The sequence below is a fragment of the Pseudomonas sp. No.21 genome, from assembly GCF_054558415.1.
Genome location: NZ_BAAJNO010000020.1, coordinates 1 through 57,451, shown reverse-complemented (window position 1 = coordinate 57,451; position 57,451 = coordinate 1). Strand labels below are relative to the sequence as shown.

Annotated in this window: 48 protein-coding genes and 1 tRNA gene (1 of these 49 cut by a window edge); 30 read left to right on the top strand and 19 right to left on the bottom strand. The window is 65.7% G+C overall.

Annotated features, from left to right (window positions below):
* Window positions 1-186, top strand: the 3' end of a protein-coding gene (locus ACYJSS_RS28605) for a hypothetical protein (RefSeq protein ID WP_111262243.1). 201 nt of this gene lie to the left of the window's left edge; the window shows 186 of its 387 coding nt (coding positions 202-387); its start codon lies beyond the left edge, outside the window; the stop codon is at window positions 184-186.
* An 83-nt stretch (window positions 187-269) separates the two neighbouring features.
* On the opposite strand, the gene ACYJSS_RS28600 is transcribed toward ACYJSS_RS28605, so the two are convergent.
* From ACYJSS_RS28600 to ACYJSS_RS28575, 6 genes are all read right to left on the bottom strand, one after another.
* Window positions 270-1,097, bottom strand: a complete 828-nt coding sequence (locus tag ACYJSS_RS28600; RefSeq protein WP_236206251.1) for an ABC transporter permease — start codon at window positions 1,095-1,097, stop codon at window positions 270-272.
* Window positions 1,098-1,108: 11 nt separating this feature from the next.
* Window positions 1,109-2,341: an ABC transporter permease gene (locus ACYJSS_RS28595; RefSeq protein ID WP_236206252.1), complete on the bottom strand. Its 1,233-nt coding sequence runs from the start codon at window positions 2,339-2,341 to the stop codon at window positions 1,109-1,111.
* 69 nt (window positions 2,342-2,410) lie between these two features.
* Window positions 2,411-3,442, bottom strand: coding sequence for a polyamine ABC transporter substrate-binding protein (locus ACYJSS_RS28590; protein WP_236206253.1), 1,032 nt, complete (start codon window positions 3,440-3,442; stop codon window positions 2,411-2,413).
* Window positions 3,443-3,494: 52 nt separating this feature from the next.
* The gene (locus tag ACYJSS_RS28585; RefSeq protein WP_111262247.1) at window positions 3,495-4,604 is read right to left on the bottom strand and encodes an ABC transporter ATP-binding protein; all 1,110 of its coding nucleotides are present in this window, start codon (window positions 4,602-4,604) and stop codon (window positions 3,495-3,497) included.
* 153 nt (window positions 4,605-4,757) lie between these two features.
* Window positions 4,758-5,387: a response regulator gene (locus ACYJSS_RS28580; protein ID WP_111262248.1), complete on the bottom strand. Its 630-nt coding sequence runs from the start codon at window positions 5,385-5,387 to the stop codon at window positions 4,758-4,760.
* On the bottom strand, window positions 5,384-7,783 hold the full coding sequence (locus ACYJSS_RS28575) for a PAS domain-containing sensor histidine kinase (protein ID WP_236206254.1): 2,400 nt from the start codon (window positions 7,781-7,783) through the stop codon (window positions 5,384-5,386). The genes ACYJSS_RS28580 and ACYJSS_RS28575 overlap by 4 nt, the downstream gene beginning before the upstream one ends.
* 144 nt (window positions 7,784-7,927) lie before the next feature.
* Here ACYJSS_RS28575 and ACYJSS_RS28570 point away from each other — a divergent pair, with 144 nt between their 5' ends.
* A complete protein-coding gene (locus ACYJSS_RS28570) occupies window positions 7,928-8,980 on the top strand; it encodes an alpha/beta hydrolase family protein (RefSeq protein WP_236206255.1) in 1,053 nt (350 codons plus the stop codon).
* A 1-nt stretch (window position 8,981) separates the two neighbouring features.
* Here ACYJSS_RS28570 and ACYJSS_RS28565 read toward each other — a convergent pair whose 3' ends face one another.
* From ACYJSS_RS28565 to ACYJSS_RS28555, 3 genes are read right to left on the bottom strand one after another with little or no spacing between them, the layout of a single operon-like run.
* Complete coding sequence (locus ACYJSS_RS28565) at window positions 8,982-9,749, bottom strand: TerB family tellurite resistance protein (protein ID WP_236206256.1); 768 nt, start codon at window positions 9,747-9,749, stop codon at window positions 8,982-8,984.
* Window position 9,750: 1 nt separating this feature from the next.
* Window positions 9,751-10,425, bottom strand: coding sequence for an N-acetylmuramate alpha-1-phosphate uridylyltransferase MurU (gene murU, locus ACYJSS_RS28560; protein WP_236206257.1), 675 nt, complete (start codon window positions 10,423-10,425; stop codon window positions 9,751-9,753).
* Window positions 10,422-11,447, bottom strand: a complete 1,026-nt coding sequence (locus tag ACYJSS_RS28555; protein WP_111262253.1) for an aminoglycoside phosphotransferase family protein — start codon at window positions 11,445-11,447, stop codon at window positions 10,422-10,424. Before ACYJSS_RS28555 ends, murU begins: the two co-directional genes overlap by 4 nt.
* 127 nt (window positions 11,448-11,574) lie before the next feature.
* Here ACYJSS_RS28555 and ACYJSS_RS28550 point away from each other — a divergent pair, with 127 nt between their 5' ends.
* From ACYJSS_RS28550 to ACYJSS_RS28495, 12 genes are all read left to right on the top strand, one after another.
* Window positions 11,575-14,352, top strand: coding sequence for an LPS-assembly protein LptD (locus tag ACYJSS_RS28550; RefSeq protein ID WP_111262254.1), 2,778 nt, complete (start codon window positions 11,575-11,577; stop codon window positions 14,350-14,352).
* Window positions 14,333-15,625, top strand: coding sequence for a peptidylprolyl isomerase (locus tag ACYJSS_RS28545; RefSeq protein WP_173179798.1), 1,293 nt, complete (start codon window positions 14,333-14,335; stop codon window positions 15,623-15,625). Before ACYJSS_RS28550 ends, ACYJSS_RS28545 begins: the two co-directional genes overlap by 20 nt.
* Before the next feature lie 78 nt (window positions 15,626-15,703).
* Complete coding sequence (gene pdxA, locus ACYJSS_RS28540) at window positions 15,704-16,693, top strand: 4-hydroxythreonine-4-phosphate dehydrogenase PdxA (protein ID WP_111262256.1); 990 nt, start codon at window positions 15,704-15,706, stop codon at window positions 16,691-16,693.
* A gap of 118 nt (window positions 16,694-16,811) precedes the next feature.
* The gene (rsmA, locus tag ACYJSS_RS28535) at window positions 16,812-17,615 is read left to right on the top strand and encodes a 16S rRNA (adenine(1518)-N(6)/adenine(1519)-N(6))-dimethyltransferase RsmA (RefSeq protein ID WP_111262257.1); all 804 of its coding nucleotides are present in this window, start codon (window positions 16,812-16,814) and stop codon (window positions 17,613-17,615) included.
* 38 nt (window positions 17,616-17,653) lie between these two features.
* Entirely contained in the window at window positions 17,654-18,034 is a 381-nt protein-coding gene (gene apaG / locus ACYJSS_RS28530; protein WP_111262258.1) for a Co2+/Mg2+ efflux protein ApaG, read from the top strand.
* A 12-nt stretch (window positions 18,035-18,046) separates the two neighbouring features.
* The gene (locus ACYJSS_RS28525) at window positions 18,047-18,871 is read left to right on the top strand and encodes a symmetrical bis(5'-nucleosyl)-tetraphosphatase (protein ID WP_236206259.1); all 825 of its coding nucleotides are present in this window, start codon (window positions 18,047-18,049) and stop codon (window positions 18,869-18,871) included.
* Window positions 18,868-19,197 (top strand): thiosulfate sulfurtransferase GlpE, encoded by a 330-nt coding sequence (gene glpE, locus ACYJSS_RS28520; protein ID WP_111262260.1) that lies wholly within the window; start codon window positions 18,868-18,870, stop codon window positions 19,195-19,197. Before ACYJSS_RS28525 ends, glpE begins: the two co-directional genes overlap by 4 nt.
* A 279-nt stretch (window positions 19,198-19,476) precedes the next feature.
* On the top strand, window positions 19,477-21,399 hold the full coding sequence (locus ACYJSS_RS28515; protein WP_111262261.1) for a PrkA family serine protein kinase: 1,923 nt from the start codon (window positions 19,477-19,479) through the stop codon (window positions 21,397-21,399).
* Between the two features lie 112 nt (window positions 21,400-21,511).
* Window positions 21,512-22,783: a YeaH/YhbH family protein gene (locus ACYJSS_RS28510; RefSeq protein ID WP_173177646.1), complete on the top strand. Its 1,272-nt coding sequence runs from the start codon at window positions 21,512-21,514 to the stop codon at window positions 22,781-22,783.
* Between the two features lie 10 nt (window positions 22,784-22,793).
* Complete coding sequence (locus ACYJSS_RS28505; protein ID WP_111262263.1) at window positions 22,794-24,359, top strand: SpoVR family protein; 1,566 nt, start codon at window positions 22,794-22,796, stop codon at window positions 24,357-24,359.
* 59 nt (window positions 24,360-24,418) lie between these two features.
* Window positions 24,419-25,000: a DUF4136 domain-containing protein gene (locus tag ACYJSS_RS28500; RefSeq protein WP_236206260.1), complete on the top strand. Its 582-nt coding sequence runs from the start codon at window positions 24,419-24,421 to the stop codon at window positions 24,998-25,000.
* Window positions 24,966-26,198, top strand: coding sequence for a multifunctional CCA addition/repair protein (locus ACYJSS_RS28495; protein WP_236206261.1), 1,233 nt, complete (start codon window positions 24,966-24,968; stop codon window positions 26,196-26,198). Before ACYJSS_RS28500 ends, ACYJSS_RS28495 begins: the two co-directional genes overlap by 35 nt.
* Here the strand turns inward: ACYJSS_RS28495 and folK are convergent.
* Both folK and folB read right to left on the bottom strand, forming a co-directional pair.
* Window positions 26,171-26,713 (bottom strand): 2-amino-4-hydroxy-6-hydroxymethyldihydropteridine diphosphokinase, encoded by a 543-nt coding sequence (folK, locus tag ACYJSS_RS28490; RefSeq protein ID WP_236206262.1) that lies wholly within the window; start codon window positions 26,711-26,713, stop codon window positions 26,171-26,173. The two genes, ACYJSS_RS28495 and folK, sit on opposite strands and share 28 nt — an antisense overlap.
* Entirely contained in the window at window positions 26,704-27,057 is a 354-nt protein-coding gene (folB, locus tag ACYJSS_RS28485; protein WP_213628177.1) for a dihydroneopterin aldolase, read from the bottom strand. The genes folK and folB overlap by 10 nt, the downstream gene beginning before the upstream one ends.
* A gap of 52 nt (window positions 27,058-27,109) precedes the next feature.
* Between folB and plsY the strand changes: the two genes are divergently transcribed.
* Window positions 27,110-27,679 carry a glycerol-3-phosphate 1-O-acyltransferase PlsY gene (gene plsY / locus ACYJSS_RS28480; RefSeq protein ID WP_111262268.1) on the top strand — a complete coding sequence of 190 codons (570 nt, stop codon included), beginning with the start codon at window positions 27,110-27,112 and terminating at the stop codon, window positions 27,677-27,679.
* A 54-nt stretch (window positions 27,680-27,733) separates the two neighbouring features.
* Here plsY and tsaD read toward each other — a convergent pair whose 3' ends face one another.
* Window positions 27,734-28,759 carry a tRNA (adenosine(37)-N6)-threonylcarbamoyltransferase complex transferase subunit TsaD gene (gene tsaD, locus ACYJSS_RS28475; RefSeq protein WP_173177636.1) on the bottom strand — a complete coding sequence of 342 codons (1,026 nt, stop codon included), beginning with the start codon at window positions 28,757-28,759 and terminating at the stop codon, window positions 27,734-27,736.
* Between the two features lie 204 nt (window positions 28,760-28,963).
* Between tsaD and rpsU the strand changes: the two genes are divergently transcribed.
* From rpsU to ACYJSS_RS28430, 9 genes are all read left to right on the top strand, one after another.
* Entirely contained in the window at window positions 28,964-29,179 is a 216-nt protein-coding gene (gene rpsU, locus ACYJSS_RS28470) for a 30S ribosomal protein S21 (RefSeq protein WP_003085057.1), read from the top strand.
* Between the two features lie 195 nt (window positions 29,180-29,374).
* The gene (gene dnaG / locus ACYJSS_RS28465; protein WP_236206263.1) at window positions 29,375-31,351 is read left to right on the top strand and encodes a DNA primase; all 1,977 of its coding nucleotides are present in this window, start codon (window positions 29,375-29,377) and stop codon (window positions 31,349-31,351) included.
* Between the two features lie 67 nt (window positions 31,352-31,418).
* Window positions 31,419-33,269: an RNA polymerase sigma factor RpoD gene (rpoD, locus tag ACYJSS_RS28460; protein ID WP_236206264.1), complete on the top strand. Its 1,851-nt coding sequence runs from the start codon at window positions 31,419-31,421 to the stop codon at window positions 33,267-33,269.
* A gap of 102 nt (window positions 33,270-33,371) precedes the next feature.
* The gene (locus tag ACYJSS_RS28455; protein WP_236206265.1) at window positions 33,372-37,106 is read left to right on the top strand and encodes an EAL domain-containing protein; all 3,735 of its coding nucleotides are present in this window, start codon (window positions 33,372-33,374) and stop codon (window positions 37,104-37,106) included.
* Window positions 37,107-37,122: 16 nt separating this feature from the next.
* Window positions 37,123-37,199, top strand: a tRNA-Ile gene (locus ACYJSS_RS28450).
* Window positions 37,200-37,450: 251 nt separating this feature from the next.
* The gene (locus tag ACYJSS_RS28445) at window positions 37,451-38,209 is read left to right on the top strand and encodes a nuclease-related domain-containing protein (RefSeq protein ID WP_236206266.1); all 759 of its coding nucleotides are present in this window, start codon (window positions 37,451-37,453) and stop codon (window positions 38,207-38,209) included.
* Window positions 38,210-38,227: 18 nt separating this feature from the next.
* The gene (locus ACYJSS_RS28440; RefSeq protein ID WP_459481052.1) at window positions 38,228-40,132 is read left to right on the top strand and encodes an ATP-dependent nuclease; all 1,905 of its coding nucleotides are present in this window, start codon (window positions 38,228-38,230) and stop codon (window positions 40,130-40,132) included.
* On the top strand, window positions 40,129-41,802 hold the full coding sequence (locus ACYJSS_RS28435; RefSeq protein WP_236206268.1) for a UvrD-helicase domain-containing protein: 1,674 nt from the start codon (window positions 40,129-40,131) through the stop codon (window positions 41,800-41,802). The genes ACYJSS_RS28440 and ACYJSS_RS28435 overlap by 4 nt, the downstream gene beginning before the upstream one ends.
* A gap of 593 nt (window positions 41,803-42,395) precedes the next feature.
* Window positions 42,396-42,866: a BRO-N domain-containing protein gene (locus ACYJSS_RS28430; RefSeq protein WP_173177614.1), complete on the top strand. Its 471-nt coding sequence runs from the start codon at window positions 42,396-42,398 to the stop codon at window positions 42,864-42,866.
* Between the two features lie 92 nt (window positions 42,867-42,958).
* Here ACYJSS_RS28430 and ACYJSS_RS28425 read toward each other — a convergent pair whose 3' ends face one another.
* Window positions 42,959-43,117, bottom strand: coding sequence for a YqaE/Pmp3 family membrane protein (locus ACYJSS_RS28425; protein ID WP_009615518.1), 159 nt, complete (start codon window positions 43,115-43,117; stop codon window positions 42,959-42,961).
* Window positions 43,118-43,246: 129 nt separating this feature from the next.
* Between ACYJSS_RS28425 and ACYJSS_RS28420 the strand changes: the two genes are divergently transcribed.
* The 3 genes from ACYJSS_RS28420 (at window position 43,247) to ACYJSS_RS28410 (ending at window position 48,282) form a co-directional block, all read left to right on the top strand.
* A complete protein-coding gene (locus ACYJSS_RS28420) occupies window positions 43,247-44,710 on the top strand; it encodes a sigma-54 interaction domain-containing protein (RefSeq protein ID WP_236206269.1) in 1,464 nt (487 codons plus the stop codon).
* A gap of 484 nt (window positions 44,711-45,194) precedes the next feature.
* On the top strand, window positions 45,195-46,580 hold the full coding sequence (locus ACYJSS_RS28415) for a GntP family permease (protein WP_236206270.1): 1,386 nt from the start codon (window positions 45,195-45,197) through the stop codon (window positions 46,578-46,580).
* Window positions 46,581-46,716: 136 nt separating this feature from the next.
* A complete protein-coding gene (locus ACYJSS_RS28410) occupies window positions 46,717-48,282 on the top strand; it encodes an acyl CoA:acetate/3-ketoacid CoA transferase (protein WP_236206271.1) in 1,566 nt (521 codons plus the stop codon).
* A gap of 246 nt (window positions 48,283-48,528) precedes the next feature.
* Here the strand turns inward: ACYJSS_RS28410 and speB are convergent, their stop codons facing one another.
* A complete protein-coding gene (gene speB, locus ACYJSS_RS28405; protein ID WP_236206272.1) occupies window positions 48,529-49,491 on the bottom strand; it encodes an agmatinase in 963 nt (320 codons plus the stop codon).
* Between the two features lie 43 nt (window positions 49,492-49,534).
* Window positions 49,535-50,617 (bottom strand): polyamine ABC transporter substrate-binding protein, encoded by a 1,083-nt coding sequence (locus ACYJSS_RS28400; protein ID WP_236206273.1) that lies wholly within the window; start codon window positions 50,615-50,617, stop codon window positions 49,535-49,537.
* Between the two features lie 110 nt (window positions 50,618-50,727).
* On the opposite strand from ACYJSS_RS28400, the gene ACYJSS_RS28395 reads away from it, so the two are divergent.
* Window positions 50,728-51,627, top strand: coding sequence for a LysR family transcriptional regulator (locus tag ACYJSS_RS28395; protein ID WP_236206274.1), 900 nt, complete (start codon window positions 50,728-50,730; stop codon window positions 51,625-51,627).
* A 288-nt stretch (window positions 51,628-51,915) separates the two neighbouring features.
* On the opposite strand, the gene ACYJSS_RS28390 is transcribed toward ACYJSS_RS28395, so the two are convergent.
* From ACYJSS_RS28390 to ACYJSS_RS28380, 3 genes are all read right to left on the bottom strand, one after another.
* Window positions 51,916-53,268 (bottom strand): glutamine synthetase family protein, encoded by a 1,353-nt coding sequence (locus ACYJSS_RS28390; RefSeq protein WP_213628166.1) that lies wholly within the window; start codon window positions 53,266-53,268, stop codon window positions 51,916-51,918.
* Between the two features lie 165 nt (window positions 53,269-53,433).
* A complete protein-coding gene (locus ACYJSS_RS28385) occupies window positions 53,434-53,991 on the bottom strand; it encodes a helix-turn-helix domain-containing protein (protein WP_213628165.1) in 558 nt (185 codons plus the stop codon).
* Between the two features lie 24 nt (window positions 53,992-54,015).
* Window positions 54,016-55,305, bottom strand: coding sequence for an NAD(P)/FAD-dependent oxidoreductase (locus ACYJSS_RS28380; protein ID WP_236206275.1), 1,290 nt, complete (start codon window positions 55,303-55,305; stop codon window positions 54,016-54,018).
* A gap of 191 nt (window positions 55,306-55,496) precedes the next feature.
* Here ACYJSS_RS28380 and ACYJSS_RS28375 point away from each other — a divergent pair, with 191 nt between their 5' ends.
* Together ACYJSS_RS28375 and ACYJSS_RS28370 are read left to right on the top strand one after the other, a co-directional pair.
* Window positions 55,497-56,018 (top strand): tetratricopeptide repeat protein, encoded by a 522-nt coding sequence (locus ACYJSS_RS28375; RefSeq protein WP_236206276.1) that lies wholly within the window; start codon window positions 55,497-55,499, stop codon window positions 56,016-56,018.
* 22 nt (window positions 56,019-56,040) lie between these two features.
* Complete coding sequence (locus ACYJSS_RS28370) at window positions 56,041-56,361, top strand: DUF2388 domain-containing protein (protein WP_236206277.1); 321 nt, start codon at window positions 56,041-56,043, stop codon at window positions 56,359-56,361.
* Here ACYJSS_RS28370 and ACYJSS_RS28365 read toward each other — a convergent pair.
* The gene (locus ACYJSS_RS28365; protein ID WP_236206278.1) at window positions 56,352-57,122 is read right to left on the bottom strand and encodes a COG4705 family protein; all 771 of its coding nucleotides are present in this window, start codon (window positions 57,120-57,122) and stop codon (window positions 56,352-56,354) included. The genes ACYJSS_RS28370 and ACYJSS_RS28365 overlap by 10 nt on opposite strands.
* Between the last annotated feature and the right edge of the window lie 329 nt (window positions 57,123-57,451).

The following is a 57,451-nucleotide window of genomic DNA, read 5'->3' as shown; positions in this document are numbered from 1 at the left end:
ATCAGAACGGCAGCCATTCCCTATATCCGATCCCAAGTGATAGCGCTTTCACGTTTGGTGGCGTGCGGCGATGACTACACCATCCACCCGAGCGGCCATTTTCTTCTGACTGAGGACGGCACTCACGGCATCCCGGATATGGAGTGGATCATCGAAGAGGGGCACATCAGCGAAAGGCTGAAGTGAGTGCGCGCCTGGGAGCGCGCATGAACGCAGGGCAACGCCCTCGTTGTGAACGAGCACAGTGAGGGAGCCACCCTATACGGAAGTCACTCCGGCATGGAGGTACGCATCTTCTCGCTGCGCCCGCGCAGCCACTCCAGGGTCAGCAGCAGCACCACCGAGAAGCCGATCAGCAGGGTCGCCGCCGCCGCGATGGTGGGGCTGAGGTTCTCGCGGATGCCGCTGAACATCTGCCGGGGCAGGGTCGCCTGCTCGGGGCCGGCGAGGAACAGGGTCACCACCACTTCGTCGAAGGAGGTGGCGAAGGCGAACAGCGCCCCCGAGATCACCCCCGGCGCGATCAGCGGCAGGGTCACGCGGAAGAACGCGGTCAGCGGTGGCGCGCCCAGGCTGGCGGCGGCGCGCACCAGGTTGTGGTTGAAGCCCTGCAGGGTGGCCGACACGGTGATGATGACGAAGGGCACGCCGAGCACCGCGTGCACCAGGATCAGCGACAGGTAGCTGTTGCCGAGCCCCAGCGGGGCGAAGAACAGGTAGCTGGCGACACCGATGATCACCACCGGCACCACCATCGGCGAGATCAGCAGGCTCATCACCAGCGCCTTGCCGCGGAACTCGCCACGGGTCAGGCCGATGGAGGCCAGGGTGCCGAAGACCATCGCCAGCAAGGTCGCGGCCGGCGCCACGATGATGCTGTTGGTCAGCGCGCGCATCCACTCGGCCGAGCCGAAGAAGTCGGCGTACCAGCGCAGCGAGAACCCTTGCAGCGGGTAGACCAGGAAGGTGCCCGAGTTGAACGACAGCGGGATGATCACCAGCACCGGCAGGATCAGGAACAACAGCACCAGGCCGCAGAGGATGCGCAGGGTGTAGAACCACAGGCGCTCGACCGGGGACATGTAGGGACTCAGCATTTCTTATCTCCTCAACCCAGGCGCAGGCGGCCGGCGCCCACCAGCCAGCTGTAGACGACGTAGAGCACCATGGTGGCGAGCAGCAGCATGCCGCCCAGGGCCGTGGCCATGCCCCAGTTGATGGTGGTGTTGGTGAAGAAGGCGACGAAGTAGCTGACCATCTGGTCGTTCGGGCTGCCCAGCAGCGCCGGGGTGATGTAGTAGCCGATGGACAGGATGAACACCAGCAGGCAACCCGCCCCGACACCGGCCACGGTCTGCGGGAAGTACACGCGCCAGAAGCTGGCGAAGGGGTGGCAGCCGAGGGAGATCGCCGCACGCATGTAGGTGGGCGAGATGCCCTTCATCACGCTGTAGATCGGCAGGATCATGAACGGCAGCATGATGTGCACCATCGCCACGTACACGCCGGTGCGGTTGAACACCAGCTGCAGCGGCTGGTCGATCAGGCCCAGCTTGAGCAGCGCGCCGTTGATCAGGCCACCGGACTGCAGCAGCACGATCCAGGCCGCCACGCGCACCAGGATCGACGTCCAGAACGGCAGCAGCACCAGGATCATCAGCAGGTTGCTCTTGCGCGTCGGCAGGTTGGCCAGCAGGTAGGCCAGCGGGTAGGCCAGCACCAGGCAGATGAGGGTGATCACCGCGCCCATCCAGAAGGTGCGGGTGAAGATGTCCAGGTAGATGGCCTGGTCCGGCGTCGCCGGGGCGACTTCACCGAGGTCGTCGATGCGATGGTCGACGGCCGCCAGCAGGTAATAGGGCGTCAGGCTCGATGCGTTGCGGCGGATCGCCTGCCAGTAGGCCGGGTCGCCCCAGCGCTCGTCGAGGCCTTCCATCGCGTCCTTGTAGGACACAGGGGTCTCCTTGAACGGCAAGGCGCGGGCGGTCTTGGCCATCAGGCTGCGGTAGCCGGCCAGCTCCATGTTCAGGCGCTTGGAAAGATCGCCGATGGTCTGGTTCTTGCGCGCGGCGGCGAGGTCCTCGGCCAGGGCCTTGTAGGCCGGCTCATCAGGCAGCGCCTTGCCGTCCCAGGCGGTGATCGCCTCGACGGTACGCGGCAGCGAGCCGACCACTTCGGGGTTGCTCACGCTCTTGTAGAGCAGGGTGCCGATGGGGACCAGGAAGGTCAGCAGGAGGAACAGCAGCAGCGGCAGGATCAGGGCCTGGGACTTCAGGCGGTTGACCCGTTCGGCACGCGCGAGGCGTTGCTTGAGGGTCGGGCCGGCGACGAGGGTGGCCATGGCGAACTCCGGTGGATCTCTGGGTACTCCCCTCCCCCGCGAGGAGGAGGGGATGTGCTGGGTGGCCGGTTACTTGGCGGCCCAGGAGTTGAAGCGCTGCTCCAGCTGCTCGCCGTAGTCGGCCCAGAAGGTCACGTTCATGGCGACCTGGTCCTTGATGTTCTCAGGCGTGGTCGGCATGTCCTTGAGCAGCCCCTTGTCCAGCAGCGGTACCGCCTGCTTGTTGGCCGGACCGTAGGCGATGTTCTCGGAGTAGATCTTCTGCTGCTCGGGCTTGACCGAGAAGGCGATGAACTTCAGTGCGGCGTCCTGATCCTTGGCGCCTTTCGGGATGGCCCAGGCGTCGAAGTCATAGATGCCGCCGGTCCACACCACCTTCAGGTTGCTCTCTTTCTGCACGGCGGCGATGCGGCCGTTGTAGGCGGAGCTCATGACCACGTCGCCCGAGGCGAGGAACTGCGGCGGCTGGGCGCCGGCTTCCCACCACTGGATGCTCGGCTTGATCTGGTCGAGCTTCTTGAAGGCGCGATCCTGGCCTTCCTTGGTGGCGAGCACGATGTAGACGTCCTTGGGTGCGACGCCGTCGGCCATCAGAGCGAATTCCAGGGTGTACTTGGCGCCCTTGCGCAGGCCGCGCTTGCCCGGGAACTTGCTGGTGTCCCAGAAATCGGCCCAGCTGGCGGGCGCGGTCTTGAGCTTGTCGGCGTTGTAGGCCAGTACGGTGGACCAGACGAAGAAGCCAACGCCGCAGGGCTGGATGGCCCCGGGAACGAAGTCCTCGGCCTTACCGAACTGGGCCGGGTCCAGTTCCTCGAACAGCCCCTCATCGCAGCCGCGGGACAGCTCGGGGGATTCGACCTCCACCAGGTTCCAGGAAACGCTGCCGGTATCGACCATGGCTTTTACCTTGGCCATCTCGCCGTTGTACTCGCCGGCGATGATCTTGTTGCTGGTGGACGCCTGGAAGGGTTCGTAGAACGCCTTCACCTGGGCGTTCTTGTTCGCGCCGCCGAATGAAACGACGGTCAGGTCGGCTGCCATGGCCTGTGCGGCGCATGCCAGCCCCAACGCAAGGGCAGTGAGCTTCAAGGATTTGGACATTGTTGTTTTCTCCATAGTGCTGGGTGGGTAATGCCGGGGTGCCGCCGCGTCGTCAGTCCGCTATCAGCGGGTCCAGTGCGCGCACGTGCTCCACTTGCCAACCGAGGGACACCACGTCGCCTACCGCCAATGCGGGGTCGAGCTCGGCAATGGGTTGCTTGACGAAGAAATCGGGCTTGCCACAGACCTCCATGCGGATGCGCACGTGGTCGCCCAGGTAGACGAACTCCTCGACGCGGCCGGAGAAACGGTTCGCGCAGCGCTCGCTGCCACCGTTCAGGCGTATCCGCTCGGGGCGGATCGACAGGGTCACCGGCTCGCCCGGCTGGCCGACGTTGACCGCCAGCGCCTCGACCTTCTCGCCACGGGCCAGGCTGACCACGCAGCGCTCGCCGTCACGGCTGACCAACTGGCCGTTGAGCCGGTTGTTCTCGCCGATGAAGTTGGCCACGAAGGTGTTGCTGGGAGACTCGTAGAGCTCGCGCGGCGGGGCGATCTGCTGGATCTCGCCCTGGTGGAACACGGCCACGCGGTCGGACATGGTCAGCGCTTCGCCCTGGTCGTGGGTCACGTACACCACCGTCACGCCCAGGCGCTGGTGAATGTGCTTGATCTCCATCTGCATGTGCTCGCGCAGCTGCTTGTCGAGCGCGCCCAGCGGCTCGTCCATCAGCACCAGCTGCGGTTCGAACACCAGGGCGCGGGCCAGGGCCACGCGCTGCTGCTGGCCGCCGGAGAGCTGCGCCGGGTAGCGGTTGCGGAAGCTGTCGAGCTGGACCATGGACAGTGCGCGCTTCACACGCTCGCTGATATCGGTCTTGTTCATGCCGCGCACGGTGAGCGGGAAGGCCAGGTTCTCGGCCACCGTCATGTGCGGGAACAGCGCGTAGTTCTGGAACACCATGCCGATGTCGCGCTTGTGCGGCGGCACGTTGTTGATCGAGCGGCCGGCCAGGAGGATCTCGCCATTGGTCGGGGTCTCGAACCCGGCGAGCATCATCAGGCTGGTGGTCTTGCCGGAGCCGGAGGGGCCCAGCAGGGTCAGGAACTCGCCTTTGCGAATGTCCAGGTTGAGGTCTTTGACGATGAGCGACTCGCCGTCGTAGCTCTTCTGCACGCCACGGAAGCTGACCAGTACATCGTTCGCCGGAATGGAGGCCATCACCGCACCTTTTTGATTTTTGTTTATGCCGTCCCCAGAGACTAGAGAAGCCGGCAAGCCACGCAAATCGGGCGCTATGAGAGATTGCTATAAGGGCGTCGGAGGATCGCGTGTAGGGCGAGCCCTACAATTCCCAGCGATCCGATCAGGTATTCAGACCAGCTTGTGCTCCACCGCGTACTTGACCAGGTCGGCCACCGAATGGGCGCCGAGCTTCTGCATCAGGCGCGCCTTGTGGGTGCTCACGGTCTTGCCGCTGACTGCCAGGTGCTGGGCGATCTCGTTGACGCCCTCCCCCTTCACCAGGCGCTCGAACACCGAGAACTCGCGCTCGGACAACAGCGCGTGGGGCGGGCGCGAATCGGTCAGGCCCACTTCGAACACCATGCGGTCGGCCAGCTCGGGGTCGATGTAGCGGCCACCGGACGCAACCTTGCGGATGGCGGTGAGCAGCAGCGCCGGGTCGCTGTCCTTGGTGGCGTAGCCGGCAGCGCCGATCTTCAGCGCGCGCGCCGCCATCTGCACCTCGTCGTGCATCGACAGCACCAGCACCGCCGGCGGGCTGTTCAGCGCGCGGATGCGCGGAATCGCTTCGAGGCCGTTGACGCCGGGCATGGAGATATCCAGCAGCACCACCTCGCAGGGCGTCTGGCGCAGGGTTTCGAGCAATTGCTCGCCGTTGCTCGCCTCGCCTACCACGCAGAGGTCCTTGGCCAGGCCGATCAACTGCTTGATGCCCTCGCGGACGATGGTGTGGTCTTCGGCCACCAGTACTCGGATCACGCGTTCTTCTCCTTGTCCAAAGCGATGCGCACCACCAGCGTGGCGCCCTCTCCCGGCGCACTGTCGATCGACAGCGCGCCGCCCAGCATCAGCACCCGTTCGCGCATGCCCACCAGGCCGAACGAGGTGCCGGGGCGACAGGCCTGCGGGTCGAAGCCCGCGCCATCGTCGCTGATGATCAATTGCAGGTCGTCGCCATCGCGCTCCAGCGCCACCTCGACGCTGTGGGCCCGGGCGTGGCGCAGCACATTGGTCAACGCCTCCTGGAGGATGCGGAACAGGCCGATGGCCTTGGCGTCCGACAGCTGCGGCAACGAATCCGGCACCCGCACCAGACAGGGAATGCCGCTGCGCGCTTCGAAGCGCCGCGCCTGCCATTCGATGGCCGAGGCGATGCCGGCGTCGAGGATCGGCGGGCGCAGCGCCGTGGCCACGTCGCGAACCAGCTGGAACAGCTGGGCGATCAGGCGCTTCATGCTGGTCAGGCGCTCGCCGAGGCCGGGGTCCAGCTCGCCGTAGGCCAGCTCGCACATGGAGGTCTCCAGCTTGAGCACGGTGAGCACCTGGCCCAGCTCGTCGTGCACCTCGCGGGCGATACGCGCCTTCTCCTCTTCGCGCACGCTTTCCAGGTGCGCGGAGAGATCGCGCAGCTGAGCGCGGGAGGCGGCCAGCTCGAGCTCGGTCTGCTTGTTGTCGGTGATGTCCCAGACCACACCGTCCCAGGTCGCACGGCCGTCCTCGAAGAGCCGCGCACTGGCCTTGATGTCGGCCCAGCGCAACTGGCCGTCGCGGGTGAGGATGCGGCCCTGCCAGTGCCAGTCGCGGTCAGCGTCCAGGGCCGCCATCTGGCTGGCCCAGTAGCCGTCGACATCGTCCGGATGCACCAGGCCACGAATGCCGCGTCCGGTGTCCAGCAGCTCGCGGGCGCCGTAGCCCACCAGGGCCTCGGCACCGGCGCCGATGAAGGCGAAGTCGGCATCCTCGCCAGCGCGCAGACGCTCCAGGCGGAACACCAGGCCCGGCACGTTGGAGGCGATGCCCTTGAGACGCGCCTCGCTTTCTTCCAGGGCGGCGTGGGCGCGACGGCGCTCGGTGACGTCGGTGAGGAACACCACCAGGTACTCGGAGGTGCCAAAGCGCAGGAAGCTGAGGGAAACATCCGCCGGCAGCTCGCTGCCATCGGCACGCAGGCAGTCGGTCTCGAAGGCCTGCGCGCTCTCGTCATGGTTGCGTGCACGCCGCCAGAGGTTGAGCCAGCGGTCCATATCCAGCTGCGGCTGGATGTGTGCCAGGGGCCGATCGGTGAGGCCGCCGGCCTCGTAGCCGAGCATCTGCTCGACGGCGCGGTTGGCGTAGCGCACGTGGCTGTCCCAGTTGACCCAGAGGATGCCGACCGTGCTGTGGTCGATGGAGAACTGGGTCAGGCGCAATGCCTCTTCCGCCGCCTCGCGCAACTCGATGGCATGGCGCGCTTCGAGCAGGCGCTTCTCCAGCGCACGCTGTTGGCGGCGCAGCCAGTAGATGATCGCCGCCGCGCTGAGCAGCAGCACGCCGAAGAGCAGGGCGAGGTTCTGCCAGAAGCCGGGCGACTCGCCGATGCGCGGGTATTTCGGCTGCAGCCAGCGCTCGTGAAGCTGGTCCAGGTCCTTCGGCGGGATGGTGCGCAGGGCGGCGTCCACCGCCGCGGACAGCTGCGGCCAGTCGCGCCGCGTGGCGACCCGCAGCAGTTGGGGGAAGCCGATGTCGCCCACCACCGCGAGGCCGGAGAACTCCTGCTCGCGCGACAGCCGGCTGAGCTGCGCCTCGTCGATCACCGCGTACTTCACCTGCTGTTCCAGCACCGCGCGCAAGGCTTGGCGCTCACTGGCAACCGGCTGTACCAGGACGCCGGAATAGGTTGCGCGCAGGTAGTCCGCCACCGCGCTGGGCGAGCGCACCGCAACCGGCTCGTCGCTGCCGAACTTCTCGATATCCACGGCGCCGCCGTTGCCCCGCTCGCCCACCACCAGTTGCGGCACGCGCATGTAGGGATCGGAGAACAGCCACAGGCGCAGGCCCGCAGGGGTCTGGCTGAGGCCGGGAGCAAGGTCGATCTGGCCGGTGCGCAGGGCGTTCTCCAGCTCCGCGCTGTCGGCGAAGGTGCGCCAGACCAGAGGCACGCCGAGCGCCGTGGCGACCCAGTCGAGCAACTCGACGTTGACCCCGGACAGCTGCTGCAGGCGCCGATCCAGCTGAGCGTAGGGCGCCTGCAGGACGACACCGGCGCGCAGCTGCGAGTGCTGGTCCAGCCATTGGCGCAGGGCCGGATCCAGCGCGACGGGGGCGGGCGCGGGTGCTGCTGCCAGCGAGGAGGCGAGGCAGCAGGCGAGAAGGAGGAGACACAACGAACGAATCATGCAGGAGACACCGCACAGCCCAGGCTGCCGAGAACGAAGCCGACGTACCTTACTCCAGCAGCCCCGCCGAGGCGAAGGTGCGCCTGACAAATACCGGCCCAGCCATTAGGCTGCCTGCCTATGGCCACCCCGTGGAATCTTCAGATGCTCCGAGCCTCCCGCCCGACTCTCGCCGCCCTTTGCCTCGCCCTGTTGCTGCCGGCCGTCGCCCATGGCGAAGACCCGCCGGCCGAGGGCAAGGACGGAAGCGACCCTGCGCAAACCCCGGTGGAGCGCGCCCCCCTGGAAGAGCGCAGCCAGGAGGACGCCACCGCCCTCGAACGCCAGCTGCCGCAGAAGGAACAGCAACAACTGAAGGCCGGCGAAGACAGCTTCCTCGCCCTGTGGAAGCCGGCCAATGTGGCCGAGCCCAGCGGCGTGGTGATCCTGCTGCCCGGCGATGGCGAGAGCGCCGACTGGCCACGGGCGATCGCTCCCCTGCGCAGCAAGTTGCCCGACATCGGCTGGCACAGCCTCAGCCTCACCCTGCCCGACCCCAGGGGCAACGAGCCGCCGCCCCGCCCGGTCGAGCAGGCCGAGCCGCCCGCCGACGGCGAAACGAAAACCGAGAAGGCCGACCCGGCCACGCCACCCCCCACGCCCGAGCAGGCCGGCAGCGCCGAGCCCTCCACCGACCCTGGCCGGCCCGTTCTCAGCGCCGAGGAGGAGCGCAAGGCACAGGCCACGCGGATCGCGGCACGCATCCAGGCGGCCATCGTGTTCGTCAACCAGCAGAGCCCGAAGACCATCGTCCTGCTGGGCCACGGCAGTGGCGCCTACTGGGCGGTGCAGGCACTGAGCGATTCGTCTTCCAGCGGCATCGACAACCTGGTGCTGGTGGAAGCCGAAGTACCCCCCGGCTACGGCCCGCCCCTGGAAGAGTCGGCACCCAAGCTCAAGCAGGCGATCGGCGATTTCTTCTACCAGGACAAGCCGCTGGACAGCGCCGCCGGCCTCAAGCGCCTGCAGGCGAGCAAGCGCGACAAGCACCCGGCCTATGTGCAGGTTGGCCTGAAGGCTCTGCCCAATCGCGACGCGGACCAGGAGCAGTTGTTCCGGCGGGTGCGCGGCTGGCTGGAAGCCCATCTGCAGGCTCCGGGCAAGCAGGCGCCGGCAGCCGCACCGGCGCCCATCATCCCGCAGTCGCCCGGCATCTGACTCAGCGGAAACCGTGACGCTCGCGGATCAGGCTGTAGGCGTTGTGCAGCTCGCGGGTCTTCTCGGTGGCCTCGCGCACCCGCTGCGGGGTGGCCCCCGCACCGGCCAGCTTGTCCGGGTGGTTCTGGCTGATGAGGCGACGGTAGGCACGCTTGATCGCCGCCGGCTCGCTGTTGGCGTTCACCCCCAGAAGCGACAGCGCATCCTGATAGGCGCTGCCACGGCGCACCGGCGCGCCGCCGGGCACATCGAAACCGGCGCACAGGGCTTCGACCTGGTCCGCCGGCCAATCCAGCCACTTGCCCCATAGCAGGATCAGTTCACGCTCGCGCTGCCCCACCCGGCCATCCGCCGCCGCCATCTGCCAGCAACTGCGCAACAGCGCCTCACCTTGCGCACGCTGGTAGCGCAAGCCCCGCAGGGGGCCACGCAGCTCGACCTGCTCGGCCTTGCCGCGAGTGAACGCGGCGATGGCACGACGCTGCCCGGCATCATCCAGCCCCAGGCGACGCATCTCGGCACGCGCCTGCTGGATATGCAGCTCCAGCACCCGGCCCTCGCTCTTGGCCAGGCGGCCAAGCATGAGGAACAGCAGGTCCTCGTGTGTGACGGCACCACTGCGCCGTAGCCGATCGCGCAGGCTGGCCCAGGAATCCAGCCTCAGCCGCCGATCCACCACCTGGCCGAGCAGGCCGCCGAGCAGCGCACCGGGAATGCTGGCGATGAAGAGGCCGGCGATGACGCCAAGCAGCGTGACGGGCCAGAACATCTCAGCGCCCCGCCTCGATCAGGCGCTCGACTTCCGCCAGGCGCTCGTGGGTGCCGACATCCACCCAGCGTCCGGCGAAATGTTCGCCGCTGACACGCCCCTCACCCATCGCACGGCGCAGCAACGGCGCCAGCTTGAAGGCGCCGGCGCTGCAACCGTCGAAAAGCGCGGGGTGGAGCAACGCGATGCCGCTGTAGGTGAACCCGGGCTCGCCAGGCAAGCCATCGCTGACCCTGCCCCCGGCCAGCCGGAAATCACCGCCCGGATGATGGCTGGGGTTATCCACCAGCACCAGGTGGGCGAGGCCCTGCAACGGATGATCGCGCAGGGCGCCGAAATCGTAGTCGGTCCAGATGTCGCCGTTGACCACCAGGAAGGGCTCGTCGCCCAGCAGCGGCAACGCGCGGTGGATGCCCCCGCCGGTTTCCAGCGGCTCGCCCTCGGGGGAATAGCGGATGCTGACGCCGAAGCGCTCGCCGCTGCCCAGGTGATCCTCGATCTGCTGGCCGAGCCAGGCGTGGTTAATGACCAACTCACTGAACCCCGCAGCGACGAGGGCGCGGATATGGAACTCGATCAGCGGGGTGCCGGCGGCACGAACCAGCGGTTTGGGGGTGTGCAGCGTCAGCGGGCGCATGCGCTCGCCCTTGCCTGCCGCGAGGATCATCGCCCTCATGCGTGCACCGTTTCGGCTTGTGGCAGGGAGGCGAGCAGCGCCTTGAGGTCGGCCAGTTCGGGGCGACGCGCGATCACCGCCTCTATATAGGAGAAGAAGCGCGGCACATCGCCCAGGTACTTGGGCTTGCCGTCGCGATGGCAGATGCGCGCGAAGATGCCGATGACCTTGAGGTGGCGCTGCACGCCCATCAGGTCGCTGGCACGGAGGAAGTCCTCGAACTCCGGCTGCACCGGGATGCCCGCTTCGCGGGCCAGGTTCCAGTATCGCTCCAGCCAGTTGCGCACGCGCGCCTCGGGCCAGCTGAGGAAGGCGTCCTTGAACAGGCTGATGACGTCGTAGGTGACCGGGCCGTAGACCGCATCCTGGAAATCCAGTACCCCGGGATTGGGGGTGCTGAGCATCAGGTTGCGCGGCATGTAGTCGCGGTGCACCAGCACGCGGGGCTGGGCGAGCGCGCTGGCGACCAGCAGATCGCAGGTCCGCTCCCAGGCCGCCAGCTGCTCGCCGGCCAGCTCGATGCCCAGGTGACGCTTGAGGTACCAATCGGGGAAGAGCTGCAACTCCCGGCGTAGCAGCGCGTCGTCATAGACGGGCATCGGTGCCTCGAGACTGCGCTGCTGCAGGGCCAGCAGCGCCTGGAAGGCATCCTCGAACAGCGCGTCGGCATTGTCCGCGTCGATCACCTCCAGGTAGGTCTGGCGCCCGAGGTCATCGAGCATCAGGAAGCCCTGCTCCAGGTCCGCCGCGAGGATCCGCGGCACATGGACGCCCGCCTCGGCGAGCATGCCCGCGACCTTGACGAAGGGGCGGCAGTCTTCCTGGGGCGGCGGGGCGTCCATCAGGATCAGGCTGCGGCCCTCTGCCTGCCAGCGGAAGTAACGACGGAAACTCGCGTCGCTGCTGGCCGGCAGCAGCTCCGCCGGCGGCACGTCCCCCCAGCCTTCGGCGTGGAATAGAAGGGGCAGTTGCTGGTCCAGCCAGGCGCTAAGTTGTTGAAGGCGTACATCTTCATGGGGCATTACAAGGGTCTCCGACGGCGCTAGCCGTTGCGCGGGTCATGCTTTATTATCCAGCATCTTTTTCAGCCCATCGAGAGGCGTGCGGCCCCAGCGGGCCGATGGCGCGCAGGAAGCCCGGACTAACAAGATGGCAGTAAAATCCCCCGCGTTTCGTAAAAAATTCCCTCTGCTGGTGACCGGCAGCCTGCTGGCAATGCAGCCTGTAGCCACCCAGTTCGTAGTCGCCGCCGAGCAGTTCGACTGCCAGGCGTCCGCCTCCGGCGGCTGGGCCTGCGCACCCAAGGCAACAGCGGAAAGCCTGCCTCCACGCCCGGTCCACAGCGATAGCGCGGTGAGTTCCAGGGTCGGCGTAGCGGGCACCACCGCCGCCTCCGGCCAGGGCGAATCGGCCGAAGCCAAGGCCACGCTGGTCACCGAGGCAGGCGGCAAGGCACTCGCTTCCCGTAGTGCTGACTTCAGCCATCTGGACTGGGTTCCGCGTGACAAGCTGACCGCCGCACAACTGGCAGAGACCGGTCCGTACTGCGCCGGCGCCTATATCGAGCCGCGCCGACCGGGCATGAACGACAAGACCCCGCCCGAAGACTCGCCCACCTACGTTTCCGCCAAGGCCTCGCGCTATGAGCAGGAAAAGCAGGTCGCGACCCTGGCCGGCGACGTGGTCCTGCGCCAGGGCAGCATGCAGGTCGAAGCCGACGAGGCAAACCTGCTGCAGGCCGAGAACCGTGGCGAGCTGGTCGGCAACGTCAAGCTGCGCGACAACGGTGCCCTGGTGGTCGGCGACAAGGCCGAACTGCAACTGGACAACGGCGAAGCGAAGATCGACAACGCCGAATACGTGCTGCACAAGTCCCATACACGCGGTAGCGCCCTGTACGCCAAGCGCCAGGAAGACGCGATCATCCGCCTGAAGGACGGCACCTACACCCGGTGCGAACCGGGCGACAACGCCTGGCACCTGAAGGGCAACAACATCAAGCTGAACCCGGCCACCGGCTTCGGCACCGCGACCAACGTGACGCTGCGGGTCAAGGACATTCCGGTGTTCTATACCCCGTACATCTATTTCCCCATCGATGACCGTCGCCAGTCCGGCTTCCTGCCGCCGAGCATCGGCACCAGCAGCGACACCGGTTTCTCCCTGCTGACGCCCTACTACTTCAACCTCGCGCCGAACTACGACGCCACCCTCTATCCGCGCTACATGGCCAAGCGCGGCCTGCTGATGGAAGGCGAGTTCCGCTACCTGACCAAGGGCAGCGAAGGCCAGTTCGGCGGCGCCTACCTGAACGACGAGGAAGACGAGCGCAAGCTGCAGTCCGAGTACAAGGACAAGCGCTGGCTCTACAACTGGCAACACAAGGGTGGCCTGGACGAGCGCCTGATGACCGAGGTGGACTACACCGACATCAGCGACCCCTACTACTTCCAGGACCTGCAGACCGAACTGGGCATCGAGCAATCGACCTACGTCAACCAGCAGGGCGCCGTCACCTGGCGCGGCGACAGCTACACCGCGCGCCTGAACGCCCATGCCTACGAGATGGCCACGGTCACCGAGATCACCCCGTACGACCGCCTGCCCCAGATCACCCTGGACGGCGTGCTGCCGGTCGACGCCGGCGGCCTGAAGTTCTCCTACTCCACCGAGTTCGTGCGCTTCGAGCGTGACCTGCGCAAGGGCCTGTTCACCGACGAGGATGGCGCGACCAGCCCCTGGTACGACACCCGCATCCCGGGCCTGGCCCGTGCCAACGGCAACCGCATCCATGTGGAGCCGGGCGTCAGCCTGCCCCTGGACTGGAGCTACGGCTTCATCAAGCCGTCGGTCAAGTACCTCTATACCCAATACGACCTGGACCTGGACCAGCAGGGCAAGAACAGCCTGCTCGCCGGCCAGGAGTTCAACAGCAGCGAAGACCGCAGCGTGCCGATCTTCAGCCTCGACAGCGGCCTGTACTTCGACCGCAACACCGAGCTGTTCGGCAATCAGTACAAGCAGACCCTCGAACCGCGCCTGTTCTATCTCTATGTACCCGAGGAGAAGCAGGACAACATCCCGGTCTTCGACAGCAGCGAGAGTGCCTTCAGTTATTCCTCGCTGTTCCGCGAGAACCGCTTCTCCGGTCGCGACCGCGTGGGCGATGCCAATCAGGTGTCCCTGGGCCTGACCAACCGCTGGATCCAGCCCAACGGCTTCGAGCGCCAGCGCTTCAGCATCGGCCAGGCCTTCTACTTCGAAGACCGCAAGGTGCAGCTGCCCGGCATCGACTACCGCGATCGCAAGTCGGCCCAGGCCAGCGTCTCTCCGTACGCCTTGCAGTACCTGTATCGCTTCAACCGCGACTGGCGCCTGTCCTCCGACTTCAACTGGGACCCGGATGCCGGTCGCACCCGCTCCGGCAGCATGATGTTCCACTACCAGCCGGAAGACGACGTCAACAAGGTGGTCAACTTCGGCTACCGCTACCGCAACGACGCCGTGGTCTACAACCAGACCACCGGCCAATGGCAGGAAGGCGGTGACTACATCGACAACGTGACCGGCCGCGTGATCAAGGACTACTACAAGATCGAGCAGCATGATGCGTCCGTCATCTGGCCGATCGTCCCGCAGTGGAACGCCATCGCCCGCTGGCAGTACGACTACAACCGCAGCCGCACCCTGGAAGCCTTCGGTGGCTTCGAGTACGACAGCTGCTGCTGGAAACTGCGCCTGATCAACCGCTACTGGGTCGACTACGACGAGAGCACCCTTTCGCCCGAACTCAACGAGAAGGCCGACCGCGGCGTCTTCCTGCAGATCGTGTTCAAGGGCCTCGGCGGCGTGATCGGCAACAAGGTTGAAAGTTTCCTCGACAATGGCATCCAAGGTTACCGTGAACGTGAAGACCAAGCTTTCTGATTGTCTCCGCCCGCTGCTGTTGGGCGCCCTGTTCCTGGGTAGTGCCGTGCATGCCGAGGTCCAGTCGATCGACCGCGTCGTGGCCATCGTCGACAACGACGTGATCATGCAGAGCCAGCTCGACCAGCGCATCCACGAGGTGCAGCAGACCATCGCCAAGCGCGGGTCTGCCTTGCCCCCCGAGCACGTGCTGGGCCAGCAGGTGCTGGAACGTCTGATCATCGAGAACATCCAACTGCAGATCGGCGACCGCTCCGGCATCCGCATCACCGATGAGGAGCTTAACCAGGCCATCGAGGCCATCGCCCAGCGCAACGGCATGAGCGTCGATCAGTTCCGCGGTGCCCTGGCACAGGACGGTCTCTCCTATGAGGACGCCCGCGACCAGGTCCGCCGCGAGATGGTCATCAGCCGCGTGCGCCAGCGCCGCGTCGCCGAGCGCATCCAGGTCACCGACCAGGAAGTGCAGAACTTCCTGGCCTCCGACCTGGGCAAGATGCAGCTCTCCGAGGAATTCCACCTGGCCAACATCCTGATCCCGGTCGCGGACGGCTCCTCGCCCGAGACCATCCAGGCCGCCGACCGCCAGGCCAAGGATCTTTACCAGCAACTGCAACAGGGCGCCGACTTCGCCCAGCTGGCGATCTCCCGCTCCGCCGGCGAAACCGCCCTGGAAGGCGGCGAGATCGGCTGGCGCAAGGCCGCCCAGCTGCCGCCCCCCTTCGACGGCATGGTCAGCGCTCTCTCTCCGGGTGAAGTGACCGAGCCGGTGCGCACGCCGGGCGGCTTCATCATCCTCAAGCTCCTGGAAAAGCGCGGTGGCAGCACCCAGGTGCGTGACGAGGTACATGTGCGCCACATCCTGCTCAAGCCTAGCGAGATCCGCAGCGAAGCCGACACCGAACGCCTGGCCGAGCGCCTCTACCAGCGCATCCAGTCCGGCGAGGACTTCGCCGAGCTGGCGAAGAACTTCTCCGAGGACCCGGGTTCGGCGCTCAACGGGGGCGACCTGAACTGGATCGACCCCAATGCCCTGGTGCCCGAGTTCCGCGAAGTCATGGCCAAGACCCCGGCCGGCCAGCTGTCCCGCCCGTTCAAGAGCCCCTACGGCTGGCACGTTCTGGAAGTCCTCGGTCGCCGCGCCACCGACAGCGCCGACCAGATGCGCGAGCAGCAGGCGATAAACGTCCTGCGCAACCGCAAGTACGACGAAGAGCTGCAGGCCTGGCTGCGCCAGATCCGCGACGAGGCGTACGTCGAAACCAAGCTCTGATTCTTCGGCACCCTGCCACGCAGGGTGGCGCGCTGGCGGTACAATCGCCGCCACGCGCCACAGCCGGAGAGCCCCGCAATGCCCCTTCCCCGCTTCGCCCTCACCCCTGGTGAACCCGCCGGCATCGGCCCGGACCTCTGCCTGCTCCTGTCCCGCGAACGCCAGCCTTACCCACTGATCGCCATCGCCAGCCAGGCCCTGCTGGAAGAGCGCGCCAGCCAGCTCGCCCTCGACATTGGCGTCATCCCCGTATCACCCGACGCCTGGCCCGACAGCCCCGCAGAAGCGGGTTCGCTCTATGTCTGGGACACTCCGTTGCAAGCCCCCGTCCAGCCCGGCGTGCTCGATCGCGCCAATGCCGGCTACGTGCTCGACACCCTGACCCGTGCAGGCAAGGGCTGCATGGACGGCCACTTCGCCGGCATGATCACGGCGCCCGTGCACAAGGGCGTGATCAACGAGGCCGGAATCGCCTTCTCCGGCCACACGGAGTTCCTCGCCGAACTGACCCACACCGAGCAGGTGGTGATGATGCTCGCCACTCGTGGCCTGCGCGTCGCCCTGGTGACCACCCACCTGCCGCTCAAGGACGTTGCCAGCGCGATCACGACCGAGCGCCTGGAACGGGTCGCTCGCATCCTGCACGCCGACCTGGTGGAGAAGTTCGGCCTGCCCACGCCACGCATCCTGGTCTGCGGCCTCAATCCCCATGCGGGAGAGGGCGGCCACCTGGGGCGCGAGGAGATCGAAGTCATCGAGCCCTGCCTGCAGCGCCTGCGCCAGGAGGGCCTGGACCTGATCGGCCCGCTCCCCGCCGATACCCTGTTCACGCCCAAGCACCTGGAGCACTGCGATGCGGTGCTGGCCATGTATCACGACCAGGGCCTGCCGGTGCTGAAGTACAAGGGCTTCGGCGCGGCGGTGAACGTCACCCTCGGCCTGCCGATCGTCCGCACCTCGGTCGACCACGGCACCGCCCTCGACCTGGCCGGAACGGGGCGCATCGACGGCGGCAGCCTGCAGGTGGCACTGGAGACGGCCTACGAGATGGCAGCCAGCCGTAGCTGAGCCCGCAGGCGCCGATCAGCACATTTCGGCCTGGTCGGCGCAATGCTGTAGACTGCGCGCCTTTCCCCGCTTCCAGCTTCAAGCTACCGGCTTCAAGCTGCTCCACCTGGAGCCCGCAATGTCCGAATACCAACACCGCGCACGCAAGCGCTTCGGCCAGAACTTCCTGCATGACGCCGGCGTCATCCACCGCATCCTGCGCGCCATCCACGCGAAGGAAGGCGAACACTTGGTGGAGATCGGCCCGGGCCAGGGCGCACTGACCGAGGGCCTGCTCGGCAGCGGCGCGCAGCTCGACGTCATCGAGCTGGACCTCGACCTGATCCCCATCCTGCAAGGCAAGTTCGGTACCGAGCCGCGCTTCCGCCTGAACCAGGGCGACGCCCTCAAGTTCGACTTCGCCCAGCTCGACACCACGCCCAACAACCTGCGCGTGGTGGGCAACCTGCCCTACAACATCTCCACCCCGCTGATCTTCCACTTGCTGGATAACGCCCACCTCATACGCGACATGCATTTCATGTTGCAGAAGGAGGTGGTCGAGCGCCTGGCCGCCGAGCCCGGCGGTGGCGACTGGGGTCGCCTGTCGATCATGGTCCAGTACCACTGCCGCGTGGAGCACCTGTTCAATGTCGGCCCCGGCGCCTTCAATCCACCGCCCAAGGTGGACTCGGCCATCGTCCGCCTGGTGCCCCACGAAGTGCTGCCGCATCCGGCCAAGGACCACCGCCTGCTGGAGCGCGTGGTGCGCGAAGCCTTCAACCAGCGCCGCAAGACCCTGCGCAACACCCTCAAGGGCCTGCTCGACAGCAACGCCATCGAGGCGGCCGGCGTAGAGGGCGGCCTGCGCCCCGAACAGCTGGACCTGGCGGCCTTCGTGCGCCTGGCCGACAAGCTTGCCGAACAGACAACGGGCGCATGACGCCCTAGACTTCCATTCCGGTTCCAGAGAACAGACCCGTGCCCGATTCCCGCTACCTGGTCGCCGTCAGCGTCACCACCCGCTTCCTCCCGGAGCAGTCGCAGCCCGAACAGAGCCGCTTCGCCTTCTCCTACACCGTGACCATTCGCAATGAAGGCGAATTGCCGGCCAAGCTGGTATCGCGCCACTGGGTGATCACCGATGGTGACGGCCATGTGCAGGAAGTGCGCGGTGCCGGCGTGGTCGGCCAGCAGCCGCTGATCGAGCCGGGCGCGAGCCACGTCTACAGCAGCGGCACCGTGATGGCGACCCGCGTCGGCACCATGCAGGGCAGCTACCAGATGGTCGCCGAGGACGGCAAGCGCTTCGATGCCGAGATCGCTCCCTTCCGCCTGGCCGTACCCGGCGCGCTGCACTGACAGGAGAGCTCGATGACGGTTTACGCAGTCGGCGACCTCCAGGGCTGCCTCACCCCGCTCGAGTGCCTGCTCGAACGCGTCGCCTTCGACCCCGCCCGCGACCGCCTGTGGCTGGTCGGCGACCTGATCAATCGCGGCCCGCAGTCCCTGGAGACCTTGCGTTTCCTGTACGCCATTCGCGACAGCCTGACCTGCGTGCTCGGCAACCACGACCTGCACCTGCTGGCAGTGGCACACAACACCGAACGCCTGAAGAAGTCCGACACCCTGCGCGAGATCGTCGACGCCTCCGATGCGGCGGACCTGCTCGACTGGCTGCGTCGGCAGAAGCTGGTGCACTACGACGAACAGCGCGACATCGCCATGGTGCACGCCGGGATCCCGCCCAACTGGACCCTGGCCAAGGCATTGAAACGCGCCGCCGAGGTGGAGGAAGTCCTGCTGGACGATGCGCGCCTGCCGCTCTTCCTTGACGGGATGTACGGCAACGAGCCGGCGAAATGGGACAGTGACCTGCAAGGCATCGCCCGCCTGCGGGTCATCACCAACTATTTCACCCGCATGCGCTTCTGCACGGCCGATGGCACCCTGGACCTCAAGAGCAAGGAAGGCGTCGACACCGCCCCGCCCGGCTACGCCCCCTGGTTCAGCCACCCGGGGCGAAAGACCCGCGGCCAGAAGATCATCTTCGGCCACTGGGCGGCACTGGAAGGCAAGTGTGACGAACCCGGCCTCTTCGCCCTCGACACCGGCTGTGTCTGGGGCGGGGCCATGACCCTGCTGAACGTCGACAGCGGCGAACGCATCAGCTGCAGTTGCGAGGAGAACAAAGCATGAGCGAATTCCAGCGTATCCCCCCGGAGCGCGCCCAGGCACTGCGTGAACAGGGCGCCCAGGTGGTCGACATCCGTGACCCGCAGAGCTACGCCAACGGCCACATCGCCGGGTCGCAGCACCTGGACAACTACTCCCTGGCCGACTTCATCGCCAAGGCCGACCTCGACAAGCCATTGATCGTCACCTGCTACCACGGCAACTCCAGCCAGGGCGCTGCGGCCTACCTCGTGGGCCAGGGCTTCTCCGACGTCTACAGCCTGGACGGCGGCTTCGAACTCTGGCGCGCCACCTACCCCGATCAAGTCGCCCAGGGCAGCGCCGAGTAAAAAAATTCTCGATGGCGCAACCCCGCGCCATCACTGGTCTCGCGCCGCGACCTGACGAACGGCAATCTCTTGTTATCCTTCCGTCATCCTTGACCTGCCGGATTCCGAACTACTCTTAGGTCAGGCCATCCAACAGGGGAGAGCCGGCACACCGGTTCCGGGCCATCGGCGGCGACCATTTAGGTGTTCTGGGGGATTCTCATCGGCCGACTCGTCGGCTGACTGCCCGCACCCGTGTGACCGACCCCGCCGGCTCCCAGTATCCAGCGAGGTGACGCAATGAGCATTTTCAGCCACTTCCAACAACGCTTCGAGGCGACCCGCCAGGAGGAATATTCCCTTCAGGAATATCTCGACCTGTGCAAGCAGGACCGCAGCGCCTATGCCACCGCAGCCGAGCGCATGCTCATGGCCATCGGTGAACCGGAGCTGCTGGATACCTCCGCCGACTCGCGGCTTTCGCGGATCTTCTCCAACAAGGTGATACGCCGTTACCCGGCCTTCGCCGACTTCCACGGCATGGAAGACTGCATCGACCAGATCGTCGCGTTCTTCCGCCATGCGGCGCAGGGACTGGAAGAGAAGAAACAGATCCTCTACCTCCTGGGCCCGGTCGGCGGCGGCAAGTCGTCCCTGGCCGAGAAGCTCAAGCAGCTGATCGAAAAAGTGCCCTTCTACGCCATCAAGGGCTCTCCGGTGTTCGAATCGCCACTCGGGCTGTTCAACGCCACCGAGGACGGCGCCATCCTCGAAGAGGACTACGGCATCCCCCGCCGCTACCTCTCCACCATCATGTCGCCCTGGGCCACCAAGCGCCTCGCCGAGTTCGGCGGCGACATCAGCCAGTTCCGCGTGGTCAAGCTCTATCCGTCGATCCTCAACCAGATCGCCGTGGCCAAGACCGAGCCTGGTGACGAGAACAACCAGGACATCTCCGCCCTGGTGGGCAAGGTGGATATCCGCAAGCTGGAGGAATTCCCGCAGAACGATGCCGACGCCTACAGCTATTCGGGCGCACTGTGCCGGGCCAACCAGGGCCTGATGGAATTCGTCGAGATGTTCAAGGCACCGATCAAGGTGCTGCACCCGTTGCTGACCGCCACCCAGGAAGGCAACTACAACAGCACCGAGGGGCTGGGTGCCATACCCTTCCAGGGCATCCTGCTGGCCCACTCCAACGAGTCGGAATGGCACAGCTTCCGCAACAACAAGAACAACGAGGCGTTCATCGACCGTATCTACATCGTCAAGGTGCCCTACTGCCTGCGCGTCACCGACGAGATCAAGATCTACGACAAGCTGCTGGCCAACAGCTCGCTGGCCCACGCCCATTGCGCGCCCGACACCCTGAAGATGCTCGCCCAGTTCTCCGCCCTGTCGCGCCTGAAGGAGCCCGAGAACTCCAACATCTACTCGAAGATGCGCGTCTACGACGGCGAGAACCTCAAGGACACCGACCCCAAGGCCAAGTCGATCCAGGAATACCGCGACGCCGCCGGCGTCGACGAAGGCATGAACGGCCTGTCGACCCGCTTCGCCTTCAAGATCCTTTCCAAGGTGTTCAACTTCGACCCGCATGAGGTCGCCGCCAACCCGGTGCACCTGCTCTACGTACTCGAGCAGCAGATCGAGCAGGAACAGTTCCCCGCCGAAGTGCGCGAGCGCTACCTGCGCTACATCAAGGAATACCTGGCCCCGCGCTACATCGAGTTCATCGGCAAGGAAATCCAGACCGCCTACCTCGAGTCGTACAGCGAGTACGGCCAGAACATCTTCGACCGCTATGTGCTCTACGCCGACTTCTGGATCCAGGACCAGGAATACCGCGATCCGGAGACCGGTGAAATCCTCAACCGCGTCGCCCTCAACGAGGAACTGGAGAAGATCGAGAAACCGGCCGGAATCAGCAACCCGAAGGACTTCCGCAACGAGATCGTCAACTTCGTGCTGCGCGCCCGGGCCAACAACAACGGCAAGAACCCCACCTGGCTCAGCTACGAGAAGCTGCGGGTGGTGATCGAGAAGAAAATGTTCTCCAACACCGAGGACCTGCTGCCGGTCATCAGCTTCAACGCCAAGGGCAGCAAGGACGAACAGCAGAAGCACAACGATTTCGTCAAACGCATGGTCGAGCGCGGCTACACCGAGAAACAGGTTCGCCTGCTGTCCGAGTGGTACCTGCGGGTACGCAAGTCGCAGTAACTGCAGCCACAAGCTACAAGCTTCAAGCGGCAGGAAGAGGCAAGAGCCAATGCTCTGCGCTTCTACCTGCAGCTTGCAGCGTGCGGCTTGAAGCTGCCCCGGAGGGGCATCCATGAGCTACGTGATCGACCGACGCCTGAATGGCAAGAACAAGAGCACGGTTAACCGCCAGCGCTTCCTCAGGCGGTACCGCGACCACATCAAGAAAGCGGTGGAGGAAGCGGTCAGCCGCCGCTCCATCACCGACATGGAGCATGGCGAGCAGATCAGCATCCCCGGTCGGGATATCGACGAGCCCGTGCTGCACCATGGCCGTGGCGGGCGCCAGACCATCGTCCATCCCGGCAACAAGGAATTCACCACCGGCGAACGCATTCCTCGTCCCCAGGGCGGCGGCGCGGGGCGTGGCAGCGGCAAGGCGAGCAACTCCGGCGAAGGCATGGACGAGTTCGTCTTCCAGATCACCCAGGAGGAGTTCCTCGACTTCATGTTCGAGGACCTGGAGCTGCCCAACCTGGTGAAACGCCACCTCACCGGCAGCGACACCTTCAAGACAGTACGCGCCGGCATCAGCAACGAGGGCAACCCCTCGCGCATCAACATCATCCGCACCCTGCGCTCGGCCCACGCCAGGCGTATCGCGCTTTCCGGCTCCAGCCGCGCCAAGCTGCGCATCGCCCGCGAAGAACTCGCACGTCTCAAGCGGGAGGAGCCGGACAACTTCGGCGACATCCAGGAACTGGAAGCCGAGATCCTCAAGCTGCGCGCACGCATCGAGCGGGTGCCGTTCCTCGACACCTTCGACCTCAAGTACAACCTGCTGGTCAAGCAGCCCAACCCCAGCTCCAAGGCCGTGATGTTCTGCCTGATGGACGTCTCGGGCTCCATGACCCAGGCGACCAAGGACATCGCCAAGCGCTTCTTCATCCTGCTGTACCTGTTCCTCAAGCGGAACTACGACAAGATCGAAGTCGTGTTCATCCGCCACCACACCAGCGCCCGCGAGGTCGACGAGGAGGAGTTCTTCTACTCCCGCGAGACCGGCGGCACCATCGTCTCCAGCGCCCTCAAGCTGATGCAGGAGATCATGGCCGAGCGCTACCCCGTCAACGAATGGAACATCTACGCAGCCCAGGCTTCGGACGGCGACAACTGGAACGACGACTCGCCCATCTGCCGGGACATCCTGATCAAGCAGATCATGCCCTTCGTGCAGTACTACACCTATGTAGAGATCACCCCACGCGAGCACCAGGCGCTCTGGTTCGAGTACGAGCAGGTCTGCGACGCCTTCGCCGACACCTTCGCCCAGCAGCAGATCGTCACCGCTGGCGACATCTACCCGGTGTTCCGCGAACTGTTCCAGCGCCGACTGGTTAACTGAGGGCCGTGACATGACCGCCACAGAAAAGAAGAGGCAGCCCATCTCCACGGGGTCCGAGTGGACCTTCGACCTGATCCGCACCTACGACCGCGAGATCGGCCGGCTGGCCGAGCGCTATGCGCTTGACACCTACCCCAACCAGATCGAAGTCATCACCGCCGAGCAGATGATGGATGCCTACGCGTCCGTGGGCATGCCGCTGGGCTACCACCACTGGTCCTACGGCAAGCACTTCCTGGCCACGGAGAAAGGCTATTCCCGCGGGCAGATGGGCCTGGCCTACGAGATCGTGATCAACTCCGACCCCTGCATCGCCTACCTGATGGAGGAGAACACCATCACCATGCAGGCGCTGGTGATCGCACACGCCTGCTACGGCCACAACAGCTTCTTCAAGGGCAACTACCTGTTCCGCACCTGGACCGATGCCAGCTCGATCATCGACTACCTGGTGTTCGCCAAGCAGTACATCATGCAGTGCGAGGAACGCCACGGCATCGACGCGGTGGAAGACCTGCTGGACTCCTGCCATGCCTTGATGAACTACGGCGTCGACCGCTACAAGCGCCCCTACCCGATCTCCGCCGAAGAAGAACGGCGCCGCCAGAAGGAGCGCGAGGAGCACCTGCAGAAGCAGATCAACGACCTCTGGCGCACCATCCCCAAGGGCGCCGGCAAGGGCGGCGACAAGGACAACCGGCGCTTCCCGCCCGAACCCCAGGAAAACATCCTCTACTTCATCGAGAAGCACGCGCCACTGCTGGAGCCCTGGCAGCGCGAGATCGTGCGCATCGTGCGCAAGATCGCCCAGTACTTCTACCCTCAACGCCAGACCCAGGTCATGAACGAAGGCTGGGCCACCTTCTGGCACTACACCCTGATGAACGACCTCTACGATGAAGGCCTGGTCACCGAGGGCTTCATGCTCGAGTTCCTCCAGTCCCACACCAGCGTCGTGTTCCAGCCCGGCTTCGACAGCCCCTACTACAGCGGCATAAACCCCTATGCCCTGGGCTTCGCCATGTACCGCGACATCCGCCGCATATGCGAAGAACCCACCGAGGAGGACAAGCGCTGGTTCCCCGATATCGCCGGCGGCGACTGGCTCTCCACCATCAAGTTCGCCATGAAGAGCTTCAAGGACGAGAGCTTCATCCTCCAGTACCTCTCGCCCAAGGTGATCCGCGACTTCAAGCTGTTCAGCATCCTCGACGACGATCAGAAGGACGAGTTGCTGGTACCCGCCATCCATGACGAACCCGGCTACCGGCAGATCCGCGAGACGCTCGCGGCCCAGTACAACCTCGGCAACCGCGAGCCGAACGTGCAGATCTGGAACGTCGACCGCCGTGGCGACCGCTCCCTGACCCTTCGCCACCAACAGCACGATCGCAAGCCGCTCGGCGAATCCACCGAAGAGGTGCTGCGCCACCTGCACCGTCTATGGGGCTTCGACATCCACCTGGAGACCATGAACGGCGAGCAGATCACCGGCACCCACCACGTGCCGCCCAAGGGCGAGCGCAGCGAAGACGGCGAATACCCGCGACTGGACCTGGTCATCCCGCCCATTTGATCGGTTGACCGCATGCCGGGCGACCCCGAGCATGCGGTCATCGTCCATGGAGAGCGTCGATGCGCCTGTTCCTCGTCCTGCTGCTGTGCCTGGTTCTGGCCACCTGCTCCACTCACATCCCCAGCATCCAGGTGCTCAGACCGGCCGACAGCGGCCTGGCCATCCGCCACAGCTTCCAGCTGGTTCCCCCGGAGCAGGCCTTGCAAAGCCCGGCGCCCTATCGCGAGCACTACATCCGCCTCGACCCGTTGCTTCGCCAGGGCCTTGCCGCGCGCGGCTACCACGAAAGCCAGAGCCCCGAGCTGCGCGTCTACTACTGGCTGGCCCTGCAGGACGCGCCTCTGGAGTTCAAGGTCGACCAGGCACCGCCCAACCCGCTCGGCCCCTACCAGGCCATCCACCGCCTGCGTGACGAAACCGGCACCCTGCGCCTGCGCATCACCGACCTCGACGGCCTGGTGCTGTGGGAAGGCGTCGCCAGTACGGGCCTGAGCCCCTCCTGGGACAGCGCCGAGTTGCTGGAAAGCGCCGTGGAGGCACTGACCCGGCAAATCCCCATCGCAGCCAACGAGCGGGCTGCTATCCTCCGCACCCTCGGAGGTGAGCATGCAGATATACAAGGTGGGCGGCGCGGTTCGTGACCGGCTGTTGCAGCGCCCGGTCACGGAAGTGGACTGGGTCGTCGTCGGCGCGACCGCTGAAGAAATGCTCGAGCAGGGCTTCAAGCCCGTGGGCGCGGATTTCCCGGTGTTCCTTCACCCGCAAAGTGGCGAGGAGTACGCACTGGCGCGCACCGAGCGCAAGAGCGGGCGTGGCTATGGCGGTTTCACCTTCTTCGCCAGCCCGGACGTCAGCCTCGAAGAGGACCTGATCCGCCGCGACCTCACCGTCAACGCCATCGCCGAAGACGAGCACGGCGTGCTGGTCGATCCCTATGGCGGCCAGCGCGACCTGGAGCGGCGCATCCTCCGCCACGTTTCCCCCGCCTTCGCCGAGGACCCGTTGCGCGTACTGCGTGTCGCCCGCTTCGCCGCACGCTATGCGCCACTGGGCTTCACGGTGGCCGAAGAAACCCTGGCGCTGATGCGTGAGATCGCCGAGTCCGGCGAGCTGGACGCCCTGACACCCGAACGCAGCTGGAAGGAAATCTCCCGCGCCCTGATGGAGCCCCGCCCGGACGTATTCATCCAGGTGCTGCGCGACTGTGGCGCGCTCAAGGCCTGGATGCCGGAGCTCGACGCCCTGTTCGGCGTCCCCCAGCCCGAGCAGCACCACCCGGAAGTGGATTCCGGCCTGCACGTGCTCGCCGTCCTGCAACAGTGCGCCGAGCATGAGCAACCCCTCGCCGTGCGCTGGGCCTGCCTGCTGCATGACCTGGGCAAGGGCGAGACGCCGGAGGAGGAATGGCCCCGGCACATCGCCCATGAACAGCGTGGCCTGAAGCTGATCCAGCAGGTAAACGAACGCTGCAAGGTTCCCCGGGACTGCCAGGAACTGGCGATGCTGGTGGGCGAGTTCCATACCCACGCCCATCGCGCGCAGGAACTCCGCGCATCGACCCTGGCCGAGCTGCTGGCGCGCTTCGACGTCTACCGCCGTCCCCAGCGCTTCGAGGAATTCATCGCGGCCTGCGAGATGGACGCCCGTGGCCGTCACGGCCTCGAGCAGCGCGAATACCCTCAAGCCGACTACCTGCGGGGCGCCGCCTCGGCCGCACGCGCAGTGGCGGTCCAGCCCCTGCTGGAGAAGGGCTACAAGGGGGCCGAACTGGGCGAGGCGCTCAAGCTCGAGCGCCTGAAAGCGCTGAAGGCCTACAAGGAAGGCGCGGGGAAGGCCTGAAGCAGGTCGTCGGAGGTCAACGGGCGCCCCCGCCACGCGAAGGGCACCGGCCACAGCTGTTGCTGGATCTGCGCCGTCGCCCACAACTCCGCGAAGCTGCGTCCCTCTCCCGGGTGCAGGCGGTCGGGCACCACCAGTGCCAAGGGCCAGAGCACGAATGCATTCTTCAGCACCTCGGCACGGGGCAGCACCAAGCCATCGAAGCTGCCGACCAGATCGCCATAGAGCAGCACATCGATGTCCAGCGGCAGGCCCTTGCGGTCTGGCGCGTAGCGGCCGTTGTCGGCCTCGATGAACTTGAGGCGGCGGTCCAGCTCCATCAGCGGCAGGTCGGTGTCGGCGGCCACCACCAGGTTGTAGAAGGGGCCGCTCTTGATGCCCACCGGCTGGCTTTCGAATACCGGCGAGCACCGGATGTCCTGGAGGAAACCGGCCAGCGCGTCGAGGCCGGCTTCCAGGTGTTCCTCACGCCCGATGTTGCTGCCCAGGCCCAGCAGAACCGGAGTCAGCGGCATCCGCGTTCGATCTCCACGCCAACGCTGCTGGCAGCGGGAACCGCGCCGGGCTTGTGCAGTTTCAGGCGCACCCAGGGAATCTGGAACTCAGCCATCAGCAGGGCCACCAGCCGCTCGGCGAAGGTCTCCACCAACTGGAACTGGGACTCGGCAGCGAACGCCTGGATGCGCTGGGACACCGAGGCGTAGTCCAGCGCATGGGCCAGTTCATCGCCTGCGGCGGCCGGGCGGTTGTCCCAGCCCATCTGCAGGTCCAGGCGCAGGCACTGGCGAATGCTCCGCTCCCAGTCGTACGCACCAATGACGGTATCGACTTCAAGACCCTCGATGAAAACCGTGTCCACGTAAGTTCTGCCCCGTTAGAATCAGGGCTCCCTCGCCCTGGAATGGATACCAATGTTCTGGCTGCTGGCGATCCTCGCCTACCTGCTCGGCTCGCTGTCCTTCGCCATCCTGCTCAGCCGGGTGTTCGGCACCGCCGACCCGCGCGAACTGGGTTCAGGCAACCCGGGCGCCACCAACATGCTGCGCGTGGCGGGCAAGAAGCTCGCAATCCTCACCCTGCTCGGCGACCTGCTCAAAGGCCTCGTGCCCGTGCTGGTCGCCTACCTGATCGGGCTCGGCATCCAGAAACAGGCCTGGATCGGCCTCGCCGCCGTGCTCGGGCATCTCTACCCGCTGTACTTCCGCTTCCGTGGCGGCAAGGGCGTCGCCACTGCCGCCGGCATGCTGCTCGGGCTCTATCCCCCGGCAGCCCTGCTGGCGGTTGCGGCCTGGGCGCTGACGTTCGCCCTCACCCGTACCAGCTCGCTCGCGGCCTTGATCGCGACACCGCTGACCCTGCCGCTGCTGGCCTGGCAGAAGCCAGGCGCATTGCTGCCGATGGCCGTGCTCTGCTGCCTGATCGTCTGGCGACACCGCGGCAATCTACGCGACCTTTTCGCCGGACGCGAACGACATTTCTGAAACTGAAGACAGCCTCAAGCTACACGCCTGAGGCTTCAGGAAACCGCACGGGGTTCAGATGGCCGGCAGGTTTTCCATCGGCCAACGCGCCTGCACGGCGATCGCCGGACCTTCCTGCTGCCCGGCCTTCAGGCGCTGGCAACCGGCGTAGGCGATCATCGCGCCGTTGTCGGTGCAGAAGCGCGGACGCGCATAGAAGACGTTGCCCTGGAGCTCGGCCAGCATCGCCTCCAAAGCCTGGCGCAAGGCCTGGTTGGCGCTGACACCGCCGGCGATCACCAGGCGCTTCAGGCCGGTCTGCTTCAGGGCCCTGCGGCACTTGATGACGAGAGTCTCGACCACCGCCTGCTGGAACGCCAGAGCGATGTCGCAACGGGTTTGCTCACCGTCGTCCCCAGCATCGCGGCACTGCTGCCAGGTGTTGAGGGCGAAGGTCTTCAGGCCGCTGAAACTGAAATCCAGGCCTGGGCGATCGGTCATCGGGCGCGGGAAGGTGAAGCGCCCCGCCACGCCGGACTCCGCCAGGCGGGCGATCTCGGGGCCGCCCGGATAGCCCAGGCCGATCAGCTTGGCGGTCTTGTCGAAGGCCTCGCCGGCGGCGTCATCCACCGACTCACCGAGCAGCGCGTAGCGGCCGATACCATCGACGCGCACCAGCTGCGTGTGGCCACCGGAAACCAGCAAGGCGACGAACGGGAACTCCGGCGGCTGCTCTTCCAGCATGGGCGCCAGCAGATGGCCCTCCATATGGTGCACGCCCAATGCGGGCACGCCCCAGGCGAACGCCAGGGCTTGCGCACAGGAGGCGCCGACCAGCAGAGCGCCGACCAGGCCGGGGCCCGAGGTGTAGGCGATGCCATCGATATCCGTCGGCTTGCAGCCGGCGCCGTCCAGCACCTCCCGCAGCAGCGGCAGCATGCGTTTGACGTGATCGCGGGATGCCAGCTCAGGCACCACACCGCCATAGACGCGGTGCAGGTCGATCTGACTGAACAGCGCATCGGCCAGCAGGCCGCGTTCGCTGTCGTAGAGGGCGACGCCGGTCTCGTCGCAAGAGGTTTCCAGACCCAGCACTAGCATTGGGATCGAGCCTTCGAGGCCTAGCCAATAAAGAAGGCGCGCATCATAATCGCCGCCCTCCGCCCCGGCCAGCGGTTTTCGACTGAAGGCTTTGCATTCCGGGGCGCGAGGCGTTAACATCCGCAACCCTTGAAAACCGACGTTCTCCCGCAACCCTAGCCAGGAGCACGTTCACCCACGGTAATTAGTGAAGGTACGACCTGGATGCCAGCCGTCAAAGTTAAAGAGAACGAACCCTTCGACGTAGCCCTGCGTCGCTTCAAGCGCTCCTGCGAAAAAGCCGGTGTACTGGCTGAAGTACGTAGCCGCGAGTTCTACGAGAAGCCCACTGCCGAGCGCAAGCGCAAAGCTGCTGCTGCAGTCAAGCGTCACGCCAAGAAAGTGCAGCGCGAACAGCGCCGCCGCGAGCGCCTGTACTGAGTTAACAGGCTTCGCCGCACGCTTTCAGCATCGCCCGGCTCCGGCCGGGCGAGTGCATTCAGGCACCGCACGCGACACTCCGCTTCGCCCTGGCGAACGCCGGAGTTTTTTGCATTTGCAGCCCCTGGTAATGCCGCTATCACCCAAGGGTGATGGAGGCCTATGCTTTGACCCTTCCCGAGTCCTGAGCACCCTATGGCCGGCCTGATCCCCCAAGGCTTCATCGACGATCTGCTGAACCGCACCGACATAGTCGAAGTGGTGAGTTCGCGCATCCAGCTGAAGAAGACCGGCAAGAACTACAGCGCCCGCTGCCCCTTCCATAACGAGAAGACGCCTTCCTTCAGCGTCAGCCCGGACAAGCAGTTCTACTACTGCTTCGGCTGCGGCGCCGGCGGCAACGCCCTCGGCTTCGTCATGGACCACGACAACCTGGATTTCCCCCAGGCCGTCGAGGAACTCGCCAAGCGCGCCGGGATGGACGTCCCACGTGAAGAAAGCGGTCGCGGCAACCGCCCGCGCCAACCCACGGACTCCCCCCTCTACGCCCTGCTCAGCGCCGCCTCGGACTACTATCGCCAGGCCCTGAAAAGCCACCCGACGCGCAAGGCGGCAGTGGACTACCTGAAGGGCCGCGGCCTGTCCGGCGAGATCGCCCGCGACTTCGGCCTGGGCTTCGCACCGCCGGGCTGGGACAACCTGCTCAAGCACCTGGCCAGCGACGCCCTGCAGCAGAAGACCATGATCGACGCCGGCCTGCTGATCGAGAACGCCGAGAGCGGCAAGCGCTACGACCGCTTCCGCGACCGGGTCATGTTCCCCATCCGCGACAACCGTGGCCGCATCATCGCCTTCGGCGGCCGGGTACTGGGTGACGACAAGCCCAAGTACCTGAACTCCCCCGAGACACCGGTCTTCCACAAGGGGCAGGAACTCTACGGCCTGTACGAGGCCCGCAAGAACAACCGCAACCTCGACGAAATCATGGTCGTCGAGGGCTACATGGACGTCATCGCCCTCGCCCAGCAAGGCCTGCGCAATGCCGTCGCCACCCTGGGCACCGCCACCAGCGAGGAACATGTCAGGCGCCTGTTCCGCCTCGTGCCCAGCATCCTGTTCTGCTTCGACGGCGACCAGGCCGGCCGCAAGGCTGCCTGGCGAGCACTCGAAGCCACCTTGCCGAGCCTGGAAGACGGGCGCCGCGCGCGCTTCCTGTTCCTTCCCGAAGGCGAGGACCCGGACAGCCTCGTGCGCGCCGAAGGCACCGACGCATTCCGCGCCCGCATAACCCAGCATGCACAGCCCCTTGCCGACTATTTCTTCCAGCAACTGAAGGAAGAAGCCGACCCCAGCTCCCTGGAAGGCAAGGCACACCTCGTGACCCTGGCGGCACCGCTGATCGACAAGGTTCCCGGCGCCAACCTGCGTACACTCATGCGCCAGCGCCTGTCGGAAATCACCGGATTGAACGGTGAGGCGATCGGCCAACTGAGCCACGACGCACCGCCCCCCAGCAGCGAGCCGTCGCACTACCCCGACGACTACCACTACGGTGCCCCCGCCAGCTACGAAAGCTACGGCGAGCCGAGCCAGGAGCACTACTTCGAACCACCCACCCGGCAACAGGGTGACTGGCAGAAGGGTGAGCGCAAGAAAGGCGACTGGAAGAAAGGCGGCAAGCCCTGGGACAAGAAGGGTGGGCGCGACGACTTCAAGCGCCCGCCGCGTACCGAGATCAAGGTCGAGTCACCGACGCTGACCGCCCTGCGCACCCTTCTGCATCACCCGAACCTTGCCCAGAAGGTCGAAAATGCCAGCCATTTCGCGGCAGAAGACGACACGTACGCCCGCCTGATGGTGTCCCTGCTCGAAGCCCTGCAGAAGAACCCCAAGCTGCGCTCGCTGCAGCTCATCGCCCGCTGGCACGGCACCGAACAGGGCCGCCTGCTGCAGGCCCTGGCGGAAAAGGAATGGCTGATTTCGAGCGACAACCTTGAACAACAGTTTTTCGACACTATAACTAGGTTGTCGGCCCGCCAACGTGAGCGCAGCCTCGAACAACTGCTACGCAAAGCAAGGCAGAGCGAACTCAGCGCAGAGGAAAAAGACCAACTGCGCGACCTCCTCAGCCGCAGTCCATCTCCAGCCTCCACCAGCCCAACTGGCGCGTGAGGCACCTGGTCAGGTATAATCCTCGGCTTGTTTTTAGCCCGCCAAGACCTTAAGTGGATAGGGTGTTATGTCCGGAAAAGCGCAACAGCAGTCTCGCCTCAAAGAGTTGATCGCCCGTGGTCGTGAGCAGGGTTACCTGACTTACGCGGAGGTCAATGACCACCTGCCGGAGGATATTTCCGATCCGGAACAGGTGGAAGACATCATCCGCATGATCAACGACATGGGGATCAACGTATTCGAGAGTGCCCCGGATGCGGATGCCCTGTTGTTGGCCGAAGCCGACACCGACGAAGCTGCCGCGGAAGAAGCCGCCGCCGCTCTCGCCGCGGTCGAGACCGACATCGGCCGGACCACCGACCCGGTGCGCATGTACATGCGCGAAATGGGGACCGTGGAGCTGCTGACCCGCGAAGGCGAGATCGAAATCGCCAAGCGCATCGAGGAAGGCATCCGCGAAGTGATGAGCGCAATCGCCCACTTCCCCGGTACCGTCGACAGCATCCTTGCCGAATACCACCGGGTCACCACCGAAGGCGGTCGTCTCTCCGACGTCCTCGCCGGCTACATCGACCCTGACGACGGCAGCCTGCCGGCCGAAGAAGTCGAGCCTGTCGACCTGAAGGACGACAGCGCCGCGAAGGAAAAGGACGAGGACGAAGAAGAGGAAGGCGACGGCGACGACACCGAGGAAGAAGGTGACGGCGGCCCGGACCCGGAAGAAGCGCTGCGTCGCTTCACCGCCGTATCCGACCAGCTCGAGAAAGCCCGCAAGGCCCTCAAGAAGCACGGCCGCAGCAGCAAGCAGGCGATCGACGAGCTGCAAGCTCTGGCCGAACTCTTCATGCCCATCAAACTGGTGCCGAAGCAGTTCGACGCCCTGGTCGACCGCGTCCGCGACGCCCTCGACCGCGTCCGCGCCCAGGAACGCGCCATCATGCAGCTCTGCGTGCGTGATGCCCGCATGCCGCGTGCCGACTTCCTGCGCCTGTTCCCGGGCAACGAAGTCGACCTGACCTGGGTCGAAGGCCTCGCCAAGGGCAAGGCCAAGTACGCCGAAGCCCTCGGCAAGCTGGTGGACGACGTCAAGCGCAACCAGCAGAAGCTGATCGACCTCGAGAAGGAAGTCGACCTCAAGGTCGCCGAGATCAAGGACGTCAACCGCCGCATGTCCATCGGCGAAGCGAAAGCCCGCCGGGCGAAGAAAGAGATGGTCGAGGCCAACCTGCGTCTCGTGATCTCCATCGCCAAGAAGTACACCAACCGCGGCCTGCAGTTCCTCGACCTGATCCAGGAAGGCAACATCGGCCTGATGAAGGCGGTGGACAAGTTCGAATACCGTCGCGGCTACAAGTTCTCGACCTACGCCACCTGGTGGATCCGTCAGGCGATCACCCGCTCGATCGCCGACCAGGCCCGCACCATCCGTATCCCGGTGCACATGATCGAGACCATCAACAAGCTCAACCGCATCTCCCGCCAGATGCTCCAGGAAATGGGCCGCGAGCCCACCCCGGAAGAGCTTGGCGAGCGCATGGAAATGCCCGAGGACAAGATCCGCAAGGTATTGAAGATCGCCAAAGAGCCGATCTCCATGGAAACCCCGATCGGCGACGACGAGGACTCCCACCTGGGCGACTTCATCGAGGACAGCACCATGCAGTCCCCGATCGACGTGGCCACGGTAGAAAGCCTCAAGGAAGCGACCCGCGAAGTACTGGCCGGCCTCACCGCCCGTGAAGCCAAGGTCCTGCGCATGCGCTTCGGCATCGACATGAACACCGACCACACCCTCGAGGAAGTCGGCAAGCAGTTCGATGTGACCCGCGAGCGGATCCGCCAGATCGAAGCCAAGGCGCTGCGCAAGCTGCGCCACCCGTCGCGAAGTGAGCATCTGCGCTCCTTCCTCGACGAGTGATCGAACAAACCCCCGGCCAGTCCGGGGGTTTTTCTTTCTGCTACCAAAGCGCCAGCTGCCACGTCTACACTTCCGCCTATCACTTCGTGGAACGAGACCGTCATGGCGCGTCTGCCTGCCATTCTCCTGCTGTGTCTGGCGTTCTGGGCGGCCCCGTCCGGAGCGTTCACCCTCACGCAGGAAGAACAGGCATGGCTGCAGGACCACCCCGTCCTGCGCATGGGCATCGATGCCTCCTGGCCCCCCTTCGAATTCCGCGACAGCCAGGGCCGCCACCAGGGCCTCGCCGCCGACTACGTCAGGCTGATCCAGGAACGCCTGGGCGTGCGCCTCGAACCGGTGGAGCCCCGCAACTGGGGTGAAGTTCTGGAACAGGCCCGCAATGGCCAGCTCGACCTGCTGCCCGGCGTCATGTCCACCCCCGAACGCCAGCAATACCTCAGCTTCACCCGCCCCTACCTCGACTTCCCCATCGTCATCCTAGCCCGCGACGGCGGCCCGCAGCCCAAATCGCTCGGCGAGCTCTACGGCCTCAAGATCGCCGTGGTCGAGGACTACGCCCCCCACGAACTGCTGCGCAGCGGCAATCCCGACCTCAACCTCCTGCCCCTGCCCAGCGTCGCCGCCAGCCTCCAGGCGCTCGCCACCGGCCAGGCCGACGCCTTCGTCGGCGACCTCGCCTCCAGCGTCTGGAGCCTGCGCCAGCTCAGGCTCGAAGGCCTCTACATCAGCGGCGAGACGCCCTACCGCTACCAGCTCGCCATGGCCACGCCGCGTGGCGACACCCCCCTGGTCGGCATCCTCGACAAGGTCTTCGCCGACATCAGCGCCGCCCAGGTCGAAGCCATCCAGGACCGCTGGGTCGGCGGCGTCATCGACCGTCGCCCGGTCTGGACCACCCTCATAGCCTACGGCCTTCCCGCCCTGCTGCTGATCGGCCTCGCCCTGGTCTTCGTCCTGCGCATCAACCGCCGCCTCAGCGGCGAAATGTCGCGCCGCGCCCTGCTCGAAGACGAACTGCGCACCAGCGAGCAGCACTACCGCGGCCTGGTCGAAAGCCTCAACGCCATCGCCTGGGAAATGCGCCTCGACGAACACCGTTTCACCTACGTCTCCCCCCACGCCGAACGCCTGCTCGGCTACCCCCTGGCGGACTGGCTCGAGCCCGGTTTCTGGCAGCGCACCCTCCACCCCGAAGACGCCCAGCGCGCCGAATACTTCTGCAACGAGGAAGTCGCCGCCGGCCGCGACCACAGCTTTGACTACCGCATGCTCGCCGCCGACGGCCGCGTCCTGTGGATCCGCGACATCGTCACCCTCGACCCCCAGGGCGACAGCCAGATCATCCGCGGCCTGATGATCGACATCACCGAAGCCAAGGACACCGAGCACGCCCTGCGCCTCTCCCAGCAGAAATTCGCCTCCGTGTTCCACAACTGCCCCGACGTCATCGCCCTCGCCCGCCGCCAGGACGGCCGCCTGCTCGACGTCAACCGCACCTTCGAGCAACAGACCGGCGTCAGCGCCGCCCAGGCCATCGGCCGCACCGCCACCGAACTGGGCATCTGGGGCACCCCCGACATGGGTCCCGGCCTCCTCCAGCGCCTGCAGAGCGAAAGCCTGCACAACCTGGAAATGACCTTCCGCCGGCAGAGCGGCGAAAGCTTCACCGGCCTCATCTCCGCTCAACCCATCGACCTCGACGGCGTCCCCGCCCTCATCGTCGTCGTGCGCGACATCACCCTCGTCAAGGAAACCCAGCAGCAACTGAAGATCTCCGAAGAGAAATTCGCCCGCGCCTTCCACGCCTCCCCTGACGGCCTGCTCATCACCCGCCTGGCCGACGGCAGGCTCATCGAAGCCAACGAAGGCTTCACCCGCATCACCGGCTACACTGCCCGCGAAGCCGCCGACCGCTCCACCCTCGAACTCGGCATCTGGGCCAACCCCGAAGACCGCCAGCAAATGGTCCGCGTCATCAGCGACCAGGGCAGCCTGCGCAACTTCACCGCCCCGGTGCGCACCAAGGGCGGCAGCATCCGCCTCTGCGAACTCACCGCCCAGCCCATCCCCATCAATGGCGAAGCCTGCGTCCTCACCATCGCCCGCGACATCACCGAGCGCCAGCACATGCAGGAAAAGCTCCTGCAGGCCGCCACCGTCTTCGAAAGCACCGCCGAAGGCGTGATGATCACCGACACCGAACAACGCATCACCGCCGTCAACCGCGCCTTCACCGAAATCACCGGCTACAGCGAAGCCGAAGCCCTCGGCCAATCACCGCGCCTGCTCGCCTCCGGCCAGCACGACAGCGCCTTCTACGCCGCCATGTGGCACCAGCTCGCCGCCGACGGCCACTGGCAGGGCGAAATCTGGAACCGCCGCAAGAACGGAGAACCCTATCCCGAGTGGCTGACCATCAGCGCCGTGCGCAACCGCGACGACCAGATCACCCACTTCGTCGGCGTCTTCGCCGACATCTCCACCCTCAAGCACGCCCAGGCCCGCCTCGACTACCAGGCCCACCACGACCCCCTCACCGGGCTGCCCAACCGCATCCTCTTCGAAAGCCGCCTGCAGGCCGCCCTGCTCGACGCCACCACCGACGCCCAGCAGGGCGCCGTACTCTTCATCGACCTCGACCGCTTCAAACACATCAACGACAGCCTCGGCCACCCAGTCGGCGACCTCCTGCTCAAAAGCATCGCCGCTCGCCTCAAGGACCAGCTGCGCGACATCGACACCGTCGCCCGCCTCGGCGGCGACGAATTCATCATCCTCCTGCCCGGCCTGCACAACGCCGCCGACGCCGAACACGTCGCCAGCAAAGTGCTCGCCTGCTTCAGCGCCCCCTTCGAAGCCGACGACCACGAATTCTTCACCAGCGCCAGCATCGGCATCAGCCTCTACCCCGAGCACGGCAACGACGTCGCCACCGTCGTCAAGAACGCCGACGCCGCCATGTACCGCGCCAAATCCAAGGGCCGCAACCGCATCGAGTTCTACACCCGCGACCTCACCTTCCAGGCCAACGAACGCATGGCCCTGGAAATCGAACTGCGTCGCGCCCTCGAACGCGGCGAACTCAGCCTCTACTACCAACCCAAGCTGTGCCTGCAGAACCGCCGCCTGATCGGCGCCGAAGCCCTGATCCGCTGGCACCACCCCCTGTTCGGCGAAATCTCCCCCGAGCGCTTCATCCCCCTCGCCGAAGAGAACGGTCTCATCCTCCCCCTGGGCGACTGGGTCCTCGCCGAAGCCTGCCGGCAGATGCGCGAATGGCAGGACCGCCACGCCCCCTTCGGCCCGCTCTCCGTCAACCTCGCCGGCGCCCAGCTGCGCCAGCCGCAACTGGTCGAGCGCATCGACCGCCTGCTGCAGGACACAGGCGTCGTCCCCTGCCACCTGCAACTGGAAATCACCGAAGGCTTCATCATGAGCCAGGCCGAAGAAGCCCTCGCCGTGCTCCACGCCCTCAAGGCGCTCGGCGTACAACTGGCCATCGACGACTTCGGCACCGGCTACTCCTCCCTCAGCTATCTCAAGCGCCTGCCGCTGGACATCATCAAGATCGACAAATCCTTCGTCCGCGGCCTGCCCGACGACCTCGAAGACGCCGCCATCGCGCGCGCCATCATCGCCCTGGGCCGCAGCATGCAACTCACCGTCATCGCCGAAGGCGTCGAAACCCACGCCCAGGAAGCCTTCCTCACCGCCGAAGGCTGCGAACAGATCCAGGGCTACGTCGTCAGCCGCCCCCTGCCCGCCGACGTTTTCGCCCGGCAATTCCTCGATCCGTGTCAACCCGTTGGCGCTCAGGAAAAGGCGCCGGTATAATCCGCCGGCCTTCTGGGGGCCTATAGCTCAGTCGGTTAGAGCAGAGGACTCATAATCCTTTGGTCCACGGTTCGAGTCCGTGTGGGCCCACCACCAAAACCCCATGAAAAAGCCGCGCATTGCGCGGCTTTTTCGTTTCTGCTCGGCTGGCATCGATCACACCCCCCGCGAGCCCGTGAGCCGAATAGCCCCCTCTATTCGGCTCACCACGCCCGCCCGTAATCGAACCCCAGCCAAGCGTCACGGCCCCGCATAAGACCTTTGACTGATATCAACGCAATTCCATAGTGCCAGTAAGGCTTTTTCGCTACTCTCCAGTAACTCAAGGAACATGAGTGTCGGAAATGGATTTCACACCGCTCATTGCACAAGCCTGGTCCACCTTCGCCTGGTTCATCCCGCTGATGATCCTCATCGGCCTGCTCAAGTCCCCCCTGGGCAAGGGCTATATCGGCGAACGCCTCGTCCGGCTCTTCGCCCACTGGCAACTGGACAGGCAGACCTACCAGCGCCTGCACAACGTCACCCTCGCCACCCCCGACGGCACCACCCAGATCGACCACGTCTTCCTCTCCCGCTACGGCATCTTCGTGCTGGAGACCAAGAACATGAGCGGCTGGATATTCGGCAGCGAACAGCAGGCCCAGTGGACGCAGAAATTCCCCAAGCACAGCTACAAATTCCAGAACCCGCTGCGGCAGAACTACAAACACCTCAAAGCGCTGGAAGCCACCCTCGGCATCGCCCCCGAGCACCTGCATTCGGTCATCACCTTCGTCGGCGGCAGTACCTTCAAGACCGCCATGCCCGCGAACGTCACCCAGGGCATCGGCTTCATCCGCTACATCAAGTCATTCCAGCAGCCGGTGTTCAGTGACGCCCAGGTCGCCACCCTGTTCCGCGCCCTGCAAACCGGCCGGCGCGCCCCTACCCTCGCCACCCACCGCGAACATGTGCAGAACCTGCAGCGCCGCAATGACCCGACCGCCGAACGCCAATGCCCCAAGTGCGGCAATGCGCTGGTGATTCGAACGGTGAAGGCGGGGCAGAAGTTTTGGGGGTGTTCGGGGTTTCCGAAGTGCCGAACTATGCAAAGCCTTTGATAGGCAGAGGAGGCTGTATTGAAGCTTCAAACGATTCGTCTATCGAGTTTCCAGTCTTTTGGAATGGAGCCTACCGAGCTCGGGCTGGATGATATTACCTATTTGATTGGCCCAAACGGCTCAGGCAAGACAGCTGCGCTCCAGGCGCTGTGCCGCTTGTTTGCTTTCGATCCATCCTTGCGCCGCATCCTGCGATCAGACTTTCACGTCCCCTTTGATGAGGAGATCGTGCCGGAAGGGCGCCAGCTCTGGATAGAGGCCGATTTCCTCTTTCCGGAGCTGGCGGAAGATGAAGACAACAGCACCGTTGCTCCTCACTTTGGCCACATGCGGCTTGATGAGGCGGATGGAACTCCGCGTGTTCGTTTTCGCCTCAGTGCCACCATGGGTCCGGACGGTGACATAGAAGAGACCTTGGTTTATGTCTTGGACATCAATGCGGATGGTTCGCCGCTCAACACAGCGCAAGTGCCCCGCTCTGAGCGCAACCATATCCATGTCCACTACCTGCCAGCCCGCCGTGACCCAGCTGATCACATTGCGTACGGTGCCAATGCGTTGCTCGGGCGCATGCTGCGCGCGGTGAATTGGGATGCAGAGCGTGATGTCATCAAGGGTCTTACTGACCAAATCAGCGACAGTCTGGCGACCAACTCATCGGTAGATGCATTTAGCGCAAGCTTGAAAGCGGCTTGGGGCGCTTTGCACAAAGGCAGTTTCTTTACCGATCCGAAAATAACCTTCGTGGCCTCAGAGGTCGAAGCCTTGTTGAGGCATATGTCGGTTTCCTTTTCGCCGGGGCACGATGAGCAGTTGGTGGACTTCTCACGTCTGAGTGATGGACAGAAATCCATGCTTTACCTGTCTCTCGTGCTCTCGTCACAGGCCATTGGTCGCGCCGTACTGGCTGAAGAGGACAAATCATTCGATGTCGACAAGTTGCGGCCACCTGTCTTTACGCTGGTTGCAGTCGAAGAGCCGGAGAATAGTCTTTCGCCTCACTACCTCGGGCGCATCGTCAATGCATTGGGTTTGATGACCCGCAACGACGACGCGCAAGCACTAGTTGCCACTCACGCTCCGTCGATGCTGCGGCGCGTAGCCCCCGAACGGATCCGGTACCTGCGTCTGACCGAGAGGCGAACATCGCGCGTTACCCATATCCAGTTACCCGACACCGCGGATAAAGCACACAAGTTTGTGCGTGAGGCTGTGCAAGCTTTTCCGGAAGTCTATTTTTCTCGCCTTGTGGTTCTGGGGGAGGGCGACAGCGAAGAAATCGTGCTACCTCGACTCCTTCAGGCCAAAGGTGCTCCTGTTGATGAGTCTGCAGTCTCGATAGCGCCGCTGGGCGGGCGTCACGTTAATCACTTCTGGCGCCTACTGTCTGCCTTGCAGATTCCCTATCTGACGCTGCTTGATCTTGATGTCGCGCGCCATCAGGCCGGCTGGGGACGAATCAAATACGTTAATGATCAGTTGGCGGCGCACGAACCAGGCAAGACACTGCCTGCAGACCACGGTATTCCCAAGTGGAACGATGCAACTGACAAGGTCCGGACATACGCAAACTACAGATCTCTACTTGAAGCGCGAGATGTGTATTTCTCGTTTCCCATGGATCTCGACTTTGCAATGCTGCTCGCTTACCCGAACACCTACGGTGTAGAGGAAGAGACGCCCGATGATTCAACAATCGTGGCTGTCCTCGGTAAAAGCCACCACGATGCAAGTCAATACAGCGAGTACGAACAGAAGTTGTTCGGCACTTATCACAGCAGGTTCAAGCTTGGCAGCAAACCGGCAGCGCATATTGAAGCGCTCACTAAGCTCAACGATGAAGACCTGCTCGCCAACATGCCCGAATCACTCGGACGCTTGGCCGATGCTGTGATCTCCAAGCTTGCGGAGTTGCCTGAGTGATAACCGCCGATGCATGGCAGCCCGCAGACGGGCTAACTCTTGAACCCAATGCCCTGCGTGCGGCAAAGGAGCAAGTGCACTGCCTGGCGCTAACGGCGGGCCCTGGTGCGGGTAAGACCGAAATGCTTGCGCAGCGGGCAGACTTCTTGCTGCGCACAGGCACTTGCCGCTATCCCAAACGAATTCTGGCTATCTCGTTCAAGGTTGACGCCAGTAGCAACCTGAAAGAGCGGGTGAGGCGCCGCTGTGGCTCTGAGTTGGCCTCGCGGTTTGACAGCTACACCTTTCACGCTTTTGCCAAGCGCATTATCGATCGCTTCCGGCCAGTGCTAACGGGTGAGTACGCGCTGGATGCTGGGTACAAAATTGCTGATCGCAAACCAGGCCCCTCGCGCAGCCTCATCGAATTTGCCGACCTGGTTCCGCTGGCCATCCAGATTCTTCAGAAATCAGAAATGGCACGTAACGCCATCCGCCAGACCTATAGCGATGTCTTTCTGGATGAGTTCCAGGACTGCACCAATCTGCAGTACGAGCTTCTGAAGCTCGCCTTTCAAGGCACCAGCATTCGCTTGACCGCCGTGGGCGATACCAAGCAAAAGATCATGGGCTGGGCGGGTGCCTTAGACGGCATCTTCCAGACCTTTTCAGCCGATTTTGCAGCGACACCGCTCAACATGTACCGCAACTTTCGTTCAAAGCCGCGCCTGCTGCGCCTACAGAATGAAATCATCCGGGTGCTCGACCCAGCGTCCGTCATGCCCGATGAGCAGCTTGTCGGCGATGAGGGTGATGTATTTGCTTGGCGTTTCGAAGACAGCCGCAAGGAAGCTGAGTATCTAGCGGGCTTGATTGATGGCTGGATAAAGACCGAACAGCTATCGCCTGCGGAAATTGCAGTTCTCATCTCCAAGCAGCTTGATCTTTACGCCGACCATCTCATGGCTGCACTGGAGGCGCGCGGCATTCCTTTCCGCAATGAGCAGCAGATGCAGGACATCACGGTCGAGCCCGTCGCCCGCTTGATCGTGGACTATTTATCTTGCCTCTACGGCCAACGCGAGCCAAAAGCCTGGATTCAGCTAATGAATCAGCTGGTTCCTTTCGCGGACGAGGACATTCAGTCGAATGCTCGTAAAGACCTTGATCGACTAATCAAGCAACAACGGAAAGAAGCGGCTATTGCTGACCTGATCGCGGAGCCTTTTTCTGGCTGGTGGGAGTTTGTTCGAGCCTTCTTGAAGCAAATCAGTCTCGAAACCCTCGTGGCGCTGTCGCCGGACTATGAATCCCATGAACGGCTCAAAGAGGTCGTCCGAAGCACCAAGGCGCGCATCGAAGAGTTGCTTGAGCTGGAGCCCGATTTGCCTAAAGCCCTTAAGCGGTTTTCAGATGACCAGGCGGTACGCATCCTGACCATCCATAAAAGCAAAGGTTTGGAGTTCGATACAGTCATCATCATGGCCGTTGAAAACGAAATCTTCTTTGGTAATCAGGCTGAAAACCGTTGCGCTTATTTTGTTGGGGTCTCACGCGCCAAGAGGCGATTGATTCTTACCCATGCAGAACACCGTGAGCGACCCGCTGACGCAAAGCGTTGGGACACTCATCGCTCAGCCCAGAAAGAATATTTTGACTACGCCCTGCCGTTTGTGAGGCTACAGCAATGACGGCTGAAGCCTGACCGGTAAAAGATAAGGACACTAACGGTACCGCGCATAGCCTTTATAGATTTCGCAAAATTACGCTCAAGCCCAGTAACGGCGCTGCTTTCAGCTAACTGTACCTGCGCTAAGCTACGCCCGACTTCACTGGGCTTGCAGCGTTTCTAGGCAACTCATAATCCTTTGGTCCAAAGTTCAAGTCCTTCTGGGCCCACCACCAATCCCATGAAAAAGCCGCGCATTGCACGGCTTTTTCACTCCTGCGAAGCAGGCCTAATCACCGCATCACCTCTCTCCGAAGTTTCCTACCCACCCTCGCCATTGCCGTCCTACAAAGGCGCTCTGTAGCGTCTCCCACCGTCATGCCTCGGCATGGCCGGGAGTGGAATCCCGAATTCATGAACTTCGCTACACCGCCATAAGCAGGCTCATCGAGAGAAAGCAGTTTTCGGAGAACCTGGCCATCTATGGCGGACCGTGCGAGGGGGCTAACGCCTGCCGGTATTGGTTCATGACCGGTATTCCACACCTCGTACGGTCCGCCACCCTCACGCAACCAGGATCAGGTGGCGGCTCCCCTGCAAGGAAGGAGTCTCATCATGTCCCACGACTATTTCGTTCCCAGCGTTTTTCACCGCCATCACCGCGCATTGCGCGCGCTGCTCATCGATGACCAGGCCTGGGTCGTCGCCGGCGACCTCGGCCCGCTCACCAACCGCCATATCGACGACAAGCTGACCCGCAAGCTGGACCCGGACCAGTGGCGCAACGAGCGCGTGGAGAACCACCAGGGCGCGGTGGAAACCCTGTTGCTGATCAGCGAGAGCGCCGTCTGCGAGCTGCTCAAGGTCAATTTCTACCACCCCGAGCACCGTGGCCTGCGCCAGTGGATCACCGGCGAGGTGATCCCCGCGCTGCGCTCCCAGGCCACGCCGCACCTGCCCCGCCAGCGCCGGGTGACTTGGCAGGGCAGGGAGTTCAGCGTCATGGAGTGGCAGGGCCGCCAATGGGTGCGGGTGAAGGATGTGGCGGAGCTGTTCGAAGGCGGCGAACGGGCCACGCTGCAATAGAACGGATTCGGGGACGCATGGCGTCCCCGTTCCATTGAGCCGTCCGCCGAGAAGCGCAGCAGCGGCAACGCAGCTAGTTTTTCAGCAGCCTGCTAGCGTTTGGCGATGATATACACCGCATGCACGATGCCGGGGATGTAGCCCAGCAGGGTGAGGAGGATGTTCAGCCAGAAGGCGCCGCCGAAACCCACCTGCAGGAACACGCCCAGCGGCGGCAGGATGATGGCGATGAGGATGCGGATCAGGTCCATGCAAAAGCTCCTTGTAGGGAAATTCGTCTACCTCCTGATCGACTGCCAGCGAGCGCAAAGGGTTCCTTGCCGATGTTTCGGCGCCCCGCCCATAATCCGTCGCTCCCGCCCCTCCGGACCCGACCGCCCATGGCCATCTCCCGCGACGACCTCGACGAACACGGCCTGATCATCGGCGTCTCGCCCGAGCGTTTCCGCGCCGTGGCGATGCCCCTGCTGTTCGATCACCTCAACGCCCAGTGCGAGGGCACCATCGCGGTGAACCGCCAGGCGCGGATCGTCTGGATCAACGACAAGTACGCGCAGAAGATCGGCATCGCCGACCCGCGCAGCGTGCTCGGCAAGGAGGTGGAGGAAGTGCTGCCGGCCAGCCGCCTGCGCGAGGTGGTGGGTAACGGGCTGCCGAGCATGCTCGACCTGATGGCCTTCGGCGACGAGCACTTCGTGGTCACCCGCATTCCCCTGCGCGACGAGGACGGCACCCTGGTCGGCGCCCTCGGCTTCGTGCTGTTCGACCGCGCCCGCCACCTGCAGCCGGTCATGGCCAAGTACAACCAGTTGCAGACCCAGCTGGCCGCCGCCCAGCACGAGCTGGCCCGCGCCCGCCGTGCGCGCTACACCATCGCCGGCTTCATCGGCACCAGCGCCGCCGCCAGCGAGGTGAAGCGCCAGGCCCGCCGCGCCGCCCAGCTGGACGCCACCGTGCTGCTGCGCGGCGAGACCGGCACCGGCAAGGAGCTGCTCGCCCAGGGCATCCACAACCTGTCGCTGCGCTCCAGCGGGCCCTTCGTGGCGGTGAACGTGGCGGCCATCCCGGAATCCCTGGTGGAAGCGGAGCTGTTCGGCACCGCGCCGGGCGCCTTCACCGGCGCCGACCGCCGCGCGCGGGCCGGCAAGTTCGAGCTGGCCGACGGCGGCACGCTGTTCCTCGACGAGATCGGTGATTTGCCCCTGCCGCTGCAGGCCAAGCTGCTCCGTGTGCTGCAGGAGCAGGAGGTGGAGCCGCTGGGCTCCAACCAGGTGAAGACCCTGAACGTGCGGGTGATCGCCGCCACCCATGTGGACCTGGAGGCCAAGGTGGCCGCCGGCGAATTCCGCGAGGACCTCTACTACCGCCTCAACGTCCTCGCCCTGCGCGTGCCGCCCCTGCGCGAGCGCCGGGAAGACCTGCCGGCGCTGGTGGACTACCTGCTCGACGACATCGCCACCCGCTCCGGCCAGCCGCCGCTGGAACTGCAGCAGGGCGCCCTCGACCTGCTTTGCGCCCAGCCCTGGCCGGGCAACGTGCGCGAGCTGCGCAACCTGCTGGAACGGGCGCAGCTGCTGGGCGATGGCAACCGCCCGCTGGAGGCGCACGACCTGCGCACCCTGTTGGTGGACCCGCAACCGGCCGCACCCGCCCCGGCGCCCGCAGCGGCTGCCGAGCCCGCCCCGCCCGCCGTGCGCCCCCTGGCGGACAGCCTCGCCGAGGCGGAACGCGCGGCCATCCTCACCGCCCTCGCCGCCTGCGACGGCAACCGCACCCAGGCCGCCGAACGCCTCGGCATCGCCCGCGCCAGCCTCTACAACAAGCTCCAGGCGCACGGGTTGTAGCCGGGCCTGCGGGCGCGTTTCCCCGGGCTACGGACCGGAACGCCGGTGGATGGAGAAGTGGCATCCACCCCACGGAACGCCCAGGCCGGCGTAGGGTGGATCGCGCTTCATCGATCCACGCGGTGTGGGGTTTAGCGCCGGGCAGGGGGTGCATTTACCTGCGGCCACGGTGTTGGGGGTGGGCGCGTTGGTGGATGGAAAGAGCGCCATCCACCCTACAGCCTGGGGGCCTCGCGCTTGGGTTATCGGGCGTCCATATTTTTGGACATCTCGCACAATAGGCGTCCAAAAAACAGGACACCGTCCATTTTTATGGACACTTGAATCGCTCCGCTTGCCTTCCCGGCAATGGCTCAAAACCACGACCAGCGCCTTCCCCGGGGCTTTTCAGCCCACTTGGCACAGCTTTCGCTCTATACCGGCAAAGGGCCGACCCAGGCCCGGCCGCTGCGGCGGTTCAAAACAACAACAAGAAGGAAATCCCATGGGTACCCTCGGAATCCTGCTGTCCCTCGCACTGCTGATGTTCCTGGCCTACCGCGGCTACAACGTGTTGATCCTGGCGCCGCTGATGGCGCTGCTGGCGGTGCTGTTCGCCGGTGATGCGGCGTTGATGCTGCCCACCTACACCCAGGTGTTCATGAAGTCCCTGGGCGGCTACCTGATCCAGTTCTTCCCGCTGTTTTTGCTCGGCGCCATCTTCGGCAAGTTGATGGACGACTCCGGCTCGGCCCGCGCCATCGCCCAGGGCATCGTCACCCGGCTGGGGCGCGAGCGGGCCATCCTCGCCATCGTGCTGGCCTGCGGGCTGCTGACCTACGGCGGCGTGTCGCTGTTCGTGGTGGCCTTCGCCGTGTACCCCATCGGCACCGCGCTGTTCCGCGAGGCAGGCATTCCCAAGCGGCTGCTGCCCGGCGCCATCGCCCTGGGCGCCTTCACCTTCACCATGACCGCCCTGCCCGGCACCCCGGCGATCCAGAACGCCATCCCCAGCCCCTTCTTCGGCACCGACGCCTTCGCTGCGCCCATCCTCGGGCTGATCGGCGGGCTGATCATGCTCGGCCTCGGCAGCTGGTGGCTCGCCGCCCAGGCCCGCACGCTGATGGCCGCCGGCGAAGGCTACGGCAGCCACAAGGACGACCCGACCGAGCAGAGCGGCCTGCCGGTGACCGGCTTCTGGCTGGCGCTGCTGCCGATCCTGCTGGTGATCGTGCTGAACTTCCTGATGGCCAAGCTGGTGCTGCCCAACCTCGACACCAGCTACCTGGCCAAGCCCGAATTCGGCGGCCTGCAGGACGCCAAGTCGGTGATCGGCATCTGGTCGATCATCGTCGCCCTCGGCGCGGCGGTCCTGCTGCTCATCGGTCTGCACTGGCGGCGCTGGGTGGACCTGAAGCAGAGCCTCAACGACGGCACCTTCGGCTCCATGCTGCCGATCCTCAACACCGCCTCCGAGGTGGGCTACGGCACGGTGATCGCCTCCCTCGCCGGCTTCGTGGTGATCCGCGACCTGGTGCTGAGCGTGCCGGGCAACCCGCTGGTGTCCGAGGCGGTGGCGGTGAACATCCTCGCCGGCATCACCGGCTCCGCCTCCGGCGGCATGTCCATCGCCCTCAAGACCCTCGGCGCGCAGTACCTGGAGATGGCCAACGCCGCCGGCATCAGCCCCGAGCTGCTGCACCGGGTCGCCGCCATGGCCTCCGGCTGCATGGACACCCTGCCCCACAACGGCGCGGTGATCTCGCTGCTGGCCATCTGCAAGCTGACCCACCGCGATTCCTACAGATTCATCTTCATGAACACGGTGATCTTCCCCCTCGCCGCCCTGGTGGTGGTGATCACCCTCGGCAGCCTGTTCGGCAGCTTCTGATGAGTAGCCCGTGGCAGCGAATTCATTCGCGATGCGGCCCGCAGGGGCGCCCCGGGTCCGCTGCGCGGCCCTTCGCGGCTGAAGCCGCTCCCACGGGTGAACCCGGCAGCACCCAATTCCACGCTCGAGGTACGACATGAGCAAAGTGATGAGCGCCGCCGAGGCGGTGGCGCGTATCCCCGACAACGCCCATCTGGCCACCGGCGGCTTCGTCGGCATCGGTTTCGCCGAGGCCATCGCCATCGCCCTGGAGCAACGCTTCCAGGCCGAGCAGGCGCCGCGCGACCTGACGCTGGTCTACGCCGCCGGCCAGGGCGACGGCAAGGGCCGGGGCCTCAACCACCTGGCCCACGAAGGGCTGGTGCGCCGCGTCATCGGCGGCCACTGGGGCCTGGTGCCCGGGTTGCAGAAGCTGGCGGTGGAGAACCGCATCGAGGCCTACAACCTGCCCCAGGGGGTGATCTCCCAGCTGTTCCGCGACATCGCCGCCGGCAAGCCGGGGCAGCTGTCGCGGGTGGGCCTCGGCACCTTCGTCGACCCCGAGCACGGCGGCGGCAAGCTCAATGCCCGCACCACCGAGGAGCTGGTGCGGCGCATGCCCCTCGACGGCGAGGACTACCTCTTCTACAAGACCTTCCCCATCCACGTCGGGGTGGTGCGCGCAACCAGCGCCGACGAGGACGGCAACCTGACCATGGAGCGCGAGGCGCTGACCATCGAGAGCCTGGCCATCGCCATGGCCGCACGCAATTCCGGCGGCCTGGTGATCGCCCAGGTGGAACGGGTGGTCGCCCGTGGCTCGCTCAACCCGCGCCAGGTGAAGATCCCCGGCATCCTCGTCGACTGCGTGGTGGTGGCCGCGCCGGAGCACCACCAGCAGACCTTCGCCACTGCCTACAACCCGGCCTTCGCCGCCGAGGTGCGGGTGCCCGAGGGCAGCCTGCCGCCGATGCCGCTGGACCTGCGCAAGCTCATCGCCCGCCGCGCGGCACTGGAACTCAAGCCCGGCGCGGTGGTGAACCTGGGCATCGGCATGCCCGAAGGCGTGGCGGCGGTAGCGGCGGAAGAAGGCGTGATCGACCTACTGACCCTCACCGCCGAGCCCGGGGTGATCGGCGGCGTGCCGGCCTCGGGCCTGGACTTCGGCGCGGCCTGCAACCACAGCGCGCTGATCGACCAGCCCTACCAGTTCGACTTCTACGACGGCGGCGGCCTGGACCTCGCCTTCCTCGGCCTGGCCCAGGCGGATGCGGCGGGCAACCTCAACGTGTCGAAGTTCGGCACTCGCCTGGCCGGCGCCGGGGGCTTCATCAACATCAGCCAGAACGCCAAGGCGGTGGTCTTCGTCGGCACCTTCAGCGCCGGCCCGCAGGACATCCGTATCGAGAACGGCGCCCTGCGCATCGTGCAGGACGGCGAGCTGCGCAAGTTCGTCCGCGAGGTGGAGCACCGCACCTTCGCCGGCCGCCTCGCCGCCGAAGCCGGCAAGCCGGTGCTCTACGTGACCGAGCGCTGCGTGTTCCGCCTCACCACCGAGGGCCTGGAGCTGATCGAGGTCGCGCCGGGCGTGGACATCGAGCGCGACATCATCGAACGCATGGACTTCCGCCCCATCGTCCGCGCGCCGAAGCTGATGGACGTGCGCCTGTTCGGCGAGGCGCGCCTGGGCCTGCGCGGGATGATCGGCGCCACCGAAGGTTGAGCGTGAAACGCGGGCCCACGCTTGGGCCCGCGTATTTTTTCCGTACTAGCGCAAAGGTGCCTCGGGAAGCCGTAGGAGCGAGCTCTGCTCGCGAAGCCCTTCCTCCATGCATAACCGCTCCCGGGCTGAAGCCCGGGCTACGTATTGATCCCCGTACCTGCGACACCCATCGAATTCCGGGCACACCAGCATGGGTTTCGCTTCGCTCTACCCATCCTACGGGCGACGCAATCGGCGTGCAGGGCTCTACCGCTCCCCCAACTTATGCCGCGCGGCATACAGGCAGATCATCTCCATCGCCAGGGTGGCGCCGGCCAGGGCGGTGACTTCGGCGTTGTCGTAGGGCGGTGCCACTTCCACCACGTCCATGCCCACCAGGTTGATGCCGCGCAGGCCGCGGAGGATTTCCAGCGCCTGGTGGCTGGAGAGCCCGCCGCACACGGGGGTGCCGGTGCCGGGGGCGAAGGCCGGGTCGAGGCAGTCGATGTCGAAGGTCAGGTACACCGGGTTGTCCCCCACCCGCGCGCGGATGCGCTCGGCGATCTGCTCCGGGGTGTGGCGGTGCACCTCGCGGGCGTCCAGCACCTGGAAGCCCATCACGTCGTCGTTGGTGGTGCGCAGGCCGATCTGCACCGAGCGCGCCGGGTCCACCAGGCCCTCGCGGGCGGCGTGGAAGAACATCGTCCCGTGATCGATGCGCTGGCCCTCCTCGTCCGGCCAGGTGTCGCTGTGGGCGTCGAAGTGGATCAGCGACAGCGGCCCGTGCTTGGCCGCGTGGGCCTTGAGCAGCGGGTAGCTGATGAAGTGGTCGCCGCCCAGGGTGAGCATCGCCGCGCCGGCCTCGAGGATGTGCGCGGCGTGGGCCTGGATCGCCTCCGGCGTGTGCTGCGGCCTGCCGTGGTCGAATGCGCAGTCGCCGAAGTCGATCACCGCCAGGTGGTCGAAGGGGTCGAACTCCCAGGGAAAATGCCGCGCCCAGGCCATCTGCACCGAGGCGGCGCGGATGGCGCGCGGCCCGAAGCGGCTGCCGGGGCGGTTGGTGGTGGCGGTGTCGAAGGGCACCCCGCTCACCACCAGGTCGACGCCGGTGAGGTCGCGGCTGTAGCGCCGGCGCATGAAGCTGGTGATGCCGGCGTAGGTGGCTTCGGCGGCCGTGCCCAGCAGGCTCGGCCGGGTGATGGCCTGGTCGTTGTCGAAGGCGTGTTCCATGTCATCGGGCTCCGTCGGGGGTGGGGTGTGCGTCTGCGCGGGGTCAGTACTGGGTGCGGAAGCGCGTCCAGATGCGGGTACGCTCGCGCTGCTCCTTGAGGGTCAGCGCCTGCTCGCCGAACAGGCGGTCACGCACGGCCTGGTCCGGGTAGATGTCCGGGTCGTTGGCCACCGCCGGGTCCAGCAAGGGCGTGGCGGCCTGGTTGGCGTTGGCGAAGAACTGGCTGTTGGTCAGCTCGGCGATGGCCTCGGGGCGCAGCATCCAGTCGATGAAGGCGTGGGCCGCCTGGGGGTGCGGCGCGTCGGCGGGGATGGCCAGGGTGTCGAACCAGATCAGCGTGCCCTCGCGGGGGATGCGGTAGATCACCTCGAAGGGCATCTTCGCTTCGCGGGCCTGCTCGGCGGCGATGGCGGCGTCGCCGTTGTAGGTCAGCGCCAGGCAGATCTCGCCCTTGGCCAGGTCGTTGATGTGCTTGCCGGCGCCGACGTAGCGCAGGTTCGGCTGCAACGCGCTGAGCAGCTCATGGACCGCCGCGAGGTCGGCCTTGGCGGTGCTGTACGGGTCCTTGCCGAGGTAGTGCAGGGCCACGCTGATGACCTCCTGGGGCGAATCGATCACGGCGATGCCGCAGTCCTTCAGGCGGCTGGCGTATTCGGGCTTGAACAGCAGGTCGAGGCTGTTCAGCGGCGCGTCGGGGATGCGTTTCTGCACCGCGTCGCGGTTCAGCCCCAGGCCGATGGTGCCCCAGGTGTAGGGCACGCCGAAGCGGTTGCCGGGGTCGACGCTGGCGAGCTTGGCCAGCAGCTGCGGGTCGAGGTTGGCGTAGTGGTGCAACTGCTCGCGCTGCACCGGCTGCACCGCATTGGCCTTGATCGCCCGCGCCAGGCCGCTGCTGGCGGGGAACACCACGTCATAGCCGCTGCCGCCGGTCATCAGCTTGGCGTCGAGGGCCTCGGCGCTGTCGAAGATGTCGTACTTCACCCGGATGCCGGTCTCGGCCTTGAAGCGCTCCAGCGCCTGGGGCGGGATGTAGGCGGACCAGCTGTAGAGGTTCAACTCCCGGTCCTGCCCATGGGCGGGCAGGACACAGGCGGCGAGCAGGGCGAACAACAGGGAAAGGCGCATGGCGAAAGCTCCCGGAGCGGTGATGGGGCGATCCTGCGCCGGGCTTTGCTTCGGATAAATATGAAGTGTTCTACTTTGGCATCGCTCGCCATCGATGTTTGGAGATTCCCATGCTCGCCCAACTCCAGGACCTGGACCTGCAACTGCTCAGGCTGTTCGTCACCGTGGTCGAAAGCGGCGGCTTCAGCGCCGCCCAGGGCGCGCTGGGGGTGGGCCAGTCCACCATCAGCACGCAGATGGCCAAGCTGGAGACGCGCCTGGGCTTCCGACTGTGCGAGCGCGGCAAGGCCGGCTTCCGCCTGACCCCCAAGGGCGAGCAGGTGCTGGCGGCCACGCGGCGGCTGTTCGGCGCCATCGAGACCTTCAAGGGCGAGGCGCGGGGCATGGCCGACATGCTCCTGGGCGAGCTGCGCATCGGCCTCTCCGAGTCCCTCGACGATGCCGTGATGCAGCGCCTGGCCGATGCCATCCGGCGCTTCCGCTCGCGCCGCCAGGCGGTGCGCATCGAGCTGCTCAGCGCCATGCCCGCCGAACTGGAGCGGCGCCTGCTGCAGGACCAGCTGCACCTGGCCATCGGCTACTTCTCCGGCAACCAGCAGGCGCTGGCGCACCGGCCGTTGTTCGTCGAGGAGCAGCTGCTGTTCTGCGGCGCCGGGCACCCGCTGTTCGACCGCACGCGCGTGACCGAGAGCGACCTGCGCCAATGCGACCGGGTGCTGCACCCCTACCGCTTCATCGGCGAGGCGGAGCCCTTCCAGTCCGCCGCCAGCAGCGCGGTGACCGAGCAGGTGGAAGGCACCCTGGCGCTGATCCTCTCCGGCGCCCACATCGGCTACCTCCCCCGCCACATCGCCGCGCCCTGGGAGGCCCGCGGGCTACTCCGCGCCCTGCTCCCCGATCGCCTGGGCTTCGACGTGGAATTCCGCCTCACCCACCACCGCGGCCGCGAACCCAGCGAAGCGCAGCAGGCGTTCGTCGAAGATCTGGTGGCCGCCTTCGGCGCCTTGTAGGGGCGAATTCATTCGCCAAGCAGTGCGCAGCGCTGCCCGACTCGGTGCCCCCGGGAGCACCGCTGGTGGATGGAAAAAGCGCCATCCACCCTACGCCCCGGTCAGCTCACTGGCGGGGTGGCGTAGGGTGGACCACGCTTCACCGGTCCACCGTTTCGGAGTCATGCCGAACCACCGTCCGCATGGGTTTCGCTCCGCTCTACACCATCCTACGGGCCTCGTTCATCCCGGGCATCGATGCGCTGGCTTGCAGCTTGAAGCTTGCAACTTGCCGCTGCGGCCCCGCCGCTACATGTACCACCGATATTCCCGCGCACTGACCTCGTTGATGAAGTCGAGGTATTCCTGGCGCTTGTTCTCGCAATAGACCATCACGAATTCGCTGCCCAGGCCTTCGTTCACCGGGGCGCTCTGGCGCATGGCGGCGACGGCGGCGGGCATGTCGGTGGGGAAGTCGATGCCGCTGGAGCGGTCTTCGTTGAGCGGGGGGATGGGCTCTTTCGCGGCGTCGAGGCCGTGTTCCATGCCGGTGAGGATGGCGGCCAGCACCAGGTAGGGATTGGCGTCGGCACCGGCCAGGCGGTGTTCGATGCGCAGGTTGCGGCCGTCGGACTCGGGGATGCGGATGCACGCATCGCGGTCTTCGAAGCCCCAGCTGGCGCGGCTGGCGGCGTTGACCATGGCGCCGTAGCGGCGGAAGGCGTTGTGGTTGGCGGCGAAGATCGGCATGCAGTGCGGCAGCAGCTCCAGGCAGCCGGCCACGGCGTGGCGCAGGGGGCGCTGGCCGTCGGCGTCGAGCAGGTTGTTGCCCGCATCGTCGTAGAGGCTGACGTGCACGTGCATGCCGCTGCCCGGCGCGTCCAGGTAGGGCTTGCTCATGAAGCTGGCGCGGTGGCCGTGCTTCAGCGCCACGCCCCGGGTGCTGCGGCAGAACAGGGCGGCCCAGTCGGCGGCCTTGAGGCCGTCGTCACAGTGGCCGAAGTTGATCTCGAACTGCCCCGGGCCCAGCTCGGCGGTGATGACGTTGGCCGCCACGCCCTGCTGGTTGGCGGCCTCGACCATCTCGTGGAGCACGGTGGAGAAGCGCGACAGGCGCTCGATGTGCATGTTCGGCTGGTCGTCCTCGTCGTCGCACAGGGCATCGCGAGGGTATTGCGGCAGGCCGTTCTTGAGCGTGCGGTCGAACAGGTAGAACTCCAGTTCGAAGGCCACCACCGGGCGGATGCCGCGACGGGCCAGGCGTTGCAGCACGCGCGCCAGCACCTCGCGCGGTTCGAACTCGATGGGCGCCTCGGTGCCGTCGGAGGTGATCAGCATCTGCCCCAGCGGCTGGCGCTCCCAGCACACCGGCTTGAGGGTGCCCGGCACCAGGCGCCGTGGCGCGTCCGGGTCGCCGTCGGCGAAGCAGTAGTCACCGATGGGGTACAGCCCGCCCTGGGTGCCCAGCAGCACGCAGTTCTGCGGCAGCTTCAGCGGGCCGCCGGCGGCGACCTTCTCCAGCATCTCCACCGGGTAGCGCTTGCCGTAGAAGTGCCCGGGGATGTCCAGGCAGATCAGGTCCACGTAGCGGACCTCCGGGTACCGGGCACGGAAGGCACGCACTTCGGCGAGCAGGTCGGGATGCGGGTTTGTTGTTGTCATCGCTGTGGTCCTGCAAGAAAAGATAAGAGTCGGTTTAGGGCTGAGCGAGCTAGAGCGAGGCAAGGCGAAAGCGATCGAGGAAGCGGAGTCTACGAGCGGTAAATGAGCATTCTGAGATCGCTTTCAACGCCGCATCGCCGACGCGCAGCCGGCCATAAGCCGGCTCTAGGTGAATACCCATAGGACTCGCGTCGGCTTATCGGAAAGGTTGGCGTAGCGGAACTGCGCATGGGCCGGCAGCTGGAAGCTGTCGTTGGGGTGCAGCACCACCGGTTCCTCGGCGTCGTCGAGCCAGATGCAGAGCTCGCCTTCGAGCACGAAGCCGCCCTGCTCGGAGCTGTCGTCCAGGTGCCCCTCGCCGCTGGTGGCACCGGGTTCGAGGTGGCTTTCGAGCATGGAGAAGCCGGCCGACATGTTCGGCGAGGCGAGCACGTCGGTGATGCCCCCGGCGTAGTAGAGCGTGCGGCGCTCGCCGGGGCGGGTCACCCAGCGCACCTCGCGGGGCTTGCTCAGGCTGTAGAAATAGGTGGTGGGCACGCCCAGGGCTTCGCTGATGGCGGTGAGGTCGGCCACGGTCGGGCGCGACAGGCCGCGCTCCACCTGGGAGAGGAAGCCCACCGAGCGGTCGATGCGCGCGGCCAGCTCGCCCAGGGTCAGGTTCTTGTGCTTGCGCAGGTCGCGGATGAGGATCGCGAGGCCTTCGATCTCGTCTTGCATGTCCATGTCGGATCTCCTTCGGTGCCGGCGTCAGGCCAGGTCGCGCAAGCGATACCAGGCTTTGCCGGCGGCTTCCAGCGGTGCGGCCAGCAGCGAGCCGCCGGGGAAGCGCGGGTTGTCCAGGCCCTGGTAGAGCGCGAGAAGCTGCTCGTCGCCGAGGATGGCGTCGGCCACCGCGCGGGCGCCGGCCAGGGTCGGCAGGATGCCGTGGCCGGAGAAGCCCTGCAGCCAGTAGCGCTGGCCCTGGCGGCCGATGTCGGGGGTGCGCTTCATGGTGACGTCGATGTGCCCGCCCCAGCCGTAGTCGATCTGTACGCCCTTGAGCTGCGGGAACACCCGCTCCAGGTAGGGCCGGGTGGCGGCAGGCACATCCTTGGGCAGGCCGCCCAGGTAGGTACAGCCGCCGCCGAACAGCAGGCGGTGGTCGGGGGTGAGGCGGAAGTAGTCGGGGACGAACTGGTTGTCGATCACGCAGCTGTTTCTCGGCAGCAGCGAGCGTGCCAGGTCGGGGTCCAGCGGCGCGGTGGCCACCTGGTAGGAGCCCACCGGCAGCAGGCGCGAGGACAGCTGGCGGTCGAGGCCGTCGACATAGGCGTTGCAGGCCAGCACCAGCACGTCGCCGCGCACTTCGCCCTCGGGCGTGCGCGCCACGTAGCCGGCCGGCGTCTCGCGGTATTCAAGCACCTGGCTCTGCTCGAAGATGCGCCCGCCGGCCGCCTCGATGGCGGCGGCCAGGCCCTGGGCCAGCTTCAGCGGGTTGAGGTGGGCGGCTTCCGGGTCATAGAGCGCGGCCTTGTAGCGCGGGCTGTCGATCCACTCCGGCAGCTCGTCGCGCTCGATCAGGCGCATGGCGTCGTAGCCCCACTTCTGCTCGGCATCGCGCTGGGCCTCGCGCAGCAGTTCGACGCGACGCTCCAGCACCGCCGTCCACAGGCTGCCGACACGGTAGTCGACATCGAAGCCGTGGCGCTGCGGCAGCTCGCGCATCTCGCCGGCGGCCCAGCGCATGCTGTCCCACAGGCGGCGGGTGCGCTCCTGCCCCAGGGCCTTTTCCAGCGGCGGCATGTCGCAGGACCAGCCCAGCAGCGCCTGCCCCCCATTGCGCCCGGACGCCGCCCAGGCCACGCGGCTGGCCTCCAGCAGCACCACGCGCTTGCCGGCCAGGGCCAGGCGCAGCGCGGTGTGCAGGCCGCTGAAGCCGGCGCCGATGATCAGCACCTCGCACTCCAGGCTGCCCTGCAGGCGCGGGCGCAGGGGGATGGAGCCGGGGTAGCTGGCGGCGTACCAGGTGCCGACATGCTGGGCGGATTGCTTGAACATGCGAGGCCTCATGAAATTTGAATTGATAAATTTCATGAAAATCTAGCATCTGATTTTCACAAAGCCAAGCGGCGAGATGCCGACGACCTCGACCGGCTCACAGCATGGCGTTGCACCCGAGGCGAAAGCTGTTGTCCGATAAGCCGCCAAGAACCATCGAGCCGCGAGTCCTCGCGGCGGCAGGAGTGAAGATGAAAGCACGATACCTGGCGGCGCTCTGCGCCCTGGCGCTGCTGGCCGGTTGCAGCCATGACCAACCCAGGCCCGAGGCGCCGCCGCAGCGCCTGCCCAACCAGGTGCAGGACCAGCCCACGCCCCTGGAGCTGCTGCGCAGCAACGCCGAGCGCGGCGACCTGGAAGCCCAGTTCCAGCTCGGCAGCCACTTCTTCGTGAGCAAGCCGGCGGACCTCAAGCAGGCCGAGTTCTGGTGGAAGCGCGCCGCCGACCAGGGCCACGCCATGGCAGCGGTGAGCCTCGCCTACCTCTACACCGGGCGCAACGACCCGGCCTACGCCAACCAGCAGGCGATGCTGAAGTACCTCAACCAGTCCGCCGCCGCCGGCAACCCGATGGCCCAGCACGTGCTCGGCAGCCTCTACCTCAAGGGCGAACAGGGTGTGCCGCGCGACCCGGACCAGGCCCGGCGCCTCTACCAGGCCGCCTGCGGCCAGCGCTACGAGGCCAGCTGCGCGGCCCTCAAGAGCCTGCCCTGAACCCAGCGATCAAGGACGAACCATGCGCATCCCGTTCTGCCTGATGCTGCTGGCCCTGCCCGCAGCCGCCATGGCCGACGAAGGCACCGGCTCCTGGCTGCTCAGCAGCAGCGCGGCCACCACCTTCGCCCCCGCCACCACCAGCAACCTCAGCCGTGATCGGCGCGAACCGGGCGTCTACGCGCTGGCCCGCGACGACGCGGCGGCCTTCGTCGCCAGTGACGGGCACATCCGCGGCGCGCAGCTGGAACGGGCGCTGCAGGCCCTGCACCAGCAACCCGCGACGGCGCGCGCCGACGACATGAGCCTCGCCCGCGCCCTCGCCGCCTCGGCCTACCGCTGAGGCGAACGCGCCAGCGGCAGCTCCGCGTAGGCGGCGCGCTGGCGCTGCACCCAGGTCGCGTACACCACCAGCATCAGCAGCACGCCGCCCAGCACCATGGACGAGCCGACGGTGCCGAAGTCCAGCCCGCCCTTCTCGTGGCTCTTGGTCAGCACGTCGCCCAGGGTCGCGCCGAAGGGCCGGGTGAGCACGAAGGCCAGCCAGAACAGCAGCACGGTGGAAAGGCGCGTCAGGTAGTGAGCGGCGACCACGATGGCCAGTGCACCGCCGATCAGCAGCGCGCCACCGGCGAAGCCGAGCCCGGAATCATCGGCGAGGTAGTCGCCCAGCGCCGTACCCAGGGTGTTGGAGAAGAGGATCGCGCCCCAGTAGAACAACTCGCCGCGCCGCGAACGGATGCGGTCCACCGACAGCGAACCCTCGGTGACCCGCCACAGCGCGAAGATGCACAGCAGGATGCCGATCAGGATCGCCGAGCCGGTGGCGTAGCCCAGGCCCAGGGTGCGGTCCATGAAGTCGGACATGGTGGTGCCGGCGGTGCTGGTGGAAAGGATCACCGCCCAGTACACCAGCGGGTTGTAGCGCTTGCTCGCCAGCTGCGTCAGCAGGGTGGCGAAGAACGCGCTGATGAGGATCAGCGAGCTGATCGCATAGCCGACGTCCAGCGTCATCGACAGCAGGTCCCCGGCCGTCTCGCCGAGCGTGGTGGCGCAGATCTTCATGATCCAGAAGGCCAGGGTGATCTGGGGCAACTTGTTCATCGCGACTCCCGGGGTCCGCCCGAAGAGAAGGCGCGCCACAAGTGGCCGCCGACGCGAGGCACGGACCCGGTCTGCCCCAGCGCGAGGCAAGGGTGCGGGCCCGGGGGTGAAAATGCGGTGAAGGAAGCATGAAAGGAATGTCGGGGGTGTCCTTTCCAGTGGTTCCCCGCGTTCGCGGGGATGACGGTGTGCGCACGACCTCCCCACCCCCTCGTCACCCTCGCGAACGCGGGGGCCCACTAGACGGGGCCCACAGAAACTAACTCGATGCTTTCGAGTGGTTCCCCGCGTTCGCGGGGATGACGGTATGCGCACGACCTCCCCGCCCC

Bases quoted from the DNA above. Each gene is read 5' to 3' on its own strand.
- glpE (WP_111262260.1), top strand. From the start codon at position 18,868: ATGAGCGAATTCCAGCGTATCCCCCCGGAGCGCGCCCAGGCACTGCGT.
- ACYJSS_RS28595 (WP_236206252.1), bottom strand. From the start codon at position 2,341: ATGGCCACCCTCGTCGCCGGCCCGACCCTCAAGCAACGCCTCGCGCGT.
- ACYJSS_RS28365 (WP_236206278.1), bottom strand. From the start codon at position 57,122: ATGAACAAGTTGCCCCAGATCACCCTGGCCTTCTGGATCATGAAGATC.
- ACYJSS_RS28410 (WP_236206271.1), top strand. From the start codon at position 46,717: ATGAGCAAAGTGATGAGCGCCGCCGAGGCGGTGGCGCGTATCCCCGAC.
- ACYJSS_RS28375 (WP_236206276.1), top strand. From the start codon at position 55,497: ATGAAAGCACGATACCTGGCGGCGCTCTGCGCCCTGGCGCTGCTGGCC.
- murU (WP_236206257.1), bottom strand. From the start codon at position 10,425: ATGAGGGCGATGATCCTCGCGGCAGGCAAGGGCGAGCGCATGCGCCCG.
- ACYJSS_RS28565 (WP_236206256.1), bottom strand. From the start codon at position 9,749: ATGTTCTGGCCCGTCACGCTGCTTGGCGTCATCGCCGGCCTCTTCATC.
- ACYJSS_RS28415 (WP_236206270.1), top strand. From the start codon at position 45,195: ATGGGTACCCTCGGAATCCTGCTGTCCCTCGCACTGCTGATGTTCCTG.
- ACYJSS_RS28550 (WP_111262254.1), top strand. From the start codon at position 11,575: ATGGCAGTAAAATCCCCCGCGTTTCGTAAAAAATTCCCTCTGCTGGTG.
- ACYJSS_RS28525 (WP_236206259.1), top strand. From the start codon at position 18,047: ATGACGGTTTACGCAGTCGGCGACCTCCAGGGCTGCCTCACCCCGCTC.
- ACYJSS_RS28370 (WP_236206277.1), top strand. From the start codon at position 56,041: ATGCGCATCCCGTTCTGCCTGATGCTGCTGGCCCTGCCCGCAGCCGCC.
- ACYJSS_RS28555 (WP_111262253.1), bottom strand. From the start codon at position 11,447: ATGCCCCATGAAGATGTACGCCTTCAACAACTTAGCGCCTGGCTGGAC.
- ACYJSS_RS28510 (WP_173177646.1), top strand. From the start codon at position 21,512: ATGAGCTACGTGATCGACCGACGCCTGAATGGCAAGAACAAGAGCACG.
- ACYJSS_RS28575 (WP_236206254.1), bottom strand. From the start codon at position 7,783: ATGATTCGTTCGTTGTGTCTCCTCCTTCTCGCCTGCTGCCTCGCCTCC.
- ACYJSS_RS28425 (WP_009615518.1), bottom strand. From the start codon at position 43,117: ATGGACCTGATCCGCATCCTCATCGCCATCATCCTGCCGCCGCTGGGC.
- rsmA (WP_111262257.1), top strand. From the start codon at position 16,812: ATGTCCGAATACCAACACCGCGCACGCAAGCGCTTCGGCCAGAACTTC.
- speB (WP_236206272.1), bottom strand. From the start codon at position 49,491: ATGGAACACGCCTTCGACAACGACCAGGCCATCACCCGGCCGAGCCTG.
- ACYJSS_RS28400 (WP_236206273.1), bottom strand. From the start codon at position 50,617: ATGCGCCTTTCCCTGTTGTTCGCCCTGCTCGCCGCCTGTGTCCTGCCC.
- ACYJSS_RS28495 (WP_236206261.1), top strand. From the start codon at position 24,966: ATGCAGATATACAAGGTGGGCGGCGCGGTTCGTGACCGGCTGTTGCAG.
- dnaG (WP_236206263.1), top strand. From the start codon at position 29,375: ATGGCCGGCCTGATCCCCCAAGGCTTCATCGACGATCTGCTGAACCGC.
- ACYJSS_RS28390 (WP_213628166.1), bottom strand. From the start codon at position 53,268: ATGACAACAACAAACCCGCATCCCGACCTGCTCGCCGAAGTGCGTGCC.
- rpoD (WP_236206264.1), top strand. From the start codon at position 31,419: ATGTCCGGAAAAGCGCAACAGCAGTCTCGCCTCAAAGAGTTGATCGCC.
- ACYJSS_RS28455 (WP_236206265.1), top strand. From the start codon at position 33,372: ATGGCGCGTCTGCCTGCCATTCTCCTGCTGTGTCTGGCGTTCTGGGCG.
- ACYJSS_RS28505 (WP_111262263.1), top strand. From the start codon at position 22,794: ATGACCGCCACAGAAAAGAAGAGGCAGCCCATCTCCACGGGGTCCGAG.
- ACYJSS_RS28600 (WP_236206251.1), bottom strand. From the start codon at position 1,097: ATGCTGAGTCCCTACATGTCCCCGGTCGAGCGCCTGTGGTTCTACACC.
- ACYJSS_RS28445 (WP_236206266.1), top strand. From the start codon at position 37,451: ATGGATTTCACACCGCTCATTGCACAAGCCTGGTCCACCTTCGCCTGG.
- ACYJSS_RS28430 (WP_173177614.1), top strand. From the start codon at position 42,396: ATGTCCCACGACTATTTCGTTCCCAGCGTTTTTCACCGCCATCACCGC.
- rpsU (WP_003085057.1), top strand. From the start codon at position 28,964: ATGCCAGCCGTCAAAGTTAAAGAGAACGAACCCTTCGACGTAGCCCTG.
- plsY (WP_111262268.1), top strand. From the start codon at position 27,110: ATGTTCTGGCTGCTGGCGATCCTCGCCTACCTGCTCGGCTCGCTGTCC.
- ACYJSS_RS28570 (WP_236206255.1), top strand. From the start codon at position 7,928: ATGCTCCGAGCCTCCCGCCCGACTCTCGCCGCCCTTTGCCTCGCCCTG.
- ACYJSS_RS28590 (WP_236206253.1), bottom strand. From the start codon at position 3,442: ATGTCCAAATCCTTGAAGCTCACTGCCCTTGCGTTGGGGCTGGCATGC.
- ACYJSS_RS28385 (WP_213628165.1), bottom strand. From the start codon at position 53,991: ATGGACATGCAAGACGAGATCGAAGGCCTCGCGATCCTCATCCGCGAC.
- ACYJSS_RS28515 (WP_111262261.1), top strand. From the start codon at position 19,477: ATGAGCATTTTCAGCCACTTCCAACAACGCTTCGAGGCGACCCGCCAG.
- ACYJSS_RS28395 (WP_236206274.1), top strand. From the start codon at position 50,728: ATGCTCGCCCAACTCCAGGACCTGGACCTGCAACTGCTCAGGCTGTTC.
- ACYJSS_RS28380 (WP_236206275.1), bottom strand. From the start codon at position 55,305: ATGTTCAAGCAATCCGCCCAGCATGTCGGCACCTGGTACGCCGCCAGC.
- folK (WP_236206262.1), bottom strand. From the start codon at position 26,713: ATGCCGCTGACTCCGGTTCTGCTGGGCCTGGGCAGCAACATCGGGCGT.
- ACYJSS_RS28500 (WP_236206260.1), top strand. From the start codon at position 24,419: ATGCGCCTGTTCCTCGTCCTGCTGCTGTGCCTGGTTCTGGCCACCTGC.
- ACYJSS_RS28420 (WP_236206269.1), top strand. From the start codon at position 43,247: ATGGCCATCTCCCGCGACGACCTCGACGAACACGGCCTGATCATCGGC.
- tsaD (WP_173177636.1), bottom strand. From the start codon at position 28,759: ATGCTAGTGCTGGGTCTGGAAACCTCTTGCGACGAGACCGGCGTCGCC.
- ACYJSS_RS28585 (WP_111262247.1), bottom strand. From the start codon at position 4,604: ATGGCCTCCATTCCGGCGAACGATGTACTGGTCAGCTTCCGTGGCGTG.
- pdxA (WP_111262256.1), top strand. From the start codon at position 15,704: ATGCCCCTTCCCCGCTTCGCCCTCACCCCTGGTGAACCCGCCGGCATC.